Origin of the sequence: Fulvimarina uroteuthidis, from assembly GCF_034321785.1 — a bacterium.
In the GTDB taxonomy this organism is placed as follows: Bacteria; Pseudomonadota; Alphaproteobacteria; order Rhizobiales; family Rhizobiaceae; genus Fulvimarina; species Fulvimarina uroteuthidis.
The window spans coordinates 575,406-626,018 of sequence record NZ_JAXLPB010000001.1; the positions used below are offsets into that span (position 1 = coordinate 575,406).

The 50,613-nt window shown below is 61.4% G+C and carries 46 protein-coding genes, 1 tRNA gene and 2 pseudogenes (1 of these 49 cut by a window edge); 26 read left to right on the forward strand and 23 right to left on the reverse strand.

The window, feature by feature from the left end; genetic code table 11:
- Positions 1-27: the final stretch of a recombinase family protein gene (locus U0C82_RS02615; protein WP_322185492.1), read on the forward strand. 1,482 nt of this gene lie to the left of the window's left edge; 27 of the gene's 1,509 nt are visible here — the last part of the coding sequence; its start codon lies off the left edge, out of view; it ends in the stop codon at positions 25-27.
- A gap of 919 nt (positions 28-946) precedes the next feature.
- On the opposite strand, the gene U0C82_RS02620 is transcribed toward U0C82_RS02615, so the two are convergent.
- Entirely contained in the window at positions 947-1,624 is a 678-nt protein-coding gene (locus tag U0C82_RS02620; RefSeq protein ID WP_322185493.1) for a recombinase family protein, read from the reverse strand.
- 356 nt (positions 1,625-1,980) lie between these two features.
- On the opposite strand from U0C82_RS02620, the gene U0C82_RS02625 reads away from it, so the two are divergent.
- Positions 1,981-2,397, forward strand: coding sequence for a hypothetical protein (locus tag U0C82_RS02625; protein WP_322185494.1), 417 nt, complete (start codon positions 1,981-1,983; stop codon positions 2,395-2,397).
- Positions 2,398-2,548: 151 nt separating this feature from the next.
- On the opposite strand, the gene U0C82_RS02630 is transcribed toward U0C82_RS02625, so the two are convergent.
- Positions 2,549-2,905, reverse strand: a complete 357-nt coding sequence (locus U0C82_RS02630; protein WP_322185495.1) for a hypothetical protein — start codon at positions 2,903-2,905, stop codon at positions 2,549-2,551.
- A gap of 1,034 nt (positions 2,906-3,939) precedes the next feature.
- Positions 3,940-4,398 carry a ribonuclease H family protein gene (locus U0C82_RS02635; RefSeq protein WP_322185496.1) on the reverse strand — a complete coding sequence of 153 codons (459 nt, stop codon included), beginning with the start codon at positions 4,396-4,398 and terminating at the stop codon, positions 3,940-3,942.
- Positions 4,399-4,668: 270 nt separating this feature from the next.
- Between U0C82_RS02635 and U0C82_RS02640 the strand changes: the two genes are divergently transcribed.
- Positions 4,669-7,701 carry a hypothetical protein gene (locus U0C82_RS02640; protein ID WP_322185497.1) on the forward strand — a complete coding sequence of 1,011 codons (3,033 nt, stop codon included), beginning with the start codon at positions 4,669-4,671 and terminating at the stop codon, positions 7,699-7,701.
- Positions 7,702-8,397: 696 nt separating this feature from the next.
- Here the strand turns inward: U0C82_RS02640 and U0C82_RS02645 are convergent.
- Complete coding sequence (locus U0C82_RS02645; protein ID WP_322185498.1) at positions 8,398-8,841, reverse strand: Rha family transcriptional regulator; 444 nt, start codon at positions 8,839-8,841, stop codon at positions 8,398-8,400.
- 205 nt (positions 8,842-9,046) lie between these two features.
- Here U0C82_RS02645 and U0C82_RS02650 point away from each other — a divergent pair, with 205 nt between their 5' ends.
- Positions 9,047-10,405, forward strand: a complete 1,359-nt coding sequence (locus tag U0C82_RS02650; protein WP_322185499.1) for a hypothetical protein — start codon at positions 9,047-9,049, stop codon at positions 10,403-10,405.
- 67 nt (positions 10,406-10,472) lie between these two features.
- Here U0C82_RS02650 and U0C82_RS02655 read toward each other — a convergent pair whose 3' ends face one another.
- Complete coding sequence (locus U0C82_RS02655) at positions 10,473-11,696, reverse strand: PAN domain-containing protein (protein WP_322185500.1); 1,224 nt, start codon at positions 11,694-11,696, stop codon at positions 10,473-10,475.
- A gap of 504 nt (positions 11,697-12,200) precedes the next feature.
- Between U0C82_RS02655 and U0C82_RS02660 the strand changes: the two are divergent.
- Positions 12,201-13,103 (forward strand): annotated as a pseudogene (locus U0C82_RS02660) (YifB family Mg chelatase-like AAA ATPase); the annotation flags it as partial.
- A gap of 290 nt (positions 13,104-13,393) precedes the next feature.
- Here the strand turns inward: U0C82_RS02660 and pheT are convergent.
- The 7 genes from pheT to U0C82_RS02695 form a co-directional block, all read right to left on the reverse strand.
- Positions 13,394-15,808 carry a phenylalanine--tRNA ligase subunit beta gene (gene pheT / locus U0C82_RS02665; RefSeq protein ID WP_322185501.1) on the reverse strand — a complete coding sequence of 805 codons (2,415 nt, stop codon included), beginning with the start codon at positions 15,806-15,808 and terminating at the stop codon, positions 13,394-13,396.
- Between the two features lie 93 nt (positions 15,809-15,901).
- Positions 15,902-16,366: a hypothetical protein gene (locus tag U0C82_RS02670; RefSeq protein ID WP_322185502.1), complete on the reverse strand. Its 465-nt coding sequence runs from the start codon at positions 16,364-16,366 to the stop codon at positions 15,902-15,904.
- A gap of 87 nt (positions 16,367-16,453) precedes the next feature.
- Positions 16,454-17,542, reverse strand: a complete 1,089-nt coding sequence (gene pheS / locus U0C82_RS02675) for a phenylalanine--tRNA ligase subunit alpha (RefSeq protein ID WP_322185503.1) — start codon at positions 17,540-17,542, stop codon at positions 16,454-16,456.
- Positions 17,543-17,642: 100 nt separating this feature from the next.
- Complete coding sequence (gene rplT, locus U0C82_RS02680; RefSeq protein WP_322185504.1) at positions 17,643-18,065, reverse strand: 50S ribosomal protein L20; 423 nt, start codon at positions 18,063-18,065, stop codon at positions 17,643-17,645.
- Between the two features lie 41 nt (positions 18,066-18,106).
- Positions 18,107-18,307 carry a 50S ribosomal protein L35 gene (gene rpmI, locus U0C82_RS02685; RefSeq protein ID WP_322185505.1) on the reverse strand — a complete coding sequence of 67 codons (201 nt, stop codon included), beginning with the start codon at positions 18,305-18,307 and terminating at the stop codon, positions 18,107-18,109.
- 208 nt (positions 18,308-18,515) lie between these two features.
- Positions 18,516-18,977, reverse strand: a complete 462-nt coding sequence (locus tag U0C82_RS02690) for a DUF192 domain-containing protein (protein ID WP_322185506.1) — start codon at positions 18,975-18,977, stop codon at positions 18,516-18,518.
- Positions 18,978-19,172: 195 nt separating this feature from the next.
- Positions 19,173-19,748, reverse strand: a complete 576-nt coding sequence (locus U0C82_RS02695) for a cold-shock protein (RefSeq protein WP_322185507.1) — start codon at positions 19,746-19,748, stop codon at positions 19,173-19,175.
- A 402-nt stretch (positions 19,749-20,150) separates the two neighbouring features.
- Between U0C82_RS02695 and U0C82_RS02700 the strand changes: the two genes are divergently transcribed.
- The 5 genes from U0C82_RS02700 (at position 20,151) to U0C82_RS02720 (ending at position 24,470) form a co-directional block, all read left to right on the forward strand.
- Positions 20,151-21,029: a hypothetical protein gene (locus U0C82_RS02700; RefSeq protein ID WP_322185508.1), complete on the forward strand. Its 879-nt coding sequence runs from the start codon at positions 20,151-20,153 to the stop codon at positions 21,027-21,029.
- A gap of 118 nt (positions 21,030-21,147) precedes the next feature.
- On the forward strand, positions 21,148-21,588 hold the full coding sequence (locus tag U0C82_RS02705) for a VOC family protein (protein WP_322185509.1): 441 nt from the start codon (positions 21,148-21,150) through the stop codon (positions 21,586-21,588).
- Positions 21,589-21,931: 343 nt separating this feature from the next.
- The gene (locus tag U0C82_RS02710; RefSeq protein WP_322185510.1) at positions 21,932-22,999 is read left to right on the forward strand and encodes a YcbK family protein; all 1,068 of its coding nucleotides are present in this window, start codon (positions 21,932-21,934) and stop codon (positions 22,997-22,999) included.
- Between the two features lie 95 nt (positions 23,000-23,094).
- Positions 23,095-23,170, forward strand: a tRNA-Glu gene (locus tag U0C82_RS02715).
- A 457-nt stretch (positions 23,171-23,627) separates the two neighbouring features.
- Complete coding sequence (locus tag U0C82_RS02720; protein ID WP_322185511.1) at positions 23,628-24,470, forward strand: shikimate dehydrogenase family protein; 843 nt, start codon at positions 23,628-23,630, stop codon at positions 24,468-24,470.
- A gap of 69 nt (positions 24,471-24,539) precedes the next feature.
- Here U0C82_RS02720 and U0C82_RS02725 read toward each other — a convergent pair whose 3' ends face one another.
- Positions 24,540-25,571 carry an L-idonate 5-dehydrogenase gene (locus U0C82_RS02725; protein ID WP_322185512.1) on the reverse strand — a complete coding sequence of 344 codons (1,032 nt, stop codon included), beginning with the start codon at positions 25,569-25,571 and terminating at the stop codon, positions 24,540-24,542.
- Between the two features lie 112 nt (positions 25,572-25,683).
- Between U0C82_RS02725 and U0C82_RS02730 the strand changes: the two genes are divergently transcribed.
- The 10 genes from U0C82_RS02730 to U0C82_RS02775 all read left to right on the forward strand — a co-directional run bounded on the left by U0C82_RS02730 (position 25,684) and on the right by U0C82_RS02775 (position 37,056).
- Positions 25,684-26,451 (forward strand): SDR family oxidoreductase, encoded by a 768-nt coding sequence (locus U0C82_RS02730; protein ID WP_322185513.1) that lies wholly within the window; start codon positions 25,684-25,686, stop codon positions 26,449-26,451.
- Between the two features lie 17 nt (positions 26,452-26,468).
- Entirely contained in the window at positions 26,469-26,966 is a 498-nt protein-coding gene (locus U0C82_RS02735) for a gluconokinase (RefSeq protein ID WP_322185967.1), read from the forward strand.
- A gap of 331 nt (positions 26,967-27,297) precedes the next feature.
- Positions 27,298-30,090: a phosphoenolpyruvate carboxylase gene (locus U0C82_RS02740; protein WP_322185514.1), complete on the forward strand. Its 2,793-nt coding sequence runs from the start codon at positions 27,298-27,300 to the stop codon at positions 30,088-30,090.
- Between the two features lie 124 nt (positions 30,091-30,214).
- Positions 30,215-30,832, forward strand: a complete 618-nt coding sequence (locus U0C82_RS02745) for a response regulator transcription factor (protein ID WP_322185515.1) — start codon at positions 30,215-30,217, stop codon at positions 30,830-30,832.
- Between the two features lie 224 nt (positions 30,833-31,056).
- A complete protein-coding gene (locus U0C82_RS02750; protein WP_322185516.1) occupies positions 31,057-31,383 on the forward strand; it encodes a hypothetical protein in 327 nt (108 codons plus the stop codon).
- Between the two features lie 29 nt (positions 31,384-31,412).
- Positions 31,413-32,351, forward strand: coding sequence for an HpcH/HpaI aldolase/citrate lyase family protein (locus tag U0C82_RS02755; protein ID WP_322185517.1), 939 nt, complete (start codon positions 31,413-31,415; stop codon positions 32,349-32,351).
- Positions 32,352-32,501: 150 nt separating this feature from the next.
- The gene (locus U0C82_RS02760) at positions 32,502-33,686 is read left to right on the forward strand and encodes a malate--CoA ligase subunit beta (RefSeq protein WP_322185518.1); all 1,185 of its coding nucleotides are present in this window, start codon (positions 32,502-32,504) and stop codon (positions 33,684-33,686) included.
- A 112-nt stretch (positions 33,687-33,798) separates the two neighbouring features.
- Complete coding sequence (gene sucD / locus U0C82_RS02765) at positions 33,799-34,695, forward strand: succinate--CoA ligase subunit alpha (protein ID WP_322185519.1); 897 nt, start codon at positions 33,799-33,801, stop codon at positions 34,693-34,695.
- Positions 34,696-34,787: 92 nt separating this feature from the next.
- Entirely contained in the window at positions 34,788-35,756 is a 969-nt protein-coding gene (locus U0C82_RS02770) for a 2-hydroxyacid dehydrogenase (RefSeq protein ID WP_322185520.1), read from the forward strand.
- A 25-nt stretch (positions 35,757-35,781) separates the two neighbouring features.
- Positions 35,782-37,056 (forward strand): glycerate kinase type-2 family protein, encoded by a 1,275-nt coding sequence (locus tag U0C82_RS02775; protein WP_322185521.1) that lies wholly within the window; start codon positions 35,782-35,784, stop codon positions 37,054-37,056.
- Between the two features lie 143 nt (positions 37,057-37,199).
- Here U0C82_RS02775 and U0C82_RS02780 read toward each other — a convergent pair whose 3' ends face one another.
- Entirely contained in the window at positions 37,200-37,358 is a 159-nt protein-coding gene (locus tag U0C82_RS02780; RefSeq protein ID WP_322185522.1) for a hypothetical protein, read from the reverse strand.
- Between the two features lie 212 nt (positions 37,359-37,570).
- Here U0C82_RS02780 and U0C82_RS02785 point away from each other — a divergent pair, with 212 nt between their 5' ends.
- From U0C82_RS02785 to scpA, 6 genes are all read left to right on the forward strand, one after another.
- Positions 37,571-39,103 carry an acyl-CoA carboxylase subunit beta gene (locus U0C82_RS02785; RefSeq protein WP_322185523.1) on the forward strand — a complete coding sequence of 511 codons (1,533 nt, stop codon included), beginning with the start codon at positions 37,571-37,573 and terminating at the stop codon, positions 39,101-39,103.
- A gap of 10 nt (positions 39,104-39,113) precedes the next feature.
- Positions 39,114-39,347 (forward strand): DUF4160 domain-containing protein, encoded by a 234-nt coding sequence (locus U0C82_RS02790; protein ID WP_322185524.1) that lies wholly within the window; start codon positions 39,114-39,116, stop codon positions 39,345-39,347.
- Positions 39,322-39,609: a DUF2442 domain-containing protein gene (locus U0C82_RS02795; protein WP_322185525.1), complete on the forward strand. Its 288-nt coding sequence runs from the start codon at positions 39,322-39,324 to the stop codon at positions 39,607-39,609. The genes U0C82_RS02790 and U0C82_RS02795 overlap by 26 nt, the downstream gene beginning before the upstream one ends.
- Before the next feature lie 91 nt (positions 39,610-39,700).
- Positions 39,701-40,078 carry a hypothetical protein gene (locus tag U0C82_RS02800; protein WP_322185526.1) on the forward strand — a complete coding sequence of 126 codons (378 nt, stop codon included), beginning with the start codon at positions 39,701-39,703 and terminating at the stop codon, positions 40,076-40,078.
- A 21-nt stretch (positions 40,079-40,099) separates the two neighbouring features.
- On the forward strand, positions 40,100-42,109 hold the full coding sequence (locus U0C82_RS02805; RefSeq protein ID WP_322185527.1) for an acetyl/propionyl/methylcrotonyl-CoA carboxylase subunit alpha: 2,010 nt from the start codon (positions 40,100-40,102) through the stop codon (positions 42,107-42,109).
- Position 42,110: 1 nt separating this feature from the next.
- On the forward strand, positions 42,111-44,327 hold the full coding sequence (scpA, locus tag U0C82_RS02810; RefSeq protein WP_322185528.1) for a methylmalonyl-CoA mutase: 2,217 nt from the start codon (positions 42,111-42,113) through the stop codon (positions 44,325-44,327).
- 7 nt (positions 44,328-44,334) lie between these two features.
- Here the strand turns inward: scpA and fliP are convergent, their stop codons facing one another.
- The 9 genes and pseudogenes from fliP to U0C82_RS18910 form a co-directional block, all read right to left on the reverse strand.
- The gene (gene fliP, locus U0C82_RS02815; protein ID WP_322185529.1) at positions 44,335-45,150 is read right to left on the reverse strand and encodes a flagellar type III secretion system pore protein FliP; all 816 of its coding nucleotides are present in this window, start codon (positions 45,148-45,150) and stop codon (positions 44,335-44,337) included.
- On the reverse strand, positions 45,147-45,719 hold the full coding sequence (locus tag U0C82_RS02820; RefSeq protein WP_322185530.1) for a flagellar basal body-associated FliL family protein: 573 nt from the start codon (positions 45,717-45,719) through the stop codon (positions 45,147-45,149). Before U0C82_RS02820 ends, fliP begins: the two co-directional genes overlap by 4 nt.
- A 154-nt stretch (positions 45,720-45,873) precedes the next feature.
- On the reverse strand, positions 45,874-46,146 hold the full coding sequence (gene fliQ / locus U0C82_RS02825) for a flagellar biosynthesis protein FliQ (protein ID WP_322185531.1): 273 nt from the start codon (positions 46,144-46,146) through the stop codon (positions 45,874-45,876).
- 116 nt (positions 46,147-46,262) lie between these two features.
- Positions 46,263-46,673 carry a flagellar hook assembly protein FlgD gene (gene flgD, locus U0C82_RS02830; RefSeq protein WP_322185532.1) on the reverse strand — a complete coding sequence of 137 codons (411 nt, stop codon included), beginning with the start codon at positions 46,671-46,673 and terminating at the stop codon, positions 46,263-46,265.
- Positions 46,670-47,158: a flagellar biosynthesis repressor FlbT gene (gene flbT / locus U0C82_RS02835; protein WP_322185968.1), complete on the reverse strand. Its 489-nt coding sequence runs from the start codon at positions 47,156-47,158 to the stop codon at positions 46,670-46,672. The genes flgD and flbT overlap by 4 nt, the downstream gene beginning before the upstream one ends.
- Complete coding sequence (flaF, locus tag U0C82_RS02840) at positions 47,155-47,502, reverse strand: flagellar biosynthesis regulator FlaF (RefSeq protein ID WP_322185533.1); 348 nt, start codon at positions 47,500-47,502, stop codon at positions 47,155-47,157. The genes flbT and flaF overlap by 4 nt, the downstream gene beginning before the upstream one ends.
- Positions 47,503-47,640: 138 nt before the next feature.
- Positions 47,641-48,699: a flagellar hook-associated family protein gene (locus U0C82_RS02845; protein ID WP_322185534.1), complete on the reverse strand. Its 1,059-nt coding sequence runs from the start codon at positions 48,697-48,699 to the stop codon at positions 47,641-47,643.
- A 19-nt stretch (positions 48,700-48,718) separates the two neighbouring features.
- On the reverse strand, positions 48,719-50,131 hold the full coding sequence (flgK, locus tag U0C82_RS02850; RefSeq protein ID WP_322185535.1) for a flagellar hook-associated protein FlgK: 1,413 nt from the start codon (positions 50,129-50,131) through the stop codon (positions 48,719-48,721).
- Positions 50,132-50,523: 392 nt separating this feature from the next.
- Positions 50,524-50,613, reverse strand: a pseudogene (locus tag U0C82_RS18910) (DNA-binding response regulator); the annotation flags it as partial.

The following is a 50,613-nucleotide window of genomic DNA, read 5'->3' on the forward strand; positions in this document are numbered from 1 at the left end:
GTTGTGAAGGTCGCGGTGGAATTCTGACTGCAACGAGTCTTCAGAAGGTATACGCAATGCCCGTATTGAGCGCTTAGATCGATCCCGCACCCATGAATGTTCGATAAACGACGAACCGGCGCAATCTGCCTTCAACAGACAGGCCATCCAAAATCCATTGGGACCGGCGTGAGGTAAGGCTGTTGGTTGATGGAGTAGATCGATTGAAGTTAGAAGGCGGCATTCCGACCCCGAAATTCCATTACTGGCTTTAGATTGAGTTGAAATAATAAATTGAAAAGAAATCGGAAAATCTGATGCAATTATACTATTTATCTGATGACAATATTGCGTCAGCGTTCTTTAAGAATTTGATATTGAAGTCCTGATTAAACATTGCATTCTTATGGACCTCTCTCATATATACGTCTCCCCTAAACTTCATTAGGTAGTTATTCCATATTTCTATGTATTCATTTCTCTCAGATTCATTCATGCCAATATCTATATTGCGATTGTTCGCTAGGTAGAACATTCTCGAAATTTGTTCATAGTTTAGTCTACAGTAGACGTAATAGATCATTTCTGAATAATCATATTTATCGCCTATCTCTGAACGGAGAGCCAATCGTAAAGCAGGCTCGTCCATTTCCATTAGCGATAGAGATATGGGGTCTAAGCACTGTTCACTATTCAGAATGAAGTCAATATTTCGCGAATCGCTATTTTTCTTGATCGTTATTACGGCGAATATCGCACCGCCAACTAGGGTGATTGTCTCTACAAAATCGAATATATTACTCCATGGAATGTCCATGACTTCACCTTCAAGGTGGCGATCAGTTTAGCAGAGCAACTAGAAACGAGCACAAATCGGGTCCTGCACGTTCCCGAATTTCGCGCATAAAATGGTAGCGCGCAATATCGGCCGAATTAGCCTTTAGGCGCGCCTCTTTTTCTCGAAGGCCTACGCCGTTCGATCCAGCACTCGCTTCACCTGAACGGCGCTCCATTCTCCTCCTCTAGGAGTGCGGAATCCACGCTCGTTCAACCCCGACGCTATTTCCCTCAATGAGACTGAGCCGGATTCCCGCAGCTCTGCAATGATCGGAGAAAGGTCCTTAGCTCGGCTATGAGCTTGAGCCTCTCTCACTTCCTGACTGAGGATGCGTCCCTGAGCTGATACGGAAGGGAGATTTCCCCGATCTCCACCGAGCTTAACGCCACGAGCCTTAGCTGCTGCTAGAGCCTCTTTCGTCCGCTTGGAGATCATTCGCCTCTCTTCGTCCGCGACCATAGCCATGATCCCAACCGTGAGCCGGTTAGCGTGAGGAAGATCGGCAGCCACGAAATCTACGCCAGCCTTCTCCAGGCCTAGGAGGAAGTGAGCATCACGGCTGAGACGGTCGAGCTTGGCAATGACGAGAGTGGCCTTGTGAAGCCTACAGAGCCTTAGCGCCTCATCCAGCTTTGGACGATCTGACTTCTTCCCGCTTTCGATCTCCACGACCTCAGCGAGCAGGTTCCAGGCACCACCATTCAGAAAGTCAGCAACCGATTTCCGTTGGGCTTCAAGGCCAAGGCCAGACGCACCCTGACGAACAGTGCTAACCCGGAGATATGAGACAAACCTGCCCTCAGCCATCGTACTCGCTCCGTTACGTTTGCATCATCGCTCATTGCTACTGATGTAACAGACGCTAAACGATTGGCAAGTGCCTATTCCAGGGAGATCAGCTCGGACCCTTCATGCATGAAAATGGGTGAGGCGTATCTGGTAAACCCTGAACTAGAGACCTCATCATATAGAAAGAAACCAAAGCGGCCTATAATCCCATATGCATCTTTAAGCATACGCCGTATCAAAATAAGTTAATTAGAATTATTTATTTTGAATAAATCTAGAAATACATGCTTTACAGCGGCCCTGAAAATCCATAATTGAATTTCTTGTATGGAGTGAAAGTCTCCAAGGCCTATAAAGCGACAGGGGGTAAAGCAATGCACACATTCACAATTACGGTTCAAATCGATACGAATGGATATCTAGATGTAGATTTCTCGCACCTGGACGGTGGGACTGAAGCTGCCAGGCGCTTTGCATATCGGCTAGGGCTTGGCACCCGCTATTTGCTTTTGAAGGACGAGCAGATGGTTCTGAATGCAGCAGATCGATACGAATGGATCAAAAGGGACGCGTTCGATCTTACGCCTTTGCAGCTATCAGCCGGAGAGACGGCAACGCTCAAAGCCGCAATAAAGGAGGCAGCGCAAGCCACCATATCCACGATTGTTCGAAACGAAGAGCCGATAGTCGATGATTATCCCAATGCTAGCTTCGATCGATGCGACTTCATCAAATCTCTAGAAGACGAGTCTGATTTGGATTCAGCCACCAGCGCGGAAACATTCCACTAGCGAACACCCCAGCGGATGAACCCGATAGCTGTCCCTCCTCATCATCGGTAGGGACAGCGAATACGGCATTTGCTCGTGGACGAAACCGAGCCCGGATTGTCATTCACCCATTTGAGACGATGGCGCTAAGTCGATCACAGCCAGCAGATTACTAATCAATTTGCTCATTCGCTTTGCCCCGTTCACTGACGCAACCCGCCGCTTTCATATGTGGGGGGATTTTAATCATCGGTCGATCCTCACGCGAGATCGCGGGATCAAACCAGCCTGCTTTGACAGACGGTTCACTCATCTGATGGACTTGAATCCAAGCCACCTGATGCCAAACTTCAGGCATTGCCAAATACGGATATTGCCCGTTCTCTTCGATATACAGAACTTGACCCGTGATATCGTCTGCTCGTGCCATAGGGACCGTGATATAGCAGGCCGATATGCCATTTGAGCATCCGTAATCAGTGGTGGCCTTCCACTGCATAGTCGTGCCGTTCCAGCCTTCGAAGATCATGTTGCCAACCGTAGGCGTGTCATCGATAGGTCGATAGGCGATCACGGTGCCGTCAGAGGATTTTCAAAGGGTCCGATCAGGTCCAGCACTACAGGTTCTCGGCCGGCTTTGATCAGCAGCCGTGTCCAAGGTGGTCATTCTAGCGCTTGGGTTTGCATCCTTCTCACATCGATACAGCTTCTCTCCCGGCTCAGAACCAGGCCTGTACGATAGGTTGATGAAATTTCCAGCGACTGACAGTTCTACCCTATAGCCGCCTTCCGGGTCAGCCTCACTCTCTTCTACCCTACAGCCGCCTTTTGTCAGGATAGCAGCCCCATCTTCCGTGATTGTCTTAGGCGAGCAATGGGTTGGCTCCGTCCCATAATAATAATGGAACATTCTAGCACCGCCCTTGTTCGAAAACTCCGCCATGGAACCCGTATTTCCATTCCCGGATTGGTGAGGCTCTACGAGACAGTTACGCTCGTCCGTTTCCCATCTGCCGAGCAGGCTTTCTGGGAACTCTTGTCGAGTTGGACTGTCAGAGTTGAACGCGCTTTCCCGCTTCTCATCAGCGAGTTTGCGTTCTTCGAATATTGCCGCGCATTCGATAAATTGGTCCGTTGGGCACTCTGAAAGCCCTTTGATAGCTCCACTCTCGACCAGCGTTCGAATCTTCACCGAGTCGTTTGCCAGCGCGCCTGTACAAACCATCAGCATCGCCGCGCTCAATAGCAGCCATGCATTTCCGTTAGATTTCATGATGTTCACCCAACCCCAAAGCTCTATGAGATAATATCGGCACGTCATGCCGTGACTGAATGTCGTGTGACGGAGCCTTTAGGATTGGCACTAATGCAAGTGTAACCGTACTCATAAAATCTCCTCTGACATACATCTCGCTAGACTGACGCTTATGATCAGGCAAGTAAAGACGAATTATCAAAGGAGGGGGGCGCATGTGCCATGGGGGGTATACACGTTACCGTATACAAGCACGACATAAATTGAGTGTTTATGAACTGTAAAACCTATGGCACATGCAGATTCAGTCAGGCGATCTCTGTTTGAAGCGTGAGGTAGGCGAGGGCGTGGGCGGTTTCATTGCTCGAATGCCCGGAATGACCCTTTACCCACTTAAACCGAATGTTCTTGTTATCACTCAGTTTATTGAGAATCCGCCATAGATCAGCATTAGGTCGCTTATCCAAACCCTTGGCTTTCCATCCCGGCATCCATTTTTCCATTCCATCCGACAAATAGCGGCTATCCGTGACAACTACGATCTTGCCATCAAAGTCGCTAGGAACCGCTCGCAGGCCCTCGATGGCCGCTAAAAGTTCGGCCCTTTGGTTAGTGCTGTCCTTTTCCCTCCCGGTGGCAGTCCAGCGTTTGACTAAGTCGCCATCTTCGGTAACTTCCTCAATGATTGCAGAAAATGCCGATCTTCCTGGATTATTCAGGCAGCTACCATCGGTATAGATGTGCAAAGACGTATTTGTATTATGCATAACGTAATCCCTCTGTTTCAAACCATCGTAATATACCATTAATTAGGAAAATAATCAAGGTATATCGTAGACACCCTCCCTCTATTGTGGTATATAGTTGTTATTTGAGAGAATATTATTGGGATAAAAATGGTTGCATACACAGAAGACGGCTTAACCTACACTCAGTTACTTAGACAAAAGCTACTAGGCACCACCACTCCACAGCCAGTACCCTCACCAGGCTCCAAATACGCCACCAGGACGCTTGTTAGAGGTTCTGACGGTAAGATGTACGTCCAGTTCGTAGATACCTCTACAGGGGCTCCTGTGAGCGATCTAGCGGGGTATGAACTGATCGAGCAGGGTACTGATCTGGATTGGCTTGATGCGTCCACTACGGATACTGCCGATCAGATCGTGCAAGAGCAGACCTATGGCGATGGGACTGAAGAAGCCTTTCAGATCGAGCGTAGTGGGAATGAGAACCCTGCTGCATCCAGTTATGCTCGTAATGCCCCTGATCGGGATATGACCAATAACTATGGCTATACGGACAAGTCTGCTCTCGTAGGCCTTGCTGGTGCTATTCCTGGACCTATCGGAGTGGCTGCAAAGGGCCTTAACGCCGGTATCAATCTGAACAATGCCGGTGCTGTAAATGCTGCCCGTAGTACGCTTGGATTGCCTTCACTCGATAAAGGTCAGATGGCTGGAGCTGTCGTTGGCGTCAATGATTATTCAGATGGGTATATCGGTGATGTCAATATCGGTGAAGAGACCTATGCAGTAGGCTTTGAAGCTCTCACACCTGATCGTAGGACCACGCTAACGGTCAATGAAGCCAGGCAGAGAGATGCTTTGGCTCGTCAGGGTATTGCCCTAGCCACTCCAGAAGAGAAGGCTGCTAATGTAGCCCAATTCGAGTCTGAGCTACCTGATCCTGGAGCTATTGGTAAGTTCGCTAACAGAGCGATCGATAGCGTCAATGATCTGACCAGGGACATCGGCAGCATCTTCGGCTGGTCTGCTCCTGAAATTGGTCGAGTGGTTGGAGAGGCTACCAGAGACATTACACCGACGAGAGTGGCTGAAACGATCAAGGGTGCTCCTCTTGGTCCAGTCGAGAGAGAAGCCCTGGCTCCTGTAGAAGCTGCTGTAGAAGCTCGTAAGTCAGCTATCAGCCCTCGTAGCATTGCTCAGAGAGACCTTAACTACGACAGGAATACCGTACCTAGCTTTGACGATGCGATGGCTGCTAAGACTGCTCCTGCTTCTGTAAACTCACGCTATGATCGCGCTCCTGTGGATTATAGCGGCCTGAAGAATGCCAGCCGTAATCAGAAGCCCAATGCAGACATTGAAAGCCTTGTCAGTGAAGCTGCTGCTGCCACGTTAGGCCCTGGGTGGTCTGTTACGGCTACATCCGGCATGGGTCTTACGCGAGACGAGAAAGCAGGCCGTAGTAGGTCCAAGGGCAATCATGAAGGCGGCCATGCTCTCGATTTCACCCTGACTGATCCACAGGGACAGAAGGTCACTGCTTACAATGCTCCCGATCTCTATTCCGCAGTCGCCGGGGCTATGCATGAAAAGGGTGCGGTTGGTGTAGGCATCTACGGAGGCACTAGGCCTGGTGTGGCCGGTGGTCACATGCACGCAGACTCCACACCAGGTCGGAATGCTCGTACTTGGGGTGAAGGCTGGGATCAGGCTGCGTACGAGCAGGGTAGGAATGTAGCCCGTGCTAAATCAGTCCCAACACCCTCGTTCAGGGATTCTGAGCCTGTCGAGTATGAAGGCCCAGCGATTAAGAGCACTAACAGATCGATAACCGTTGACGATGCTTTAAAAGAGCAAGCCAATAGGAGTCAGAGAAGCCCGTTTTCATCTCTTGGCCCATCTCTGGCAAATCCCCAGGCAGCTACAGCAGCAGAGCTATCCAATCGTGGCTTTGGTCCAGTCCGTACTGCTGATCAGATACGGGATATGTCTTTCGCTATTGCGGGAGAGCTTGCAGGGGAAACGCTTAGGGGTGTGGTAGCGAAAGACCCAGACGCGCTAACTGAACTAGCTAATATCGTATCAACGATCGAGAACCGAGCCCAGTCGTTAAACAAGCAAAGCCTTAGTGATCCTATTTCAGGTGTAGTTACGCCGTCTCAGTATAATTCACTGATGGAGAGCGAGATCACGAATACGACGAATAACTACGGCGAGTTCGGACCGGCTCTCCAAGACGCCATTCAAAGCTATTATAATGGTGAAATCACTCCTACCGCTCAGGACTACACGCATTACTATAACCCGGATATTGCCAATCCAACCTGGGGCGATCAGCTACAAAATGCATCCGTAGTTGGAAAGCACAGGTTTGGCTCTCTTGTTGGTGAGTATCAGCCATCTGAAGCCGTTCAAGCTGCGCGTGACGAGTATGGCCGCTCCATTGCCGCTACATACGCTGGTGCAGGCTTTGGGGGAGCAGTAGGCTCGATTAGGTCTGTTGCGGGTAATGATGCAGATGTGAATGGGCCAGTCTCCAGGAGCAACTTCGCAGGCTCTATGGGCAGTGCTCGTAGTATGGCTTTGGGGGATAACAACTTCGATAGCCCTTCATTCTCCAGGGATACCACCAGTTCCAACAATGGCTCCAGAAGCGCTAGGAGCCTCGCACAGGCCGATGACAGCTTCGATGGCTATTCCGGTAGCTCAAACAGCAGATCGGGCGCTGACGGTGCCTCTACGGGCTTTGCTGGGCGTTCTGGTAGTGCGCGGAGCATGAGTAGAGCAGACAGTAGTTATGACGGTGGCTCCAGCAGCAGCTCAAATGGTCGTAGCTCTGGCTTTGCTGGTAGGTCAGGTAGTGCCCGTAGTGTCGGCAGGAATGATTCCAGCTACGATAGCCCCAGCACCGGTACCCGTAGCAGCACCAACAGAAGCTCAGGTTTTGCAGGATCGTCCGGTAGCGCCAGGAGCGTATCCAGAGGTGACAGCAGCTACGATGGTGGTGGCTCAAGCTCCAAGGGCAATACGAATACGAGCAGCAAAAGCAGCACGAACAACTCTGGTGGCTTTGCCGGCCGCTCGGGTTCTGCTCGCAGTGTCAGCAGGAACAATAGCAGCTACGATGGTGGTAGCTCTAGCCCATCTAAAAGCAGCAGTTCGGCATCCACTAAGTCCACTTCGTCCAAGGGCAATAACAGCAGTGCCTCCAATACGGGCAAAAGCAGCAGTTCCAGTGGCGGTTACTCCAGTGGCTTTGGTGGCACTAATGGTGGATCAGGGGATAAGGGCGAGAAGTCAGGTGGGCTTGGGACTTGGTAGAGGATTGACAGAATACGAAATCCGGTGTATAGGCGAGGCCCCGCTCCGGGGTCGAGCCGCACATATCTCTCTTGATTCTTCTATTTGAAGCTCATCAGCATGGTATAGGCCTAATCAAACGGGCTTTCCTATGCCGATTTCGATAAGTTAAATCACCCAATGATTGTCTGGGCATACCATTGTTTAGCTGGGCGTTGTCGATGCCTTCAAGCCGAGATAACGTGATCCATGCATATCGTTATCGCCATCACAATATTGCTTACGCTCGTACTGCAAGAATATATGTTTCAGGCTACCGGCTTTTTCACGGTCCTCTTCATAGTGGTGTGCCTATTCTTGCTATGTTTGATGGCGAGCGATTGTGCATTCTCTTCGGCAATCGAGCGCCAGGATCGCCGTGACGAGTATCGTAAAATATGGCTCTCGCTGCCGGGGTCCGTACGGAAGACTATTAACGCGCTACGGCAGCATTCAAAGCACATCGTCCAGGGAATTTGTATAGCAATTGGGTTCTGGATTGTTTCTCGTGTCCTAGGGCCATTCTAGAATTGATATAAGATTATAGATAATAGATTTAATTTTTACTTATATAGCTTTATTTGGCTCATAGCGCCTCATTGGCGGGAGTTATTGGTATTTTCGAAGCCTCCTAGCCTGAACTATACAACAGCTCTGCGTGGGCTTCTATGAGCTAAATTAAGACATGCATAGACTAACAGGTTTCAGGCGCTCCGGTAGCGGCTCAAAGTCTGAAGCCCAAAACATTATGCCGTTCAAAGCACATGCACGAGCAGCGATGGCAGGATTACGGAAATCAGGTAGTGTCAGTGCGTGTTTCTCAAGCTGTTCCTGCATCGCATTAAAGGCAGCAATGTACCGAAGCTTGAAATCAAGAGCCTTTTTACCTGTGAAGCCCATAACCAGGAGAGTGAAGCCGTCTCGATCCATATCGTAGTACCGATGCAACTGATCCTTGGTGACGGGCAACTTGTAGTACCCTTCCTCAAAATTGAGGACGCCCTTATCGATGAGGTTTTGGATGTCTCGGATAAGGTTGTCATGCCGCTTACCGAAATAAGCAGCCACATCCTTGCTGGTGGTATAGGTCTTCCCATCACGGTTGAAGACGACAGGGTTCATAGGCTACTGGTAGTCAGCTAAATGAAGGCACTGTTAAGCGGAAATGCAGAGGGCTTGAACTGGCCAGATAAACGGTCTATTTTTCAATGTTTGCAGGGCTTACGAGAGATAATCATTATCAGTCTAGTAGTTAGCCCTTCCCCCTCTCCGGCTCTCTCCTCCGGCTGCCTATTATCCCTCTCACATTCTTACTAGGATTCACTAATTGGTAGACGCTGTTAAAAGCTATTCAGTTAAATCTCAAAGCTCGATCCCCTTTAGCAATAAGATAGACGGCAGTAAGCGCTATCTCAGTGATTTGGATCAATTCGCCTACGACCAATTACGATTGTTGATTGCGCAGAATAATGGCAAAGCGCCCACAATTCGCAAGTCAATCAAAGAACATATCCATGATCTTCGGCTTTTAATGCATTATCTGGCCATGTCGCTTTCCAAGCCAGATGTGCGAGGTGTAGCCATTAGCCTTAGATCAAACGACTATGGAAAGGATCAATATTCTGATCTTAGTTATACGAGAATGAAACGTCTCGTAGATATGCTACTAAGCGGTAACGGAGATAATGGAGCGTGGTGTTACATTGACGGGATGTATTTTGATAAAAACAGGGGATACGGAACCAAGTCCCGAATTTATGCCAACGATGTGTTGGCCGATCGTATGTTGCACGCGGGTCTGATATTCCCAAGTTTCCCGTATGAGCCAATGCTACGCAAGGCACTGGTAAGCCCTCTTCAGTTGAGTGTGAACGAAACACCTAACGAGGATGAAGGCGATAGCGACAGAATCCCTCTCACTCGTAAATACCGGGACAATGAAGCTGTCATTCCACTTCTTACCGCTCGACTGAAGTCAGCTAAGCCTCAGATCGTACTGGAGACTTACCAGCAGTATAAACGTTCGTTCGTTTGGGATCATAAACGGCAAGCGCAACGAAGCCGTTTGTACGAGGGGAACGATCAGTTCTATCGGCTAATGAGTGGGGAAGATGGACGAGGGGGACGCGTTTATGGACACTGGATTCAACGGGTGCCGAGCGACTATCGTCAGTTCATACGCTTCAAAGGTGAGCCGGTCGTGGAACACGATTTTAGGGCAATGCAACCAGCGTTATCGTATTCCGCTATCGGCCAGCCCTATGAAGGCGACCCCTATGACGTTCCGGGCTATTCCAGCCACTATCGAGACCGTTTCAAGCTGGTGTTCCGAGTGTCCGTTGGCTGTGGACCGGCGGAGAATGTACTGGATAAAATCCGTGGTGTGATGATCAAAGAGGGGTTCAAGCCCAAGGCTGAGGAAGCGGAAGAACTCTATAAGGCGTTTTGGTCTCATCATTCAAAGATCGCGCACATTGTTGGTCAATCTGCATGGACTTGGCTTCAGAAGATGGAAAGCGACATATCCCTCAAAATCGTATCTTCGTTACTGGATCAAGGCATTCCTTGCTGTCCGATATTCGACAGCTTCCTCGTAGCTGAACGGCATAAAGACGCTTTGATGCAGGCGATGATCGATGCCGTGTCCGGGCTATCGTGCCAGCCAGTACCGGTTAAGAAATCATAGCACATTATTGATCTATTCGATTGCATAGATGGAGAGTGCGAGAAACAGGTTGACCTCAACAGAAAGGCTAATTTGGGTGAGCAATTCGGCTGTACTCAATCTTCTTCCATTTCTTGTACGCGCTAACCATTCCATCCCGAAATACAGCCCCTTCACCGCTTCGTTTCAGCCAGCATTGATCCAATGCATGCACGAATGTGAAAGCATGGCATTGATCGTTTCGAAGACAATCCATACGGCAGGATTGGATATTGCCAGCGGGAGATCGTTCGAGATCATTCCCAGGGATATCAACGCCCTGAAGCAGGTCGGTGATGGGATCGATAGCGCCAACGAAAAATGGTTTGGGATCAGGGACCGATGGACGTAACAGATAGCCGGAAACAGCCTCTTGGTTTGAGTCTAGGATAGACCCCATACCGGATTTGAGGAAACAGTTCGGGCCATCCTTCGCGCTTTCGCTCGTATTATAGGTAAACGCACGGCATTGTTTATCCTCAGACTCTAAACATTCCCGTGCGCATGACCCGGCGCTTTGTGCATTTGTGAACGATACATCAGCACCGTAGAAGTCTACACCTTCATAAACAGCTATTCGATCTGGTTCTGTAGCTGCTTGCACGATAGCAGCCTGCTTGTTGGGTTTGGGTTCAACCAACTTCCGCACTGGTGGTTCGTACTCATCTTCCTCAGTAGACGGGGTAAGCTCTGACGATTCTTGGAGACTGGTTGTGACTCGCAGTTCAGCCATTTCGCTGCCAGATAGATATCGAATATCATCACTGCCGTAGCTCAGACTGATTTTCAGAAGGGCAGGATCGACACCCATCTCATCCAGATACTCGATTATCCATACAGTCCCGATCTGTATCGCTGAAATGGCGTCGTCAGGTGTCATGCCCGTGGTTGGTAGAGAGGACCTGTGGACCCCGATTGATCCGGGCTCCGCGATGCGTATTACGCCTCCCAAGAACGCAAAGGCGCATGCTGATGCACAATCAAAGGATCGCAGCTGGATCGTATTCAACCCGGATGCACGGATTGCCCTGCCCATCGTCAGAGCCGAATGGATGTTACCGCCTGGCGAATTAAAGCTAACGGCTGTTGGATTGAACGAACGGACGGTACGGAGGAATTCACCAACGTCATAGTCGGCTTCGAAAGAGCCCTCGACAATGAGGTATCGGGACCCGTCTGTTTCCTGTTCAACGAGATTGATTTCTGAATGCGCCATACCAGCCCATAGAAGCCCGCTGACACTCGTAAACAGACCGAACAGACATTTGAACATTGCGCATTCCTCCAGCACCCAATGAATGATTTTGCGATGCATTTGGCAACTGGGGAATGTGGATGTCGTAAAGTCGTGATACTGCCCCCTAAGAGTGAGCCGTTGCCGAGTTGGCATTCGTACTCAGCCACGGCATCCCCTCCGGATTCATGAGATTGTAAAGACGCCAGCAAGAACAAGAGCTTATCGAAATTATCGTGCTCGGCTCCTACAGATCAAGTGTTCGTGAACTGAGCACCTATCATTTGTAACACTTGACACTAACAGTATCGGATAGGGAAAGGTCTTATTGGATCGTGTAAATTCCCATACGAATGCTCGTAGAAGGCCATAGAGCGTCACTGAGGGCGTTTGTTTTATTACGGTGAGATGGTACTGATCACGCACAGAACGCTCTCATCGGGCTTCATCATCGTTATATGAGCACATCTTAAGTCCTAGGTCAGTGTATCACGCTATCGGCATTAGCCGGCCGCGCTATCGCTAACGTCTGGTGATTTAGCCTACAATCTCCTGATGGTCGGACCGCCCGGCTCCGGAAAGTCGATGCTTGCCCAGCGCCTTCCCTCGATCCTGCCGCCGCTCGGGGCCCGGGAGCTTCTGGAATGCTCCATGATCGCCTCGATCGCGGGCGAATTGTCCGGCGGCAAGCTTTCCGACCGGCGGCCCTTCAGGGCTCCGCATCATTCGGCATCGATGGCCGCGATGGTCGGCGGCGGCCTGAGAGCCCGGCCCGGCGAAGTCTCCCTCGCCCACCGGGGCGTCCTGTTCCTCGACGAATTTCCCGAATTCTCGCCCGTCGTGCTGGATAGCCTGCGTCAGCCGCTCGAGGCCGGCGAAAGCGTGATCGCGCGGGCCAATCATCGCGTCACCTATCCGGCGAAGATGCAGCTCGTCGCGGCGATGAACCCGTGTCGCTGCGGGATGGCAGGCGAGCCGGGCCATACCTGCGCCCGCGGGGCCAAATGCGCGACCGATTATCAGGCGCGGATCTCCGGGCCGCTGCTCGACCGGATCGATCTGCGCGTCGACGTTCCGGCGGTGACCGCGGCCGATCTCATCCGGCCCCAGACCTGCGAGACGTCGGCGACCGTCAAGGCACGGGTGGCCGCCGCCCGGGCGGTGCAGACGGAACGCTACACGGCGCTCGACCTGCCTGCGGAAACCGTCAACGCCCACTGTTCGGCCGCTTTGATCGAGCAGATCTCCGAGCCCGATCCGGGTGGACGCAAGCTCCTGAACGAGGCGGCCGAGCAGATGAAGTTTTCGGCGCGCGCCTATCATCGCATTCTGAAGGTCGCCCGCACGCTCGCCGATCTCGACGAGAGCGACATGGTCCGCCGCATCCATCTGGCCGAGGCGATCTCCTACCGGATGGCCGGCGAGCGGCTTTCGGCGGCGGCCTGACAGCAGGATGTCAGGCCGGGACCTTGCGTAACGGTCCTCGTCCGGAGCTGCGAAACGATGCTGCCCACACGGGATGGGTGCCGCCTGCTCCCATCCCGTCGCGGGTCGATCCCGCGCGTTGGGTTCGACGAGTCCCGGGGCCTGATACCAGCGGACATATGAAAGCATCGCTTTCGAATGTCCGCTGGCAGCCCGAGCGGCGTCTGAGCCCCTCGCCAGACGTGGATTGACCCAAGGGGTCAATTCATTCGTCCGGCGGTATGACGTCTCGGCCGTCGAACCGCCGGGCGTCAACCGCGAAGCGTACCGCCGGTCGCCTTTTCGACATTTGCGACGATCTTTCCGGACACGGCTTCCAGATCCGCCTCGGTCAGCGTCCTGTCGACAGGTTGAAGGGCGACCTCGATGCCGATGGACTTCCTGTCCGCCCCCAGCGCCTCGCCGATGAACACGTCGAAGACGCGCACCTCGGTGATCAGCACCTTGTCGGCGCTTCTCGCAGCCTTCAGGATCGTCTCGGCCTCGACATCCCGGGAGACGACGAACGCGAAGTCGCGCCGGACGGGCTGCAGGGCCGAGATCGCCAGCACCGGCTTGGTGCGGGTCGCCTTGCGCTTGGGCTCCGGCAGGGCGTCGAGGAACACTTCGAAGCCGGCATGCGGGCCGCTCGCGCCGAGTTTCTTCAAGGCCTTGGGATGAAACTCGCCGAACTCGGCCAGCACGATCCGGGGCCCGAGCTTCAGGCGGCCGGAGCGGCCGGGATGATACCAGGGGCTCGCCTCGCGATCGATCATCAGCTTGTCGACCGGCGCGCCGGCCGCTTCCAGCGCCGCGATCGCATCGGCCTTCGCATCGTGAACGCCGACGGGTGCGGACGCGCCGTCCCAGGCGCGGCCCGCGCCCTGAAGTTGCGCGGTTCCGCGACGCAGCCCCCCGGCGACGCGCGCCTGCCCGTCCGGCCGGTCGTTGCGATAGACGCCCGCCACCTCGAACGTCGCCGTGTCGCCATAGCCGCGGGCGGCGTTGCGGGCGGCGGCCGAGACGAGGCCGGGCAGCAATGACGGCCGCATGTCCGACATGTCGGCGGAGATCGGGTTGGCAAGGCTGAGGGTTTCAGCCCCGCCGCCGAACGCCTCGGCATGCTCCCTCGGGATGAAGCTGTAGGTGACCGCCTCGACCATGCCGCGCGCGGCGAGTGCGCGCCGGGCGGCCTTGTCGCGGCTTTGCGCGTTCGTCAGAATCGGCCCGTTGACGCCGGCGAGCGCCGGCAGGGGCTCGGACGCGATTTCATCGACACCGACGATGCGCATCACCTCCTCGACAAGGTCGGCCTTGCCGTCGACGTCCGGACGCCAGCTCGGCACGGACACGCGCAATTCGCCGTCGCCCCGCTCGGTGGTGAAGCCGAGCCGCTCCAGAATCGCGGTCTGGCGGTCCTGCGCGACGTCGAGACCGGTCAGCCGCTTCACTTCCGTCAGCGGAAACGCGATCGTCTTGGCCGCGTGCGGCCTGACGCCTTCGACGGTCCGCCGCGAAGCCGATCCGCCGCAGAGCTCGACGACGAGCTTCGTGGCAAGATCGAGGCCGGGCTCCATGAACTGCGTGTCGACGCCGCGCTCGAAGCGATAGCGCGCATCGGTGATGATGCCGAGCGAGCGGCCCGCCTTGGCGATCGCCAGCATGTCCCACAGGGCCGATTCGATCAGGACATCGGTCGTCGTCTCGTCGCAGCCCGTCGCTTCGCCGCCCATGATGCCGGCAATCGATTCGACGCCGTGAGCGTCCGCGATCACGCAGACATGCGGCGCGAGCGTGTGCGTGCGCCCGTCGAGACCGACGATCTCCTCGCCGTCCCGGGCCTGCCGGACGACGAGATCGCCGGCGACCTTGTTGGCGTCGAACACATGCAAGGGGCGGCCGCGATCGAAGGTGATGTAGTTCGTGATGTCGACGAGGGCGTTGATCGGGCGCAGCCCGATGGCCTTCAGGCGCTTCTGCATCCAATCGGGGGACGCGCCGTTCGTGACGCCCGAGACGCGCCGCAGGGCAAAGCCCTGGCAGACCTCCGTCTCGATCCGAACCGATACCGGGCAGTCGCCCTCCCCTTCGATCCGCTCGATCCCGGGCGTGACCAGGGTGCCGAGGCCTGAGGCGGCCAGATCGCGGGCGATGCCCGACACGCCCGTCGCATCCGGATGGTTCGGCGTCAGGTTGATCTCGATGACCGGATCGGCCAGGGCCGCATAGTCGGCATAGCGCATGCCCACCGGCGCGTCGTCAGGCAGATCGATGATGCCGTCATGCTCCTCGGACAGTTCGAGCTCGCGCTCGGAACACATCATGCCGAAGCTGTCGACGCCGCGGATCTTGCCGACGCCCAGCACCGTATCGAGGCCCGGCACGTAGTCGCCCGGGCGCCCGAGCACCCCGACGAGGCCTTCGCGCGCGTTGGGCGCGCCGCAGACGACCTGGACCGGCTTGCCCTCGTTCACCTCGGGGCCCGCATCGACCATCAGAACCTGCAGCTTGTCGGCGTCCGGATGGGGGGCTGCCGACAGGACCCGCGCGATCCGGAACGGTTCGAACACGGCGCGATCGTCGACGGTCTCGACTTCGAGTCCGATGGCGGTCAGGCGATCGACGATCTCGCCCAGCGCCGCGTCGGTGTGAAGATGATCCTTCAGCCAGGACAGTGTGAATTTCATCGGGTTTCGTCCCTATGAATGGGCCGGGCAGCAGCGTCGTGCCGGCGGACAGGTGGAAGGAGCGTTGCGGAAGGCCCGTCGGTCGGCCCGGCGTCAGGCGACGCCATCGTCGCCGCGATCGTTGTCCGGCGCGTCGGCGGTGCCCGACATGTCGTGGGCCACCTTGCGGACCGCGGCATTCGAATGGACGAAGCGGTAGGTCAGCAGGGCGACGGCGGAAAACAGCAGCGTCATGAAGACGAGAACCACCGAGGATTGCTCGCTCTCGAACGCCAGGCCGAAGAACGTCCAGCTGACGATCGTGCCGAGAAGCAGGCAGACGAGCGCGGCCGGGGTCGACGGCATCTTCTGGTAGATCACCGCAAACAGGATGACCGTCACGATCGCCACGATCCAGCGTCCGACGGAGGCGAAATAATCGAAGAAGCTTGCATCGAAGGCCAGCGCGGACACGCCGTCGAAGACGACCTTGCCGATGATCGCGCCGGACAGAACCGCGATCACTTCGAGGGCGGTGATGCGCAGCGTCGTCGCCGTCTTGTTCAATCTTGGATTCATGTCAGGTCATAGCACTTTCCCGGCCGCAGGGCCGATTGTCGCGAAATCGTCCGGCGCATCCCGCCTCCCATGGGCGCGAGGCGCCGGTCAGGACGAACTGAGCCCTCCGAACAGGGTCGGCATGTCGAGCGGGCGGAACCCGTAATGCTCGATCCAGCGGACATCGGCGTCGAAGAAGGCGCGCAGGTCCGGCATGCCGTATTTCAGCATCGCGATCCGGTCGATCCCCATGCCCCAGGCAAAGCCCTGATAGATGTCCGGATCGAGGCCGCCGGCCCGCAGCACGTTCGGATGAACCATGCCGCAGCCGAGGATCTCCATCCAGTCCTCGCCTTCGCCGAACCGCACTTCGCCGGGCCGCGACCGATCGCACTGGATGTCGACTTCCATGGACGGCTCGGTGAACGGGAAGAAGGACGGGCGGAAGCGCATCTTGAGGCTGTCGACCTCGAAGAACGCCTTGCAGAACTCCTCGAGCACCCATTTCAGATTGCCGATATGGGCCTTCTCGTCGACGACGAGCCCCTCGACTTGGTGGAACATGGGCGAATGGGTGGCATCGGAATCCTGGCGATAGGTCTTGCCGGGAATGACGATGCGGATCGGCGGCTTCCGGTTTTCCATCGTCCGGATCTGCACCGGCGAGGTATGCGTGCGCAGCACCTTGCGCTCGCCGCCCTCGCCCGCGTTCAGGAAGAACGTGTCGTGCATTTCCCGGGCCGGGTGGCCTTCGGGAAAGTTGAGCGCCGTGAAATTGTAGTAGTCCGTCTCGATGTCCGGACCTTCCGCGATCGCAAAGCCCATGTCGGCGTAGATCGCGGTGATCTCGTCGATGACCTGGCTGATCGGGTGGATGCGTCCGCGCGCGGCCGGCGAAACGCGCACGGGAAGCGTCACGTCGAGGGTTTCGGAAGCGAGGCGCGCCTCGATCGCGGCGTCGGCGAGAACCTCCCGGCGCCCGGTGATCGCGCCCTGAACCCGGTCGCGCAGTCCGTTGAGGCGCGGGCCTTCGCTCTTGCGCTCCTCCGGGCTCATCTTGCCGAGCCCCTTCATCATCTCGGAGATGCGCCCTTTCTTGCCGAGTTCGGCAATGCGGATCGCTTCGAGCGCGGCTTCGCCCTCGGCGGCTTCGATCGCCGTGATCAGTTCGGCTTCGAGGGTTTCGATCTCGGTCATGGGGGAACGTCCTTCGGGCAAGGCATCTATCGCTTGAAACGAAAAAACCCGCGCTTTATCCGGCGCGGGCTTTTGAAAGATTGTGAGCGTCGCCGGTGAATTAAGCGGCGCGCTTTTCTCCAACCGCACGCTCGTAAGCGTTCGGAAACTGGCCTTCGCCCTTCAGATATTCGAGCGATGCCTTCGACTGCTCGCACAAGGCCGCAAAGGCTTCCGGCTCGTGGATCGCAATGTCCGAGAGGACCTTGCGGTCGACTTCGATGCCGGCCTTGCCGAGACCGTCGATGAAGCGGGCATAGGTCAGGCCATGCTCGCGGACGGCAGCGTTGATGCGCTGGATCCAGAGAGCGCGGAAATTCCGCTTCTTCACGCGGCGATCGCGCGTCGCATATTGCTGGGACTTGTCGACGGCAGCTTTCGCTGCGCGGATGGTGTTCTTGCGGCGGCCGTAAAAGCCCTTTGCCTTCTTAAGAACCTTCTTGTGCTTGGCGTGGGCGGTGACGCCCCGTTTCACGCGTGCCATGATCTATTCTCCTGAATTCTTATCGATGCCGAAACCGCCGCTCAGCGGTCGTAGGGCATGTAAATCTTGACCGTCCGCTCGTCGGGCTTCGAAAGGATCTTCGTGCTGCGCGAGTCGCGGAGAAAGTCGTTGGAGCGTTTGATCATGCCATGGCGCTTGCCGGCATGGCCGGCTTTCACGCGGCCGTTGGCCGTCATCGAGAAGCGCTTCTTGGCGCTCGACTTGGTCTTCATCTTGGGCATTTTGCTCTCCTTGGTCAGGCTCGCTCTGCGCCGCAAACGCCGGACAGCGGTCGGGTTTCGGCCATCAGGCCTTGCCCGCCGCGATCGTTGGAATGAAGCGCCGCGAAAGCATCGAGAGCCGCCACGGCATGCCCTGCCGGACGGCTCGATCAACGGCGGACCTGATAACCCTTGTCGTGCCGCTTGGCAAGCGAAGTTTCGGCCTCGCCTAGTTTGCCGCGCCGATCATCGCATGCTCCACCGTGTCCCCCGGCTCGATGCCGAGGCGCCGGGCGGTGCCGCCGTTCAACTCGAGAACGTAGCGGACCGGCCCACCCGACGGAATGGTCGCGCGCGACAGGGGTTCGGCATTGCGCTTGATGGACAGGATCGTCCCGTCTTCCTCGATGAACAGCATGTCGAGGGGAATCAGCGTATTCTCCATCCACATGGTCACGGGACGGGTTTCGTCGAAGTCGAACAGCATGCCGTGGTCCGGCGCCATTTCCTCGCGGAACATCAGCCCGACGCGGCGCTCCTCGTCCGTATCGGCGATCTCGGCCTCGATCGTGTGGGTGGCCGTCCCCGTCACGATCCGCACCTCGTCCGCGCTGGCGCCGGACGTGACGAAGCCGGCGAGCCCGAACAGCAGCACCGCCGCGGCCACGATCATTTTCCAGGAATTACGCATCAGGTCGCCGTTTTGCCGTTTCGTCGCGCGACGGGTTCGTGCCGCCCCGAGAGCTGGAGCGGTCGGATCGCGTCGCAGCCCGAAGATGCAGCACCGTGCGGCTGGCCGCAAGGTTCGAGCCTGCATGAACGACGACCGCTTCGGCACCGGGCGTGCGGAACACCCGCCCTGCCCTGTCCGGCACGTGAACGAACCTCAGTGGGATGCGGGCGTCGCATCGGCGGGATGGACTTCCGCCGCCATCTTGCCCTTGCGGCCCATGCCGTAGCGCACCTTGACCTCCTGACCGAGGCGCAGCTCGGTCATGCCGTAACGGCGAAGGGTCTCCATATGGACGAAGATGTCGTCGTCGTCCTCCCTGCAGGTCAGGAAGCCGTAGCCTTTGGTGCGGTTGAACCATTTGACCGTCGCGGTCACGAGGTCGCTGGACGCGGTGACCTGGGTGTGGGTGCGGGCGGGCGGCATCTGCGAGGGATGAAGACCGGTGGAGGCATCCATCGACAGAACCCGGAAGGCGTGGACGCCGCGCTGGCCATGCTGGACTTCGCAAACCACCCGCGCGCCTTCCACCGCCGTCGAGAAACCGTCTCGCCGAAGGCATGTGACGTGGAGGAGAACATCGTCGGTTCCGTCGTCCGGAACGATGAAGCCGAAGCCCTTGGCGACATCGAACCATTTGATATGACCCGCGACGACATGGACGTCCGCCCCCGTCACCGCCTCCATATCCCTGTCATGGGCCTCAAGATCTGAAGAGGTCCGCTCCACCATCCGGATGATCCGCCTTTACGCAACCGAAGTATCGAGAGTTTAGCATTAAGTTGATGCATCGGTGCAAGGCCCCGCGAATAATTCGGCACCGAACGTCCCAAGTTGACGCAAGGTTCGCTCCCGCTCGATGCTCGGTTGCAGGACGCGACCGGGCGTGGGCCGAATGTCGGGAGGCGGCACACCCGATCGAGCCTGCGCCCTGTCGCGGACGGCGCACCCGGCACGGGTTCGCAGGCGCTGCCCCCCGGGTTGAGGTCGCGGCGAAAGTCACGCGCCGGAGCGCCCCCCGTTCCAGGCGTCGCCCGACGGCTTCAAGAAGCCGTGACCGATCCGGGTTGGAACCGACCGGTGGACCGGCTGGTTTGGGGATGGGCACTCAAGACGTTCCGGGGAGGAACTTATATGACACGTTTACAGACACTGGCGTCGGCCCTTGCACTTTCGGCGGCGACCCTGACGGCAGGCGGCGCCTATGCCGATTGTGCAACCGAGCTTTCGGCGCTGAAGTCCAGCATGGGATCTTCGAGCGAGACCAGCAGCGGCTCCGGCGCCATGAGCGCGGGTACGGATTCGGCATCCATGTCCTCGGGCGGCGGTTCCGCCTCCACCGATGGCGCGTCGGCCTCGTCCGACGTTGCACCGTCCGCGGACGCGGCCGTACCGGCTGCGGAAACACCGGCCGGCATGGATCAGGCTGCGGTAAACAGCGATGAGCCGACCTTCACCGCCGCCGGCGCGAACGAAGGCCAGAACGACAGGGAAGAATCGACCGGGGCACTCTCCGGCATCGCACCGACCCCGGCTCTCGAGGATACGGCTGCCGGCAACGAGGCTCCCGAGAGCGGCGCGGCCGCCAGTGCGAGCAGTTCCGCTTCGAGCGGCGCGACCGGCTCCGAGAGCGGCGGAGCCGCGACTGGCGGTTCGGACGCGATGAGCGCCGATGCGACGCCGGGCGATACCGATCAGGATGCCGTCACGACGGATCAGCCGACGTTCACCGAAACGGGTGACGTCGAAGGTCAGAGCGATCGGGCCGAATCGACCGGCGCCCTGTCGGGTGTCGCACCGACGCCGGCGCTGACGGACGAGGCTTCCGGTGAAGCCGACGATGCCGCAGGCGGCGAGGCTTCTTCGGGCAGCACCGCTTCGAACGGGTCAACGATGGAAGGCGGCCAGGACATGGCTTCGACCCATCTCGCCGCAGCACAGGCAGCGCTCGATGCGGGCAATGAGGAAGCCTGCATGGCAGCGGTCGAGCAGGCCAAGCAAGCCACGATGTAACGCGAAATTTCGGGTGAGGGCTGGCCTTATCCGATCGCGAGCCAAGCTTAAGGGGTCCGTGAGGGCCCCTTTCGCATGTTCGGGCCCGGTTAGATCCAACCCGGAAGGAGAAGACGCGATGCGCTATCTTCACACCATGGTCCGCGTCACCGATCTCGACGCCTCGCTCGACTTTTACTGCAACAAGCTCGGCCTCGTGCAGACCAACCGCATGGACCGGGAAGAAGGCCGCTATACGCTCGTCTTCCTCGCAGCGCCCGACGATCTGCCGAACGCCAAGGAGACCAAGGCTCCGCTGATGGAGCTGACCTACAATTGGGACCCGGAAACCTATTCCGGCGGGCGCAATTTCGGCCATCTCGCCTTCGCCGTGGATGACATCTACGCGACCTGCCAGAAGCTGATGGATGGGGGCGTTACCATCAACCGGCCGCCGCGCGACGGTCACATGGCGTTCGTGAAATCGCCAGACGGCATCTCGTTCGAGCTCCTGCAGAAGGGCGAAGCGAAAGCAAAACAGGAGCCGTGGGCCTCCATGGAGAACACCGGCTCCTGGTAAGGCGCGTGACGGGCGAAGAATGTGGAGTCCACAAACCCGCCTTATTCTAAGTTCATGAACTTTTCGTCATCAAGACGTCAGCGGGGCACCGGCATCGGGCCTTGCTTGACTCTTTTGCGAGAGTCTCGTCGACTACAGTTTCGTGCCCGGAGAATCCAAGATCCTCCAAACGCACCGGCAGATGCACTTGGCGCAGACCGGTCCCATGGATCTGTCGTCTGATCAGGTTTCGGCGAGAATGCCGTGAGATAGCAGTTCGCGACCGTCATGGGGATGGCGGCGGCGGATTTTGAGAATTCAAGCGGTAGGGCACGGGCCGCTTCGTTGGAGAGGGATCGACATTTTGACGACCGACGACGCTCGCCGTCCTCTGTCCGCGTTTACGAGCGCGGCGGACCCCGTTTCACGCCCGATCGAAGCAGGCCCGCCGTCGTGGCGGATGGCCTCCATCGCGGTCACCGCCCTTCTGCTCTCCCCGCTCCTGTCCGGCTGCATGTCCGGTGTCAGCGACATCAGTTCGTTCGGCCTGTCGCAGCCACCCTCGATGGCGCAGAACGATGCGCCGGTCGATACGAGCAGCGCGCCTGAAGTCGACGTCTCCTCGCTGAGCGACGTCGGGACGGCGACGGCCGAACCCGAGATCTCCGACGAAGTCGCCGAAACGATCGCCGCCGCGGCGCCGGATGCCTCTCCCGATCGCAACGGTCCGCTGGTTCCGCTTTCGGCCGGCCGCCAGACCGTCGCCGCCTATGCGGGTGGCCGTGTCGGCGAGGGCGGCGCGTCGGGTTCGGCGACCGGTGCCGGGGGCCAGTCCCTCTTCCAGTCGCTCTTCGCGCAGGAACCGGCAAGGACGCCCGTCGCGAACACCGATCGCGGCAAGGGCCGACGTATCGTCCTCAATCGCGAGGGCGCGCCCAGCGACGAGGATGACGGTTCGCTGCCGGGCGTCGATCCGAAATCGCTGTTCGAGATCGGCCAGCGCGCGTCGGCGGACGAGGATGCGATCGAGGATGCCGCCTACGAGGTGGCCGCGCTCTCCGGCGGTTTCGCCCGTCTCAGCCCCAACGGATTGCGGGTCCAGCGCGAAGACATCCGCACCGACTGTTTCCCCAGCCAGCTCGTCGGCATGATCCGCGCGATCGAGCAGCGCTTCGGCCAGCGCGTCGTCGTCACCTCCGGCTATCGCAGCCCCGAACACAACCGGCGGGTTCGCGGCGCCAACCGCTCGCAGCACATGAGCTGCAAGGCCGCCGATATCGTCATTCCGAACGTCGACAATTTCAAGGTGGCCGCCTTCGCCCGCTCCCTGCCCGGGCGCGGTGGCGTGGGCACCTACTGCCACACGAAAGCGATCCATATCGACGTGGGTGCGAAGCGCGAATGGAACTGGCGCTGCCGTCGCCGCCGCTGACCGCGCGACAATCCGACCCTCCCCTTCAATCTTTTCGTTTTTCCCGATTTTTATGCTTGCAACATCGGCGTTCCTCTCGTAGAAACCGCCGCGTTGCGCCCATCGTCTAGCGGTCTAGGACGCTGCCCTTTCACGGCGGAAACACGGGTTCGAGTCCCGTTGGGCGTACCAATCCAAGCTTGATGGCTTGCTGGTTCCCGACCAAGCAACACAAGGTGGCTGAACGCCAACGGCGCCGCGTCGTTCGCCTGCCGCCCGGTTCGCGTCGTCTTTTGCGCCGAGCCATTTCGAGCGTTGCCGCAAAATGGCATGGTGCCAGGACAGCCCGACGGATGGACGGATGATCCGGCCGCCGCCTCGAAGCGCTGCCTAAGGTGCCGGACATGGCAGGCCGCGGCAGGGCCGGTCGTCTCGTTCATTGCAATGCGTTGAGCCTCCGTCGCACCGTTCGATCACCCTTGCGGTTTTGACCGGAGCCTCCCCTCCCCTTTATCCTCGTCACTCTCGGCCATACGGCGCGTGAACCGGCCGGCCCTTGCCATGGCTTAACATCATGCCCGGACCTCGCCGTTGCGGCCGTGTCCGGGCTGGAAGCGCTTTTGAGCGCGAAAACAGGAGGGGTGCCTTCATGCCGGTTTCGGGAGAGCCCGTACGTCTCGGCCTCATCGGCGACGCCATCGCCCAGTCGCGGGCACCGTCCATGCACGAGCGTGCCGGTGCTCTCATCGGCCTCGACGTTCGCTACGATCGGCTGGTGCCGGCCGAACTTGGCGCTTCGTTCGAGGACGTCGTGTCGCGTGCGCGGGAGAACGGCTATCGCGGTCTCAACATCACCTATCCGTACAAGGAACGCGTCGTGCCCCTGGTGAGCGTCGAAGACCTGCGCGTCGCGCGGCTCGGAGCGGTCAACACGGTGCTGTTCGAGCCCGATGGGCCACGCGGCTACAACACCGACTACTCGGGCTTCCTCGCCGCCTACCGACGGGGACGCGGAAAGGCGCCCGCGGGCGCCGTCTGCATGGTGGGCGCGGGCGGCGTCGGCCGGGCCGTCGCCTTCGGCCTTCTCGAACTAGGGGTCACCCGGTTGCGTCTCGTCGATACCGACCGCGCCCGATCGAGGCAACTGGCAGGCGAGTTGCGCACGAGCGCGCCGCATGTCGACATCGACGTTTCGATCGATGTCGCCGACGGCGCGCGCGGCGCGGACGGGCTGATCAACTGCACCCCCCTCGGCATGGTCGGCCATGACGGAACGCCGATCCCGCGCGGGCTGATGACAGGCGCGGCCTGGGTCTTCGACGCCGTCTACACGCCGCCGCGGACGCTGTTTCTCCGGGACGCCGAGGCGCTTGGGCTCACGATCATGTCCGGGGTGGAACTGTTCTTCTACCAGGGCCTGCACGCCTTCTCGCTGTTCCACGGCCGCGATCTGGACGAAGCGGACCTGCGGACGCTGCTCGACATTGCGTGAAAGTTTCGCCGGCGGACGCGCTCCGCCGCACCCGGAGATATCCCCCCGCCCTGCCGCCAAGCGGCCCGGTCAGGTCCCTGAAAAGACGAGCTGCGCCTTCATCGCCTTCGTCCGGTCGCCCGCCATGGTGAACGCCTCCACCGCGTCGTCGACGAAAAACGACTGGGTGATGAACGGCTTCACGTCGATCAGCCGCTTCCGCATCAGGCTGACGGCGGTGAAGAACTCCTCGTGGAAACGGAACGAGCCCTTGAGGCAGAGTTCCTTGGCCGTCATCGCCTGGAGCGGCAGGGTCATGTCCCCACCCAGACCGAGCTGCACGATCGCCCCGCCCGGCCGCATCGCCGGCACCGCCCCCCGCAGCGCGACTTCGGCGCCCGAGCATTCGAAGAGAACGTCGAACGTTCCTTTTTCGGCCGTGAACTTCGACAGGCTGTCCTCCCCTGCGGCGATCGTCTCGTCCGCGCCCGCTTTCCTCGCCATGTCGAGGGTGAACGGCGTCAGGTCGCTCGCGACGATGCGATCCGCGCCTGCCCGGCGCGCGGCGAGAATGGCGAGAATGCCGATCGGCCCGCAGCCGGTGACGAGCACCGACTTGCCGAGAAGATTGCCGGCCTGGTTGACGGCGTGCAGCGCGACCGAGAGGGGCTCGGCCATCGCGGCCTCGCCGGGCGTCAGATCGCCGGCCGGCGCGCATTGCCAAGCCTCGGCGACAAGCGATTCGCGAAACGCGCCCTGAATGTGCGGAAACGGCATGGCGGAGCCGTAGAAGCGCATGTGGAGACACTGGTTGTAGGACGCTTCGAGGCAGAACCGGCAATGGCCGCAAGGGCGCGACGGCGACACGGCGACGAGATCGCCCTCGCGCAGGCTTGTGACGCCCTCGCCGAGCCTTGCGACGTGGCCGGACACCTCGTGGCCGAGGATCATCGGCTCCTTCAGTCGCACCGTGCCGAAGCCGCCATGGTTGAAATAATGCAGATCCGAGCCGCAAATGCCGCCGGCCGCAAGCCGGATCTCGACCTGCCCCCGGCCCGGCGCATCGGCCGGGCGGTCTTCGATGCGCAGATCGCGGGCGGAGTGGATGACGACTGTTTTCATGACAACCTCGAACAGATATTCGACCCAACCTAGCCTATCGCGCGTCTCTTCACACGCGCGATAGGCTATAAACGCAAGGCGCGCGCCTTGCGGCATGCACATGGGAGAACATATGAGTCTGCAGCTTTTCGACCTTTCGGGCAAACGCGCCCTCATCACGGGCTCCTCGCAGGGCATTGGCGAGGCGCTCGCCGTCGGCCTTTCCGGCGCCGGCGCCGAAATCGTTCTCAACGGCCGCGACGAGGCAAGGCTCGCGCGGGCAGCGGACGCCCTTCGCCGGACCGGCGCGCGCGTCCACGAACTCGCCTTCGACGTGACCGACCATGACGGCGTGCGCCAGGCGGTCGACAACTTCGAGGCGTCCACCGGCCCGATCGACATCCTGATCAGCAATGCCGGCGTGCAGCAGCGCGGCCCCCTCGAGGACTTTCCCGCCGACGGCTTCGAGAAACTGCTCCAGACCAATATCGCCGGCGTCTTCCATGTCGGCCAGGCCGTCGCACGGCACATGATCAAGCGCGGCGAAGGCAAGATCGTCAATATTTGTTCGGTGCAGACCGCGCTCGCCCGGCCCGGGATCGCCCCCTACACGGCGACGAAGGGCGCGGTCGCCAACCTGACCAAGGGCATGGCGACGGACTGGGCGAAGTACGGCCTCCAGTGCAACGGCCTTGCGCCCGGCTATTTCGAGACGCCGCTCAATCAGGCGCTGGTGGACGATCCGGAGTTTTCCGCCTGGCTCGCCAAACGCACCCCGGCGGGGCGCTGGGGCAAGGTGGAAGAGCTCGTCGGCACGGCGATCTTCCTCTCGTCCGCCGCCTCCTCGTTCGTCAACGGCACGACGATCTTCGTCGACGGCGGAATTACGGCGTCCCTGTGAGCGGCCGCTACGTGGTCATGGGCGTCTCGGGCTGCGGGAAATCGACGATCGGACTGGCCGTCGCGAAGCAGCTCGACCTCGATTTCGTCGATGGCGACACGCTTCATCCCCCCCACAACATCGCGAAGATGGCCCGCGGCGAGCCGCTCGACGATCACGACCGCGCGCCCTGGCTCGAACAGGTCGGCGGGCGCCTTGCCGAACCCGGCGTTCTCGTCGCCTGCTCGTCGTTGAAGCGGGCCTATCGCGATCTGATCCGCGCGAAGGCCGGCGGCCCGGTGACGTTCCTGTTTCTCGCAGGCGGGCGCGAGACGCTTCTTGCCCGCATGAGCGTGCGGCCCGGCCATTTCATGCCGGCTTCGCTGCTCGACAGCCAGCTGGCGACGCTGGAGCCGCCCGGGGCGGGCGAGGACGTCGTCACCGCCTCCATCGAGGACGGGCCGGCGCAGATCGTCGAGCGGTTCGTCGAGGCTGTCGCCCGCAGGAACGCCCGCACGCGACAGCATCGGCGCTGACCTGCCGGCAAGGAGCGGACGGGACCGGGCACCGGCCGACGACGGGCGGGCCATGGGTGGCGAAGTCGATGGCCCGATCCCCGCCCGTTCCGGGCACCACGCCGTTCATCGGGGTGGGATCGGGTCGAGACGCCCTCAACCGGACGGTCAAACTTTTCTACCCACCGGACGCCGCATTGATACCCGAAGTCCGGCTTGCCGACGTCGTCAGCCGGCTCCAAAACGAGTAGAAGGAGAACACTCAAATCGATTTAGCTCGGATTGGGTGAGGCTGGGTTCGCGGGCCGGGAGGGTTTTCGAGCCTGTAATCTCTAGGGAGGAGACAGGGATCATGAGCAATGTCGAAGTGATGAGCCAGCACGACGATGCGCCCGAGATCAGGGCGCAGACCCGCGAGAGCGCCATGGCCGACGCGGGACTGGAACAGGGCGGGCAAGGCATTCGCGGCCTGCTGCTCAGCCAGTTGAGCGCCGTGGTGCGCCGCCGCCATCCCGATCTGGCGAAAGTGCTGAACGGAACCATGTCGATCCGCCAACTCGACGAGGTTCTCTGGCTCGACGGCCTGCAGGCGATCGCCGCATGGTTCCAGCTTCTCGCCATCGCCGAGGAATACACGGCCACGAGCCGCCGCCGTGCCGTGGAGCGCAAGGGAAGCGCCGACGCCGTTCTCGGATCGTTTTCCAACGTCATCGGCCAAGTGATGGCGGATGGCTCCAGCGGCGACGAGATCCGCCGCGTGCTTGGCGGCCTTCGGGTCGGCCCGACAATGACCGCGCATCCGACCGAAACCAAGCGCATCACCGTGCTCGAGATCCACCGCCGCATCTATCGCACGCTCACCGAAGCCGAGGAGCAGCGCTGGTCGCCGCGCGAACGCGAGGAGCTGATCGATCGGTTGCGCGGCGAGATCGAGCTCCTGTGGCTGACCGGGGAGTTGCGCCTCGAAAAGCCGAGCGTCGACCAGGAAGTCGCCTGGGGCCTTCACTTCTTCAAGGAAATCCTGTTCGAGACCGTGCCCAAGCTCGGCGACGTCCTGACGGCCGCCATGAGGCGCCATGCGCCGGAGAACGCGACGCCGGTCTCGCCGAACCTGCGCTTTGCCACCTGGATCGGCGGCGACCGGGACGGCAATCCGTTCGTGACCGCCGAGCTCACGCGGGATTCGCTGAAGGAATACCGCCGCACCGCGCTCGAATCCTATATCGGCCCGCTCGAGAAGCTGATGGTCGAGCTCAGCGTCTCGACCAATGTCTGCACGATCCCGGAAACCTTCCGGGACGCCCTGAACAGCGCGATGGATCTCAGCGGACGGCGTGACACGATCGCCACGCGCAATCCGAACGAGCCGTTCCGCCAGTTCATCTGCGCGCTTCTGGCGCGTCTTCGTGCAACGCTTGCGGACGAGACCGGCGACCCGCGCGACGCCGGTGCCACGCCCTATCGCAGCCCGGCCGAGATGCGCGGCGAGATCCAGGCGCTCAACCAGGCGCTGGTCGAGATCGGCGCGATCGCCGTGGCCGAGCGCCTCGTCCGCCCGCTCTTGTGGCAGCTCGAGATCTTCGGCTTCCACACCGCCGCCCTCGACATTCGCCAGAACGCCACGATCGTCAACAAGGTGGTCGCCGAACTGCTCAATCTGGGGGCAAGCGAGGGCGATCGCGTCGAGAAGGGCCGTCCCGGCTGGGGCGAGCGCCTGCGCGAAGCCCTGCGCAGCCCGGCAAAGCCCGATCTTCAAGGCCATGAACTGTCCGAGGACGCGCTTGAACTCGTCAATTTGTTCAAGGTGATCCGCGACGCCAAGATCAAGGACAATCGGGCGATCGGCGCCTTCATCCTCTCGATGACGGAATCCGTGGAGGACATGGTCGCCTGCCATCTTCTCGCGCGGTGGGGCGGGATCACGGCGGGCGACGATCCGAGCGCGGCGACGACGCTTGCCATCGTGCCCCTGTTCGAGACCATCGACGATCTCCGCGCCGCCCCCGACATCCTGGACGAGATGATCTCGATCCCGGCAATCCGCCGCTCCCTGCGCGAATGCGGCGACCGCCAGGAGGTCATGCTCGGCTATTCGGACAGCAACAAGGATGGCGGCTTCTTCACCTCCAACTGGGAGCTGTCCAAGGCCCAGCGCACCCTGCACGATGTCGGCGTGAAGCGCCGCGTGAAGGTCTCCTTCTTCCATGGTCGCGGCGGCTCGGTGAGCCGCGGCGGGGCGCCGACGGGTCGGGCGATCGCCGCTCAGCCGCCGGAAACCGTCGACGGCGCCCTGCGCGTCACCGAACAGGGCGAGGTCGTGTCGGCCAAGTTCGCCAACAAGGGCACGGCGCTGCATAATCTGGAGATCCTGACCGCCAGCGTCCTCGCGCACACGCTGAAGAGCCCGCACGAGAAGGAGCTGAAGGAGAACGCCGAGTTCAACGAGGCGATGGAGGCCCTGTCGGGCCTGTCCCAGACGGCCTACGCCGATCTCATCAAGTCCGAAGGCTTCATTGATTATTTCAACCAGTCCTCCCCCGTGGAGGAGCTCGGTCTCCTGAACATCGGCTCGCGGCCGGCCCGACGCTTCGGCGGAAGCCCGAAGGACCTGTCGGAGCTTCGGGCCATTCCCTGGGTGTTCGCCTGGAGTCAGAACCGGCACCTGATGACGGGCTGGTACGGCATCGGCACCGCGTTCGACAGCTTCGTGAAGGTGCGCGGCGAGGACGGGATGAAGATCCTCAAATCCATGTTCCGCAACTCCCGCCTCTTCCGCCTGATCGTCGACGAGGTGGAGAAGCAGCACTATCAGTGCGATCTCGAGATCGCGACCGATTACGCCAGGCTCGTCGAAAGGCAGAGCGTGCGCGAGGAGATCTTCGGCAAGATCAGGGCCGAGTACGAGCTGACCCGCAAGATGCTGATCGACGTGACCGGGACGGAGGATCTGTCCGAGCGGTTTCCTGTGCACAAGCGCCAGATCGACCGGGTTGCGCCGCAACTCAAGGGTGTCCACGATCTTCAGGTGGAACTCCTTTCCCGTGTCCGCGACAATGCGAAGATCAGGGAGGCCGATCCGCGGATGCTTGACGCGCTCCTCCTGTCGATCCACTGCACGTCCGCCGGCCTCGGCTGGACGGGATAGGGCCGGCCTCCGGACATGATTCACCGCCCAAGGCCTTTACCGGCCAGGCGAAAGCGCACTAAAACACAAGAACATTTCGACGTTTCGGTCTGGCACCGCCGGGACGTCGTTGTGGGGGAACATGATGGCTGCCGAAAAACCGATCCGCGTCCTCCTGGCAGAACGAAACCTTCTCGTCGTATCGGCGCTCAAGCACCTGATCGGCAAGGACGACCGATTTCGCTTCGTCGACACCGCCGAGAGCGGATCCGACATCTTGCGCCGTGCCGAGGATCCCGATTTCGATATTCTCGTCGTCGGATGGACCCTCGTCGACATGGACGCGGCCGCGCTTCTCCAGAAGCTGAAGGAGAGGGAGGCGTCCGTGCGTGTCGTCATCTTCTCGGCCGAGGAGGACATCGTCATCCTGCGCCAGGCGGTGCGGCTCGGCGCCTACGGTTTCTGCTACCAGTTCGACGATCCGGAAATCCTGTTCGATACGCTGCTCGCGGTTGCCAACGGGCGCATCTGCATCCCCTTCATCGATCTGACGGCGGTGAACGACACGGCGATTTCCCGGCTGACGGTGCGCGAACGCGAACTTCTCTCGATGCTCGCGCTCGGCTGGACGAACGTCCAGATCGCCGCGCGAACCGGGATTTCGCAAAACACCGTCAAATACTACCTGAAGAACCTGTACGAAAAGCTGGACGTGCAGAACCGCGCGATGGCCGTTGCGGTATGGTTGAACGAGCAGCGCTGACGACAAGGGCGTCTTTGCTGCACCGCAAAAGAAAAAGACGCCGCAGCCGGCCGGGACGACCGGTGGAACGGCGCCTTTCCCCAAGTCGAGCCGAGAAGAGCCCCGTCTCATTCGGGTAGCGTTTCCTACCCAAAGCCGCTCGCCTTCCTATCCAGCCTTGCTTGTGTCGCCTGCGTGCACGCTAGATACTTGGAGGCGTGGAGAAGTCTCCGGGAGGACTTGGAATGGCCGGCTATAAACAACCGTTTATACCGGGCGCGACGAACGCGCCGCAGCGCGTCCGCGAGGCCATCAGCGTGACGCCTGACGATCATCGCGCGCCCGACATTGGAATCGCGACCGGCCCGATCCTGACGACAGGCGGCAGGGCGTTCGCCAGCAGGGAGGGACGCCTGTTCGCCGCTCCATCCAACGGCCGAGATCTCGGCCTGGAATACAAGGCTTTCCGCCAGGTGCTTGGCGGGCTCGATCCCCGCAATAGCGACCATCGATGCCGTCCTCGAGCGACGGCCGGTGCACGGCGCGCCGGGCAGGACCCACAAGCCGCATAACGAGACAACTTTCAACGCGAGGACGAACCATGAGTCATGAACTTCACAATCTGAGGAAATTCCGTCTTCAGCGCAGCGAGCTCGCCGTGCCCGGCGCCAACGTCACCATGATGGAAAAGGCCGCCGACAGCGAAGCCGATTACGTGTTCCTCGATATCGAGGACGCCGTCGCACCGCCCGACAAGGTGAAGGCCCTCAAGAACATCATCGAGATCCTGAACGACATCGACTGGCGGGCCAAGAACAAGACCGTTTCGGTGCGCATCAACGGCATCGACACCCACTACATGTATCGCGACGTCGTCGATCTCATGGAACAGGCCGGCGACCGGTTCGACACGATCCTGATCCCCAAGGTCGGCAATCCGTCGGACATCTACATGGTCGAGGCGATGATCAACCAGATCGAGATGGGCAAGGGCTACACGACCCGCGTCGGCATCGAGGCGCTGATCGAAACCGCTCTCGGCATGGCCAATGTCGAGAAGATCGCGGCCTATGGCGGCCGTCTCGAGGCCCTGCATTTCGGCGTCGCCGACTATGCCGCGTTCAACAAGGCGCGCACCACGAATATCGGCGGCCTCAACCCGAACTATCCGGGCGACCAGTGGCACTATGCCCTGTCGCGCATGACGGTCGCCTGCCGCGCCTACGGCCTTCGCCCGATCGACGGCCCGTTCGGCGACTTCTCCGATCCCGAGGGTTTCACGGACGGCGCGAACCGTGCCGCTTCCCTGGGCATCGAGGGCAAGTGGGCGATCCATCCGAGCCAGATCAAGCTTGCCAACGACGTCTTCTCGCCGCCCGAGGCCGAAGTGGAAAAGGCCCGCAAGATCCTCGTCGCGCTGAAGGAAGCCGAAGGCAAAGGCCAGGGCGCAGCCTCGCTCGACGGCAAGATGATCGACGCCGCGTCCGAGCGCATGGCGCAGAACGTCCTGAAAATGCATGAGGCGATCACGTCGCGCTGACGGGGTCGGGCGGCGTTGCCCTGGCGGGCACCGCCGCGAACGGGAGCCGGAATTCCCTCGATGGAACGACGGAACGAGCAAGAGGATCGGGGGCGGGACCGCGACGCGGCCGCACCTGTCTGATCCTTACATTTTGAACGGGAGAGATCGATGGACATTCATGAGTACCAGGCCAAGGAACTGCTGGCCCGCCACGGCGTAAGCCTGCCGCGCGGGGGGCTGGCCTACAGCCCCGAACAGGCGGCCTACCGCGCCAGCGAGATCGGCGGCGAGCGCTGGGCCGTCAAGGCGCAGATCCATTCGGGCGCGCGTGGCAAGGCGGGCGGCGTCAAGCTGTGCGACAGCGACAAGGCCGTGAAGGCGGCTGCCGAGGAGATGCTCGGCAAACGCATGGTCACCAACCAGACCGGCCCCGAGGGCAAGCTCGTCAACCGCCTCTATATCGAGGAAACGGTCGACATCGCCCAGGAACTCTATCTCGGCTTCGTGCTCGACCGCAAAGCCGAGCGCATCATGATCATCGCCTCCTCGTCCGGCGGCATGGAGATCGAGGAGATCGCAGAGAACGAGCCCGAATCCCTGATCAAGACGGTGGTCGATCCCGGCCACGGCCTGCAGGACTTCCAGGCCCGCGAGATCGCCTACAATCTCGGCCTCGAATACAAGGTCGTGAACCGCATGGTCGACACGATCCTCGGCTGCTACCGCGCATTCCGCGATCACGACGCCTCGATGCTCGAGATCAATCCGCTGGTCGTCACCCACAGCGGCAGCGTCATGGCGCTCGACGCCAAGATGAGCTTCGACGAGAACGCCCTGTTCCGCCGCCAGGAGATTTCCGAGCTGCGCGACAAGAGCCAGGAAGACACGCGCGAGACCTTCGCCTCGGACCGCGGCCTGTCCTATGTCGGCCTCGACGGCGAGATCGGCTGCATTATCAACGGTGCGGGCCTGGCCATGGCGACGCTCGACATGATCAAGATTGCCGGCGGCGAGCCCGCGAACTTCCTCGACATCGGTGGCGGCGCAAGCCCCGACCGCGTCGCCAAGAGCTTCCGCGCCGTTCTCCAGGACGACAATGTGAAGGTCATCTTCGTCAACATCTTCGCCGGCATCAATCGCTGCGACTGGGTCGCGGAAGGCGTGATCAAGGCCAAGAAGGAAGTCGGCGTCAACGTTCCGATCATCGTCCGTCTCGCCGGCACCAACGTGGAGGCCGGCCGGAAGATCCTCGCCGATTCGGGCGAAGACATCATCGTCGCCGACACGCTCCTCGAAGGCGCCGAAAAGGCGGTCAAGGCCTGGAAGGACGCCGCCGCCGCGAAAGCCGCCTGAGCCCGATCGCATCCGTCTTGCAGCGGGCGCCCGTTACCGGCGCCCCATCACATCAGTTCGAAGCGCCGTCCGGCTTCAAGGCAGAACCGGACCCGCCTTTGAGGAGGACACCATGGCAGTATTACTCACCAAGAAGACGAAGGTCATCGTCCAGGGCTTCACCGGCAAGATCGGTACGTTCCACGCTGAGGACATGATCCGCTACGGCACCAATGTCGTGGGCGGCGTAACGCCCTCCAAAGGCGGCCAGATGCATCTGGACCTGCCCGTCTTCAACACGGTGCGCGGCGCCGTCGAGGAGACCGGCGCCGAAGCCTCGATCGTCTTCGTGCCGCCGCCGTTCGCCGCCGATTCGATCATGGAAGGGGCCGATGCCGGCATCAAGTTCTGCGTCTGCATCACCGACGGCATTCCGGCCCAGGACATGATGCGCGTCAAGCGCTACATGCGCCGCTACCGCGCCGAGGACAAGATGCGCCTCTTCGGCCCGAACTGCGCCGGCATGATCTCGCCGGAAGAGGGCTTCATGGGCATCATGCCGATCAACATCTACAAGAAGGGCCGCATCGGCGTCGTCGCCCGTTCGGGCACCCTGTCCTACGAGGCGGCGGCGCAGATGCTCGAGAAGGGCATCGGCATATCGACCTCGATCGGCATCGGCGGCGACCCGATCAACGGCTCCTCGTTCAAGGATTGCCTCGAACTGTTCGAGGCCGACCCCGAAACCGATGCCGTCGTGATGATCGGCGAGATCGGCGGCCCGCAGGAGGCGGAAGCCGCGCACTGGGCCCAGGAACACATGTCGAAGCCGGTCTGCGCCTACATCGCCGGGGCCTCAGCACCCAAGGGCAAGAAGATGGGCCATGCCGGCGCGATCGTGTCGTCCGAGGGCGAATCGGCGGCCGAGAAGATCGCGATCATGAAGGAATGCGGCATTACGGTCGTTCCGCATCCATCGGCTTTCGGCGAGATCGTCGAGGAGATGATCGGCAACAGAAAAGCGGCTTGACGGCGCTGACATAACGCAACGAAAACGGCGCGGGGGCTCGACTCCCGCGCCGTCTGCCCTTCTTTCTCACCTGTCTGGGAGGACCGAACATCATGAGCAAGCCTAAGATCCTCGTCTCGCGCCGCTGGCCCGAAGCCGTCGAAAAGAAACTCGCAGAGACCTACGACGCGACGTTCAACGAGGCCGACAGGCCGATGACGAAGGAGGAGATGCGCCAGGCGCTGAAGGATTACGACGCCTTCTGCCCCACCGTCTCCGACACGGTCGACGCATCGGTGTTCGACGTCTCCGATCCGCGCACCCGGATCATTGCGAGCTATGGCGTCGGCTTCAGCCATATCGACACGGACGCGGCCAAGAAGGCGGGCATCGTCGTCACCAACACGCCGGAAGTCCTGTCCGAGTGCACCGCGGATCTGGCCATCACCCTGATGCTGACGGCGGCTCGCCGCGCCAACGAGGGCGAGCGCGAGCTGCGCGCCGGGGAGTGGACCGGCTGGCGGCCGACGCACATGATCGGCACCAAGGTTTCCGGCGGAACGTTCGGTGTTCTCGGCTTCGGCCGCATCGGCCAGGAAGCGGCCAAGCGCGCCCATCACGGCTTCGGCATGAACGTGATCTATTACGACGCCTATCCGGTTTCGCCGGAAAAAGCCGCCACCACCAAGGCGGAGGCGCGCGATTCCATCGAGGCGGTGCTGCGCGAAGCCGACGTCGTCTCGCTCCACATGCCGGGCGGCAAGGAAAACTATCATCTCATCAATGCCGAGCGTCTCGCCATGATGAAGCCGAACGCGATCCTCGTGAACTCGGCACGCGGCGAGGTCGTCGATGCGAACGCGCTTGCCGAAGCCTTGAAGAAGGGCACGATCGCAGGCGCCGGCCTCGACGTGTTCGAAGGCGAGCCGACCATTCCGCCGGCGCTCCTCGAAACCCATGCGGTCATGCTTCCGCATCTGGGCTCGGCGACCCAGTCGACGCGCGAGGCCATGGGCTGGCGCGTCATGGACAATCTGGAAGCCTTCTTCAAAGGCACCGAGCCCGGCGACAGGGTGGCCTGAACGGATGTCGAGCGCGCAGGAGACGATGGTGCCCCCTTCCCTTCGAGCCGATGCCGAGGAGATCTTCCGTCGGGCGATCGAGGCTGCCGATCCGGCCGGCGCGGTGCATGCCGCGCTGGCCGACCGGCAGGCACGGATCGATGCGGCCAAGGGCATCGTCCTCATCGCGTTCGGCAAGGCCGCCATCCAGATGGCGGAGGCCGCGCTCCCCTTCGTCGGGGACAAGCTGAAGGCGGCCGTCGCAGTGACGACGCAGGAGGCCGCTCGCGTTATTGCCGGTGTCGACGTCTATGTCGGGGGCCATCCGACCCCCAATGCGGGAAGCGAGGAAGGCGCGGCCGCCATCGAGGCGGCGGCCGATAAGGCCGAAGCGGGCGACCTCGCCCTGATCCTCGTTTCGGGCGGCGGCTCGGCACTGGTCACGGCGCCCGCCGACGGGCTCACCCTTTCCGACAAGATCGCCGTCAACGACGCCCTGCTCGGCTGCGGCGCTCCCATTGACGCCGTCAACACCGTGCGCCGCAAGCTCTCGCGCCTCAAAGGCGGCGGGCTTCTGAAACGCACGGCGCCGGCCGCAGTCCTGTCCCTCATCCTGTCGGACGTTCCCGGCGACGATCCGAGCGCGATCGCCTCGGGTCCGAGCGTTCCGAACGCCGACGCGCCGGAAGCGGCCCTCGGTATCGTCCAGCGATACGGGATCGAGGACAAGCTTCCGGATGTCGCGCGGGCGCGTCTTCGCGAGACGGGCGCAACCCAGGATGTGTCGGGGCAGGATTTCGAGACCGTCATCGTCGGCTCCAACGCGATCAGTTGCGACGCGGCCGCGACGGCGGCCGAAGAGATGGGCTACCTCGTCGACCGGGTGGATGGCTGGCTCGACGGCGACGTATCGGACGCGGCACGGCGGCTGCATGATCTGACGAAACGTCACTCGTCCGGCGGCAAGCCGATCGCCATCATTGCCGGCGGCGAGACGACGGTGATCCTGAAAGGGCGCGGCACGGGCGGCCGCAACCAGGAGATGGGCCTGCGCTTCGCCTGCCTCGACGAGGATGTTCCCATCACCGGCGACTGGGTGTTCCTGTCGGGCGGCACAGACGGGCGCGACGGCCCGACGGACGCCGCCGGCGCGATCGTCGACGCGGCGACGCTGGCGAGGATGCGCGACGCCGGCATCGATCCCGAAGCAAGACTTGCCGACAACGATTCCCACCCGGCGCTCGAAGCCGCAGACGCGCTCGTGCGAACCGGCGCGACGGGCACGAACGTGGCCGACGTGCAGGTCGTTCTGCTGCGATAGGGCCTCGCGGCGCAGGTTGCCGGGCGAGCGCTGGAGCACCGGCCCGAAGATCGGAATAAATTTTCAAAAAAAGCCCGACGTGCAACGCCAGAGGTTAAGAGCTGGAGTGACGTACGTCTGAGGTGAGGCACGGATAGCCAAGTTTAGCGCTCGCGCCCCGCCGCCTTTTTCTCGGCGCGAAGGCGCTTGCGGTTTTCGCGTTTCTCGATCTCGTACGGGTTCTTCCAGACCTGATAATAATACAGGACACCGACGCCGCCGAAGACGACGAACAGCTCCACGAGCCCCAGCCAGTTGGCCATCGATGGTTCCTCTATCCGTTCGCCGCTTCCGGTTTTCGGCCGCCGCCGCCGGCCGCGCCCGATGCGGGCTTTGCGTGTTCGATTGGACGCGATCGAAGCGCCGTCCGCAAGCGAGGCAAAACGAGGCGGGTCTGGCCTTGGCAAGGATACCTTGCCATCTTGTCCCGGTGCACTCCCTTGACGTATGGCGGAAGCGTTGAGGGAGGAACGACATGCTGGACATCGTTGAGAAGCTTGAGGCGCGACGGGCCGAGGCGCGGCTCGGCGGCGGCGAGGACCGCATTGCCAAGCAGCACGAACGCGGCAAGCTGACGGCGCGCGAGCGCCTCGACGTTCTGCTCGACCCCGGCTCCTTCGAAGAGTACGACACGTTCAAGATCCACCGGACCACCGATTTCGGCATGGCGGACCAGACGGTGGCCGGCGACGGCGTCGTGACCGGCTGGGGCACCATCAATGGCCGCCCGGTCTACGTCTTCTCCCAGGATTTCACCGTCTTCGGCGGCTCTCTCTCCGAAACCCATGCCGAAAAGATCTGCAAGGTGATGGATCTGGCCGTCCAGAACGGCATTCCCGTCATCGGCCTCAACGATTCCGGCGGGGCGCGCATCCAGGAGGGTGTCGCTTCCCTCGGCGGCTATGCGGAAGTGTTCTGGCGCAATGCGCAGGCCTCCGGCGTCGTGCCGCAGATTTCCGTGATCATGGGACCGTGCGCGGGCGGCGCGGTCTATTCGCCGGCCATGACCGACTTCGTCTACATGGTGCGCGACACGAGCTATATGTTCGTCACCGGACCCGACGTGGTGAAGACCGTGACCGGCGAGATCGTCAGCGCCGAGGGGCTCGGCGGCGCACTGACCCACACGAAGAAATCCTCCGTCGCGGATGCCGCCTTCGACAACGATGTCGAGACGCTCGCCGAGGTGCGCCGGCTGTTCGACTTCCTCCCCTCCTCCTCGCGCGAGAAGGCCCCGTTCCTCGAGACGGTGGACGATCCGAACCGCACCGAGGCCTCGCTCGACACGCTGGTGCCGGACAATGCGAACACCCCTTACGACATGCGCGAGGTGATCGAGAAGATCGCGGACGAAGGTGATTTTCTCGAGATCCAGAAGGATTTCGCCGGCAACATTCTCGTCGGCTTCATCCGGATGAACGGGACGAGCGTCGGCGTCGTCGCCAACCAGCCCATGGTGCTCGCGGGCTGTCTCGATATCGATTCGTCCCGCAAGGCCGCGCGTTTCGTGCGCTTCTGCGACGCCTTCAACATCCCGATCCTCACCCTCGTCGACGTGCCGGGCTTCCTGCCCGGCGTCTCGCAGGAGCTCGGCGGCATCATCAAGCATGGCGCGAAGCTGCTCTTCGCCTACGCGCAGGCCACCGTGCCTCTGGTCACGGTGATCACCCGCAAGGCCTATGGCGGCGCCTACGACGTGATGGCCTCCAAGCACATCCGCGCCGACATCAACTATGCCTGGCCCTCGGCCCAGATCGCGGTGATGGGCGCCAAGGGCGCGGCCGAGATCATCCACCGCAAGGATGCCGACGACGCCGAGAAGCTCGACCGGCATACCAGGGAATACGAGGACCGGTTCGCCAATCCCTTCATCGCGGCCCAGCGCGGCTTCATCGACGAGGTCATCATGCCCCACTCGACGCGTCGACGGGTGCTGCGCGCCTTCGAGATGTTGAAGACGAAAGAGGTGGCGCAGCCACGGCGCAAGCACGATAATATTCCGTTGTGAGGCGGAAGACGTGCCGACGATCTTCAAATGGAAGGGGTGGACGTTCCTTTTCTACAGTCTCGATCGAAGCGAGCCTCCGCACGTTCACGCCCGTAAAGACAAGAAAGAACTGAAACTATGGCTGTTGCCGGTCCGATTGGCTTATAATCGCCGCTGCGCGGACCATGAGGTGAACGCGGTCGTTGCTTTCGCCGAAAAGAACGAGAGGGAGTTGCTCGATGCCTGGAACCGTCATTTTGGATGAAAACTGGGAAGCATTCGAACCGGTTTCGGCAGAATGCACATCGGGTCAACTCGTCGTTTCACTCGCAAACGGGATGACGCTCTCCACACCGCTTTGGTGGTATCCAACGCTCCTGCGCGCAAGCGAAACCGAACGAAACACGATCGAGCTGTCTCCGTCCGGCGTTCACTGGCCTCTCATCGACGAGGACCTTTCGATTTCGGGAATGCTGAATGGCAGGCGCTATCCCGGCGCGATGCCTCCGGCGGAAGCTGCGGAATGACCATGGAAACGCACGCGATATCTCTCGGTTACACCTCGCCCCTTGCCACCGCCGCAACAAGCCGAACCGATACAATGGAGGCTGCAGACCAATGGCCAAGCTCGAACCCATGACCAAGCATCGCGGCTTTCCCTCGGGACTGCCGGGCACCGGTTTCCAGTTCACCATCCGCCGGGCGAACCCGAAGGGCTGCACCAAGCTGTTCGAGCGCCGGCGGTTCAACGACCGGACCTCGACCGAGAAGATGGCCGACGCCGCCTTCATCCACGCGATCTGGCACATGTTCGGCGACGAACCCTTCGAGCGCGGCAATCTGGACGCCGGCCGCATCTGCTGGCTCTTCGGACGCGAGATCGTGCCGGGCGAAACCCCGTTCGACCCGCAATCCTACGAGGCGCTCCTGAGGCTCGACGAGGACGTCGCGCGCAAGACCTATCCCGAAGCGTTCGTCGACGTTTTCGAAGTTTGATGACAAGGCAGAACCGAACCGGTGTTTAAGAAAATCCTCATCGCCAACCGCGGCGAGATCGCCTGCCGGATCATGAAGACCGCCCGGCGCATGGGCATTGCGACCGTCGCGGTCTATTCCGACGCCGACCGCACCGCCGTGCACGTGGCGATGGCCGACGAGGCCGTTCATATCGGCCCGGCGCAGGCGAACCGCTCCTATCTTCTCGCCGACAGGATCATCGCCGCCTGCAAGCAGACGGGTGCCGAGGCCGTTCATCCCGGCTACGGTTTCCTGTCGGAGAACGCGTCTTTCTGCAAGGCGCTCGAAGCGGAAGGCATCGTCTTCATCGGTCCGAAGGTGAAGGCCATCGAGGCGATGGGCGACAAGATCACCTCCAAGACGATCGCCGCGAACGCCGGGGTTTCCACCGTGCCCGGCCATATGGGGCTGATCGCGGACGCGGACGAGGCGGTCAAGATCGCCGGCGAGATCGGCTATCCGGTGATGATCAAGGCGTCCGCCGGCGGCGGCGGCAAGGGCATGCGCATCGCCTGGACCGACGCGGAGGCGCGCGAGGGCTTCGATCGCTCCAAGTCGGAAGCCGCCTCCTCCTTCGGCGACGACCGCATCTTCATCGAGAAGTTCGTCGAGGAGCCGCGCCATATCGAGATCCAGATCCTGGCCGATGCGGCGGGCAACACGCTCTATCTCAACGAGCGGGAATGCTCGATCCAGCGGCGAAACCAGAAGGTGATCGAGGAGGCGCCCTCGCCCTTTCTCGACGCGGCGACCCGCAAGGCCATGGGCGAGCAGTCGGTCGCGCTGGCGAGGGCCGTCGACTACCAGAGCGCGGGAACGGTCGAGTTCATCGTCGACAAGAACCGGAACTTCTACTTCCTGGAAATGAACACGCGCCTGCAGGTCGAGCATCCGGTGACGGAGCTGATCACCGGCATCGATCTCGTCGAGGAGATGATCCGCATCGCGGCGGGCGAAACGCTCGCCATGACGCAGGCGGAGATCGGCATCGACGGCTGGGCGATCGAGTCCCGCGTCTATGCCGAGAACCCTTATCGCGGCTTCCTGCCGTCCACCGGGCGGCTCACCCGCTATCGCCCGCCGGAGGAAGGCCAGCGCGCGGACGGAACGATCGTGCGCAACGATACCGGCGTCGAGGAGGGCTCGGCGATCTCGATGTTCTACGATCCGATGATCGCCAAGCTCTGCACCTGGGGGCGGACGCGCGAAACGGCGATCGACGCGATGGCCGAGGCGCTGGACACGTTCGTCGTCGGCGGCATCGAACACAATGTGCCGTTCGTCACCGCCATCATGCGCCATCCGCGCTGGCGCTCGGGCGACATCACCACGGGCTTCATCGCCGAGGAATATCCGGACGGGTTCCAGTCCGTGCATCCGGACGCCGAAACCCTCAGCCGCATGGCCATCGCCGCGACGCTCGTCGAAAGGCTGAGGGTTCGCCGGCCCGTGGGCGTGGAGGCGCGCCGACTTTCGAACGTCATCCCGGTCGCCGACCATTTCACCCGCGTGATCGTCCTCGGCGACGACCGGCGCACCGTCTCGCTCATGGAGGCCGAGGATCACGTCCGCGTTTCGGTCGACGGATCGAAGCCGGTGACGGCCGATCTCGACTGGCGACCCGGCGCGCTCACCGCGACCCTGACCCTTGCGGACAGGGCCGACACGTGGCGCGTCGATCCCGTCACCAGCGGCCTGCGGATGCGCGGCGCGGGTCTCGACGCGCAGCTGAAGATCTATCCCGAGCACATCGCCCCCCTGGCCCGGCTGATGCCGGAGAAGGTCCCGGCGGACATGTCGAAATTCCTCATCTCGCCGATGCCCGCCACCGTCATGTCGCTGCTCGTCGCGACGGGCGAGGAGGTGTTCGAGGGCCAGCCGCTCGCCATCATCGAGGCGATGAAGATGGAAAACGTGCTTCGCGCCGAGCGAAGCGGTAAGGTCGAAACCATCGCGGTGGCGGAAGGCGACAGCCTTGCCGTCGACGATGTCATCATGGAGTTCGCATAAGATGAGCGGCAAGCCTTCCACCGATCTCGACCTCAACCCGGCACCCGATGCCGAGGCGCCGTCGTGGGAGGCCATCGCGCGCAAGGAACTGAAGGGCCGGGACATTCTCGATCTTTCGACGATCACGCCCGACGGTCTCACCATCAAGCCGCTCTACGGACCGCAGGACCTGCCCGAGGGCGTCGGCGCCGCCCTGCCCGGCGTGGCGCCGTTCATGCGCGGCCCGCGCGCCACCATGTATGCGGGCCAGCCCTGGACCATCCGCCAATATGCGGGGTTCTCGACGGCGGAGGAATCGAACGCGTTCTACCGGCGCAATCTGGCCGCCGGCCAGAAGGGCCTCTCGGTCGCCTTCGATCTGGCCACCCATCGCGGCTATGATTCCGACCATCCGCGCGTTTCGGGCGATGTCGGCAAGGCGGGCGTGGCGATCGACAGCGTGGAGGACATGAAAATTCTCTTCGACGCGATCCCTCTCGACGAGATGAGCGTCTCCATGACCATGAACGGCGCGGTGATCCCGACGCTCGCCATGTTCATCGTCGCGGCCGAAGAGCAGGGCGTCCCCGCCGCGAAGCTGACCGGGACCATCCAGAACGACATTCTGAAGGAGTTCATGGTCCGCAACACCTATATCTACGCGCCAGAACCCTCCATGCGCATCGTCGCCGACATCATCGCCTATACGGCGGCCGAGATGCCGCGGTTCAATTCGATCTCGATTTCCGGCTACCACATGCAGGAAGCCGGCGCGACGACCGCGCAGGAGCTCGCCTACACGCTGGCCGACGGAATCGAATATGTCCGCGCGGCGATGGCGCGGGGCCTGACGGTGGACCAGTTCGCCGGCCGCCTCTCCTTCTTCTTCTGCATCGGCATGGACTTCTTCAAGGAGGTCGCCAAGCTGCGCGCCGCGCGCATGCTGTGGGCGAAGATCATGGAGGATTTCGGCGCCACCGACGATCGCTCCAAGATGCTGCGCACCCATTGCCAGACCTCCGGCGTCTCGCTTACCGAGCAGGATCCCTACAACAACATCGTGCGAACCTCCTACGAGGCGCTCGCCGCCGTTCTCGGCGGCACGCAGTCGCTGCACACCAACGGCTTCGACGAGGCGATCGCCCTGCCGACCGAGTTTTCGGCGCGCATCGCCCGCAACACCCAGCTCATCCTCCAGCACGAAACGGGCGTCACCCGCACGGTCGATCCGCTCGGCGGCTCCTATTACGTCGAGGCGCTGACGAAGCAGCTCGCCGACAAGGCGCTTGAACTCATGGACGAGATCGAAAAGGCCGGCGGCATGACGAAGGCCGTGGAGGCCGGAATCCCGAAATCGCGCATCGAGGAATCGGCCGCCGCCCGCCAGGCGCGGGTCGACAAGGGCGAGGACGTGGTCGTCGGGGTCAATCGCTTCCGGCTCGAAAACGAGGAGGCGATCGATTTCCTCGTCGTCGACACGGAGGATGTGCGCCGGCGGCAGATCAAGCGGCTGGCGGAGATCCGCCGCTCGCGCAGCCAGAGCGAATGCGAAGCCGCGCTCGCACGGCTTGAGGACCTGGCGCGATCGGGCGACGGCAACCTTTTGGAAGCCGCCATCGAGGCCGCGCGCGCGCGCGCCTCGCTCGGCGAGATCTCGACCGCCATGGAAAACGGCTTCGGCGGCCGCCACACCGCCGTCCACCGGCTGAACAAGGGCGTCTATGCCGATGCCTATGCGGGCGATCCCGAATACGACATTCTGAAGAAGCGGATTTCCGACCATGTGGACACCGCCGGCCGGACGCCGCGTGTGCTCGTCGCCAAACTCGGCCAGGACGGGCATGATCGCGGCGCGAAGATCATCGCGTCCGCCTTTTCCGATCTCGGCTTCGACGTCCACCTGTCCGACCTGTTCGCGACACCGCAGGATGCCGCGCAGAAGGCGGTCGAACTCGACGTCGACGTGGTCGGCGTCTCGACGCTTGCCGCCGGCCATCTCAGCCTCGTCCCGCAGCTCATCGAAGAGCTGAAGGCGCTGGGCCGTGGGGAGATCCAGGTCGTGTGCGGCGGCGTCATTCCGGCACGGGACTACGATCCCCTGTTCAAGGCGGGGGTCGCCGAGATCTTCGGCCCCGGCACCAACGTCCTCGATGCCGGCCGAGCGCTTCTCGGCGTCATCAAGGGCGAGCGCCGCAACACGCGGATGCCGCTGACCGAGACGGTGCGGGATCACGGCTGAACGCGCGTTAGAAGAAGCTTCTGACGAGCGATCCCACCAACAGGTTCCAACCGTCGATCAGGACGAAGAAGAGGATCTTGAACGGCAGCGAGATGATGGTCGGGGGCAGCATCATCATGCCCATGGACATGGTGAGCGTGGCGACGATCATGTCGATGACGAGGAACGGCAGCACGATGAGGAAGCCGATCTCGAAGCCGCGGCGCAGTTCCGAGATCATGAAGGCCGGCACGAGAATGCGCAGCTCCACATCCCGCTCGTCGGCCGCGCCCTGCTCTTCCGGCTGCACGCGGGTGCGGTCGTTGGCCGATGCGATATCGCCGAACAGCTGCAGATCGGCGGGGCGGACCTGGCTCAGCATGAAGTCCTTGAAGGGGTCGGAGATCCGATAGAACGCCTCTTCCTCGTCGATCTCGTTGGCCAGAAGCGGCTGAAGCCCGTCCTGCCAGGCCCGGTCGAAGGTCGGCGCCATGACGAAGAAGGTCATGAAGAGCGACAGCGAGATGATGATGAGGTTGGCCGGCGTCGTCTGCAGGCCGAGACCGGTCCGCATGATCGACAGGGCGATGACGATGCGCGTGAAGGCCGTCACCATGACGAGCAGGCCCGGCGCGATCGACAGCACCGTGACGATGCCGAAGAGCTGGATGATGCGGCCCGAAACCGTGCCGTCGCCTTCGGGAATGAGATCGGCGAGCGCGGAGCCGTCCGAGATCTGGGCGTTGGCGCCCTTGGCGAGCCCGAACAGCGCGAGCGCGACGAGCGCCACGAGCGCGGCAAGGCGAACCGGCCCGGTCATGAGCGGACGAGGCGGGCGCATCATTCGACGACCATGGCCTGGATGAGATAGTCGACGACGTTTTCGGAGCGCAGCCTGGCGCGCTCGCGGAGATCGTCGCGCAGATGCAGCAGGCCGCGCGTGCCTTCGACCTGCGCGATCTGCAGGGAGCGCGCGAAGGCCAGGGTATCGGCCTCGATCTCGGCGGCCAGGATCAGAGGATCGATCTCGTCGTCCTGTTTCAGGATGATCGAAGCCTCGATGCGGATCCAGGAGGTCGAGGGATTGTAGAGATTGGTGAGAACGGGCTTCAACGCCACGACCTGAAGAGGCTTGACCTCCTCCTCGGCGATCTCCTTGATCGTCTCGGCATGGTCGCCGGAGGCCGCGGCCTCGCCGTCCGCCTTCGCTTCCGCCTTCGCCTCGGGCACCGGTTCGGCGACGACCACTTCGGGTTGCTTGTCGCCCGATCCGCCGCCGAGCAGGAAGCCCATGGCCGCCCCGCCCCCTCCGCCGATCAGCGTGACGACGACGAACGCCAGGATCACCGGCATCATGCCGCCATCCTTCTTTTCCGTCCCGTCTTCGATCTGCAAGTCGCTGGTCTCGGCCATCGTTCGAGCGCCCTTCCGAAATCATGTTCCGAAACGCCCCGCACCCGCCGCCGCGGCGGGGTTCGGAGGAATCGTTAAGAAACTTTTAAGAGAAGAGACTGATCTCAGACTGACCGCGGACCGTGGCGAAAACGGTCTGTCCTGTTTTCGAAGATCAGCTATCGAACCCGGTTTCGATCCGGGAATAGGCCTCCTGGGTGAAGGCGTAGACCTGCGCTCCGGTAAAGGAGGCGGTGACCGCGATCACGACGAAGATCGCGAGGATCTTCGGAACGAAGGTGAGCGTCATTTCCTGGATCTGGGTCAGGGCCTGGAACAGGGCAATGATGACGCCGACGATCATCGCGACGCCCACTGCGGGCGCGGACGCGACGACGATGGTCCAGATTGCCGACTGGACGATGTCGATCGCTTCTGCCTGGTTCATGGGGTGAGCCTTCATAGCATGCGAGCGAATGCGTTCGCTCTGGGTTTGGCGCCCGCTTCATGCGGGATCGCGCATGGCCGGAACCGGGGCTTCGACCCCGGAACCCGAGCGCCGGATCAGGCGACGGAGACGCCGTCGCCGAGAACGATGGTCTTGCCGCCTTCGAGGGTGGCCTGAATGCCGCCATTGACCGCACGAATGCTGGTCACGGTGCCCTGCGTTTCCCCGTCGAGCGAGGTCAGCGTCCGACCGATCAGCGCATCGGCCTGGGTCAGCGCCGAAACCGTCATCATGCTGTCCAGCCGGGTGTTCGTCTGGATCGATTGCTCGACATTGGCGAACGTGGCGAGCTGGGCGACATATTCCGTCGAATTCGAAGGATTCATCGGATCCTGATTCTTCATCTGCGCCACGAGCAGTTTCAGAAAGGAATCATAGTTCATGTCGTTCTTGCTCGCCTTGGCGGCGGCGGTCGGTGCCGCCGTCGTCTGGGACGCGGCGGCGGCGTCCACTCCTGCAATGCTCATGACATGCCTCCTGCTGCAAGGCGCAGTTCGGCTTCGGCCGCCCGCGTGATCTGCGTTTCCCGCCTGGTGTGCGGCCTGACGATGCCCCGCCCGGGAATTCCCAGGATCTTGTCTTCGAGGGGAATGAGCGTGCGCAGGCATTTCAGCGCCTCGAACGCACGTCCGCGTTCGACCAGTTCCTCGATTTCCTGAAGGCCCGCGATGATGTCGCCGTTGGAATAGGTCCGAAGCATCACGAGCAGGGAATCCGCGAACAGGTCCTTCGGACCATCGAGGTTGGACGGGTCCATCAACATCATCTGGACCACGAAATAGAGCTGGCGCAGCGGCGTGGTCGCGTCCTCGGCCTGCATGACGTGGCTTTCGAGGAGAAAGGTCACGTCGTTCAGGAATTCTAGCGTCGTCTTGCGGTCCACCTTGAGGACCGCGCCGTTGACGAAGATCCGCTCGCCCGCCCGCAGGGAAATGCGAAGGGTCGACATCAGTTCAGACCGTCGCGGATCATGCGGGTCACCTCGATGATGCCGCGGAAGTTCTCGGACTTGCCGGCCCGGATCAATTCGGCTTCGCTCATGATCCACAGGCCGATCGAAATCAGCTCGCCGCGCAGCTCGTCGGGAAGCCCGTTGTCGGCGCTGCCGAGATCTTCCACCAGGATCGCCCAGAGGCTGCGTGTGATGTAGACCGCCTCGATGGCGTCGCGGCTGCGCGGGCCGTTCTTCTCGGCGCGCTCCAGAAGCGCGAGGGAATGGTCGAAGGCCTGGCGTTCCCGATCGCGCGCGTCGGCGGCCGTATCCTGAGCCACTTCCGCGTATGAGAATTGATACATCGAAACCTCTTGGTATGCGCATCCGCGCCGGTTCCCGGTTGGCGGACATTTCAGGTTACAAACGCCCGTGGAACCACCGCGTCGGGCGTTCTGGGCGAAGGGTGGGGGACGTCACCCGTGAACGAAGAAAGCCTTCGGTCAGAGATAGTTGAGGAGGCTGAGCCGGGAGATTCGCGCGGTGAGCGCGTAAGAGGTTTCCAGCGTGTTCATCAGATTGGTCACACGGGTCGAGGCCTCGTAGACATCGACGGATTCTTCCTCGCCGATCGCCAGTTTCAGAACCATCTTCTGGCTTTTCAGGCCTTCATTGGTCCGGGCGATGCGCTCTTCCCCGATGCCGATCTCGCTCCGCAGTTCCCTGATGTTCGACAGGCCACCCGACAGAGTGTCGATCGCACGGCTTGTGAGAACCTGACGTGCCTCGCTGCCCAGCAGATCGATGTCGAAGCTCGCCGTCATGACGTAGGCCTTCATCACATCGCGGAAGGCCTTGTCGTTCGCGGAGGCCGAACTGGTGATCGTCTCGTTCTCGCCGATGCGCGCCTGCGTCTGCTGATCGGACGCGTCGGACCAGTTCGCCGTCCAGTTGGCGTCGGTGAAAAACTTTTCGAACGGGCCCGAAGGATCGTCCTTGAGGAAAGCCTCCATGTCCGCGCCGGTGACGATCGAAGGGTCGTCTGGCGGCGTCAGCGTTCCCAGAAAGTCTTGCCACGCGGTCTTTACCGCAGCCAGTTCGGGCGGAGCATTGGATGCGTCGACCTTCATCGGCGGCGTATTGGTCTTGGCGCCGGAGAAGAGGTAACGGGATCCGAACGAACTGTTGAGCGCGCCCACGAGCTGACCGATATTGTTGTTGGCAGCATTCTTGTTGGCCTTCGCACTGGCGTCGCGATCACCACCGGAAATCAGCGAGTTCAACAGCCCCTCGCCCGCCTGTGACGTGGTTTCGAGCGCCGACTGCATCGTCGCGAACCGCTGGGCGAGCTGGGTGTTCGCGCTGGTGAGCTTTTCGTTGCCTGCCATCTCGCTGCGCATGGAGATCGTGCGCCCGACGCTCACTCCCAGGCTGAGGCCGACATCGGCGAAGCGGCCGGTCACGACCTCCTTCTGGGCGATCACGAGATCCTGCTGGACCCGCGAGACGGAGGATCGCGGCGCGCTGGAAAGAGAGAGGCTCGATACGAGAAAGTTCGTCATGTCACAAAAGTCCTAGCGGTCAGCGAATGGCGAGGAGGCGGTCGAGAAGGTCGCCGACGGTCTGGATGAGCTTGCTTGCGGCCTGATAGGATCGCTCGAGTTCCATGAGACGGCTCATTTCCTCGTCGAGATTGACGCCGGTTTCGTTCGACAGGGTCTCGCGGGCTCGTGAAACCATGATGGATTGATAGGACGCACCATCGCGGGCTTCCGCGCGCTTGCCCTCGAACCAGGACATGGATCCGGCGGCCAGATCGCTGAGCGTCCCGCTCTCGCCGTTCGCGAGCGTATGGACGTCGGAAAACCGGTCGATAAGTTCGTTGAGCCGCGTCGCATAGCCGGCTTCGCCGGCTCCGGGCAAAGCCGTCGATCCGGGATTGATGTTTCCGTCGCGAAGCTTGGTCGGATCGCCGCCCACGCGGTAGTCGACACTTGCGGCAACCGAGACGAACCCGTTCGCACTCAGTTCAAAGAGCGATGCAGCACCATCTTCCGCGAAGGTCTTGCCCGCGAGCGTGCTGGAGATCTGGTTGAACTGACGCTGCATCTCGACGCCGACTTCGTCGCGGATCCGGATGGCGGCGACCAGCGATCCGTCACGCACCGCCATGGAACTTCCCGTCCCGATGCTCACGCCGTCGATCTTCAATTCGGGTGCGGCGGGCAGAGGCGTCGCGGGATCCAGCGGAATGGCGGGATTGAAATTCGACGGATTGGCGAATTCGACGCTTCTGGCCCGCGTCTCGAACATCACGATGCCGGAATCGGTGGACAGGACGAGATCGTTGTTGGCGCGATAACGCGTCGAAACACCCACGAGGCTTGAGATTTCGGAGACCAGGCGATCGCGCTGGTCGATCTCGTCGGTAACGTCTTTCCCGGATACGGTGCCGCCGACGACCTTGTTGTTGACCGTCTCGAGATCGCCGAGAAGCGTGTTGAGCCGGTCGGCGCCTTGCGCAAGTTCCGTGTTCGCGTCCGTGCGCATCGTCTGCACGGCCTTGGTCGCATTGTTGAGGCTCGACGCCATATCGTGTGCGGCGTCGATCGCCGCGCGTTGCAGCTTCGTGTTTTCGGGCGAGGCCGCAAGGTCCGTGAGGGTTCCCTTGAGTGCGGCGATCTTCGCCGACGGCGATGTCGGCGCGTCCACGTCGCCGATCACGTCGCGAACCCGGTCGAGGGCTTTCGCCATCGTCTCGTTGGTCGCATGACTGGCCTGGGCCTTGACCATAGTGCGGTAGAGCGCCGGGTCACTGCTTTGCGCGATCGACAGGATCTTGACCGCGCCGGGCTTCTCGGAAATCTGGTTGGCATATTTCCGCGTTGCCGTCGGATCGTCCGCATTGGCGACGTTTCGGGCAATCAGCGCCGACTGCTGGCTGGTCACCGAGAGGGAGGAGCGCGCATTGTTGAAGACGGAGAGAAGCGACATGGAAGCGGGTCTTCTATTCTGAGAACGGGGTTTCGGCAGAGCCGTGGCGAACGGGCCCGCTACCGCAGCGATCGTCGGTGCTGGCCGGCGTCATCGTCCAGCGATGGCGCACGCGTTGAACTGCGAGAACGCAGGACGATCCGCGTCGCACGCCACCCTTACGGACATCCCTGTTCGCCGATCTCATCGCCTGTCTCCCGGCTCCTTTTTGGATGTCCCGATTGGTAGAGGGTGAAGCTTGTGCTGGCCTGAGAGCGGGTCTTTCGCCAGGACGATTGGTATGGGCTCGCGATCGCTCAGGACCGCGAACGCAAAAAACCGCCGTGGCTTGACGACCACGACGGCTCTCGGGAGGACTTGAAGGCGGCTTGCGGGGGGCTTTGCGGCCGGGTCTATTCGACGCCGATGCCGTAGCCGAGATAGCGCTTCGACGAGACCGGGTCGTAGCCCAGGCGCATCTTCAGCTTCTTGCGCAGTTTCGA

Bases quoted from the DNA above. Each gene is read 5' to 3' on its own strand.
- U0C82_RS02625 (WP_322185494.1), top strand. From the start codon at position 1,981: ATGCACACATTCACAATTACGGTTCAAATCGATACGAATGGATATCTA.
- U0C82_RS02700 (WP_322185508.1), top strand. From the start codon at position 20,151: ATGACACGTTTACAGACACTGGCGTCGGCCCTTGCACTTTCGGCGGCG.
- U0C82_RS02845 (WP_322185534.1), bottom strand. From the start codon at position 48,699: ATGACGAACTTTCTCGTATCGAGCCTCTCTCTTTCCAGCGCGCCGCGA.
- pheT (WP_322185501.1), bottom strand. From the start codon at position 15,808: ATGAAATTCACACTGTCCTGGCTGAAGGATCATCTTCACACCGACGCG.
- U0C82_RS02800 (WP_322185526.1), top strand. From the start codon at position 39,701: ATGGCCAAGCTCGAACCCATGACCAAGCATCGCGGCTTTCCCTCGGGA.
- U0C82_RS02725 (WP_322185512.1), bottom strand. From the start codon at position 25,571: ATGAAAACAGTCGTCATCCACTCCGCCCGCGATCTGCGCATCGAAGAC.
- sucD (WP_322185519.1), top strand. From the start codon at position 33,799: ATGGCAGTATTACTCACCAAGAAGACGAAGGTCATCGTCCAGGGCTTC.
- flgD (WP_322185532.1), bottom strand. From the start codon at position 46,673: ATGAGCATTGCAGGAGTGGACGCCGCCGCCGCGTCCCAGACGACGGCG.
- U0C82_RS02670 (WP_322185502.1), bottom strand. From the start codon at position 16,366: ATGAATCCAAGATTGAACAAGACGGCGACGACGCTGCGCATCACCGCC.
- U0C82_RS02780 (WP_322185522.1), bottom strand. From the start codon at position 37,358: ATGGCCAACTGGCTGGGGCTCGTGGAGCTGTTCGTCGTCTTCGGCGGC.
- flgK (WP_322185535.1), bottom strand. From the start codon at position 50,131: ATGTCGCTTCTCTCCGTCTTCAACAATGCGCGCTCCTCCCTCTCGGTG.
- flaF (WP_322185533.1), bottom strand. From the start codon at position 47,502: ATGTATCAATTCTCATACGCGGAAGTGGCTCAGGATACGGCCGCCGAC.
- scpA (WP_322185528.1), top strand. From the start codon at position 42,111: ATGAGCGGCAAGCCTTCCACCGATCTCGACCTCAACCCGGCACCCGAT.
- U0C82_RS02735 (WP_322185967.1), top strand. From the start codon at position 26,469: ATGGGCGTCTCGGGCTGCGGGAAATCGACGATCGGACTGGCCGTCGCG.
- rplT (WP_322185504.1), bottom strand. From the start codon at position 18,065: ATGGCACGCGTGAAACGGGGCGTCACCGCCCACGCCAAGCACAAGAAG.
- U0C82_RS02720 (WP_322185511.1), top strand. From the start codon at position 23,628: ATGCCGGTTTCGGGAGAGCCCGTACGTCTCGGCCTCATCGGCGACGCC.
- U0C82_RS02695 (WP_322185507.1), bottom strand. From the start codon at position 19,748: ATGGTGGAGCGGACCTCTTCAGATCTTGAGGCCCATGACAGGGATATG.
- U0C82_RS02795 (WP_322185525.1), top strand. From the start codon at position 39,322: ATGCCTGGAACCGTCATTTTGGATGAAAACTGGGAAGCATTCGAACCG.
- U0C82_RS02740 (WP_322185514.1), top strand. From the start codon at position 27,298: ATGAGCAATGTCGAAGTGATGAGCCAGCACGACGATGCGCCCGAGATC.
- fliQ (WP_322185531.1), bottom strand. From the start codon at position 46,146: ATGAACCAGGCAGAAGCGATCGACATCGTCCAGTCGGCAATCTGGACC.
- U0C82_RS02645 (WP_322185498.1), bottom strand. From the start codon at position 8,841: ATGAACCCTGTCGTCTTCAACCGTGATGGGAAGACCTATACCACCAGC.
- U0C82_RS02690 (WP_322185506.1), bottom strand. From the start codon at position 18,977: ATGCGTAATTCCTGGAAAATGATCGTGGCCGCGGCGGTGCTGCTGTTC.
- U0C82_RS02620 (WP_322185493.1), bottom strand. From the start codon at position 1,624: ATGGCTGAGGGCAGGTTTGTCTCATATCTCCGGGTTAGCACTGTTCGT.
- U0C82_RS02760 (WP_322185518.1), top strand. From the start codon at position 32,502: ATGGACATTCATGAGTACCAGGCCAAGGAACTGCTGGCCCGCCACGGC.
- U0C82_RS02630 (WP_322185495.1), bottom strand. From the start codon at position 2,905: ATGATCTTCGAAGGCTGGAACGGCACGACTATGCAGTGGAAGGCCACC.
- U0C82_RS02820 (WP_322185530.1), bottom strand. From the start codon at position 45,719: ATGGCCGAGACCAGCGACTTGCAGATCGAAGACGGGACGGAAAAGAAG.
- fliP (WP_322185529.1), bottom strand. From the start codon at position 45,150: ATGATGCGCCCGCCTCGTCCGCTCATGACCGGGCCGGTTCGCCTTGCC.
- U0C82_RS02655 (WP_322185500.1), bottom strand. From the start codon at position 11,696: ATGTTCAAATGTCTGTTCGGTCTGTTTACGAGTGTCAGCGGGCTTCTA.
- U0C82_RS02745 (WP_322185515.1), top strand. From the start codon at position 30,215: ATGGCTGCCGAAAAACCGATCCGCGTCCTCCTGGCAGAACGAAACCTT.
- U0C82_RS02755 (WP_322185517.1), top strand. From the start codon at position 31,413: ATGAGTCATGAACTTCACAATCTGAGGAAATTCCGTCTTCAGCGCAGC.
- U0C82_RS02775 (WP_322185521.1), top strand. From the start codon at position 35,782: ATGGTGCCCCCTTCCCTTCGAGCCGATGCCGAGGAGATCTTCCGTCGG.
- U0C82_RS02640 (WP_322185497.1), top strand. From the start codon at position 4,669: ATGTACGTCCAGTTCGTAGATACCTCTACAGGGGCTCCTGTGAGCGAT.
- U0C82_RS02785 (WP_322185523.1), top strand. From the start codon at position 37,571: ATGCTGGACATCGTTGAGAAGCTTGAGGCGCGACGGGCCGAGGCGCGG.
- U0C82_RS02750 (WP_322185516.1), top strand. From the start codon at position 31,057: ATGGCCGGCTATAAACAACCGTTTATACCGGGCGCGACGAACGCGCCG.
- U0C82_RS02770 (WP_322185520.1), top strand. From the start codon at position 34,788: ATGAGCAAGCCTAAGATCCTCGTCTCGCGCCGCTGGCCCGAAGCCGTC.
- U0C82_RS02635 (WP_322185496.1), bottom strand. From the start codon at position 4,398: ATGCATAATACAAATACGTCTTTGCACATCTATACCGATGGTAGCTGC.
- U0C82_RS02730 (WP_322185513.1), top strand. From the start codon at position 25,684: ATGAGTCTGCAGCTTTTCGACCTTTCGGGCAAACGCGCCCTCATCACG.
- pheS (WP_322185503.1), bottom strand. From the start codon at position 17,542: ATGACCGAGATCGAAACCCTCGAAGCCGAACTGATCACGGCGATCGAA.
- U0C82_RS02705 (WP_322185509.1), top strand. From the start codon at position 21,148: ATGCGCTATCTTCACACCATGGTCCGCGTCACCGATCTCGACGCCTCG.
- rpmI (WP_322185505.1), bottom strand. From the start codon at position 18,307: ATGCCCAAGATGAAGACCAAGTCGAGCGCCAAGAAGCGCTTCTCGATG.